Origin of the sequence: Anabaenopsis arnoldii (genome assembly GCF_028331025.1) — a bacterium.
Classification (GTDB): domain Bacteria; phylum Cyanobacteriota; class Cyanobacteriia; order Cyanobacteriales; family Nostocaceae; genus Anabaenopsis; species Anabaenopsis arnoldii.
In genome coordinates, this window is sequence record NZ_JAQMUH010000087.1 from 1 (window position 1) to 43255 (window position 43255).

38 protein-coding genes, 1 tRNA gene and 2 rRNA genes are annotated in these 43255 nt (G+C 42.3%); 26 read left to right on the top strand and 15 right to left on the bottom strand.

The window, feature by feature from the left end:
• The first annotated feature begins 344 nt into the window (after positions 1-344).
• From PN457_RS07030 to PN457_RS07040, 3 genes are read left to right on the top strand one after another with little or no spacing between them, the layout of a single operon-like run.
• Positions 345-863 (top strand): adenine phosphoribosyltransferase, encoded by a 519-nt coding sequence (locus PN457_RS07030; protein WP_271732264.1) that lies wholly within the window; start codon positions 345-347, stop codon positions 861-863.
• A 59-nt stretch (positions 864-922) separates the two neighbouring features.
• Entirely contained in the window at positions 923-1963 is a 1041-nt protein-coding gene (locus PN457_RS07035; protein WP_271732266.1) for an ABC transporter permease, read from the top strand.
• A 6-nt stretch (positions 1964-1969) separates the two neighbouring features.
• Positions 1970-2251: a hypothetical protein gene (locus PN457_RS07040; RefSeq protein ID WP_271732268.1), complete on the top strand. Its 282-nt coding sequence runs from the start codon at positions 1970-1972 to the stop codon at positions 2249-2251.
• Between the two features lie 189 nt (positions 2252-2440).
• Here the strand turns inward: PN457_RS07040 and purF are convergent, their stop codons facing one another.
• The 3 genes from purF to PN457_RS07055 form a co-directional block, all read right to left on the bottom strand.
• Positions 2441-3961, bottom strand: a complete 1521-nt coding sequence (purF, locus tag PN457_RS07045; protein WP_271732269.1) for an amidophosphoribosyltransferase — start codon at positions 3959-3961, stop codon at positions 2441-2443.
• Positions 3962-4238: 277 nt separating this feature from the next.
• Positions 4239-6620: a phosphoribosylformylglycinamidine synthase subunit PurL gene (purL, locus tag PN457_RS07050; protein ID WP_271732270.1), complete on the bottom strand. Its 2382-nt coding sequence runs from the start codon at positions 6618-6620 to the stop codon at positions 4239-4241.
• A 264-nt stretch (positions 6621-6884) separates the two neighbouring features.
• Positions 6885-7370 carry an allophycocyanin subunit alpha-B gene (locus tag PN457_RS07055; RefSeq protein WP_271732272.1) on the bottom strand — a complete coding sequence of 162 codons (486 nt, stop codon included), beginning with the start codon at positions 7368-7370 and terminating at the stop codon, positions 6885-6887.
• Between the two features lie 142 nt (positions 7371-7512).
• On the opposite strand from PN457_RS07055, the gene rlmD reads away from it, so the two are divergent.
• Both rlmD and PN457_RS07065 read left to right on the top strand, forming a co-directional pair.
• Complete coding sequence (gene rlmD, locus PN457_RS07060; protein WP_271732274.1) at positions 7513-8871, top strand: 23S rRNA (uracil(1939)-C(5))-methyltransferase RlmD; 1359 nt, start codon at positions 7513-7515, stop codon at positions 8869-8871.
• A 427-nt stretch (positions 8872-9298) separates the two neighbouring features.
• The gene (locus PN457_RS07065) at positions 9299-9748 is read left to right on the top strand and encodes an ATP-binding protein (protein ID WP_271732275.1); all 450 of its coding nucleotides are present in this window, start codon (positions 9299-9301) and stop codon (positions 9746-9748) included.
• 41 nt (positions 9749-9789) lie between these two features.
• Here the strand turns inward: PN457_RS07065 and PN457_RS07070 are convergent, their stop codons facing one another.
• Positions 9790-10071 (bottom strand): DUF6439 family protein, encoded by a 282-nt coding sequence (locus PN457_RS07070; RefSeq protein ID WP_271732276.1) that lies wholly within the window; start codon positions 10069-10071, stop codon positions 9790-9792.
• 119 nt (positions 10072-10190) lie between these two features.
• Between PN457_RS07070 and PN457_RS18320 the strand changes: the two genes are divergently transcribed.
• On the top strand, positions 10191-10403 hold the full coding sequence (locus PN457_RS18320; RefSeq protein ID WP_334310750.1) for a hypothetical protein: 213 nt from the start codon (positions 10191-10193) through the stop codon (positions 10401-10403).
• Positions 10404-10624: 221 nt separating this feature from the next.
• Positions 10625-12016 (top strand): asparagine--tRNA ligase, encoded by a 1392-nt coding sequence (gene asnS / locus PN457_RS07080; protein ID WP_271732277.1) that lies wholly within the window; start codon positions 10625-10627, stop codon positions 12014-12016.
• Positions 12017-12410: 394 nt separating this feature from the next.
• Here the strand turns inward: asnS and PN457_RS07085 are convergent, their stop codons facing one another.
• On the bottom strand, positions 12411-13088 hold the full coding sequence (locus PN457_RS07085; RefSeq protein WP_271732315.1) for a response regulator transcription factor: 678 nt from the start codon (positions 13086-13088) through the stop codon (positions 12411-12413).
• Positions 13089-13420: 332 nt separating this feature from the next.
• Here PN457_RS07085 and PN457_RS07090 point away from each other — a divergent pair, with 332 nt between their 5' ends.
• From PN457_RS07090 to PN457_RS07140, 11 genes are all read left to right on the top strand, one after another.
• Positions 13421-13702, top strand: a complete 282-nt coding sequence (locus PN457_RS07090) for a hypothetical protein (protein ID WP_271732278.1) — start codon at positions 13421-13423, stop codon at positions 13700-13702.
• Positions 13703-14119: 417 nt separating this feature from the next.
• Complete coding sequence (gene groES / locus PN457_RS07095) at positions 14120-14431, top strand: co-chaperone GroES (protein ID WP_200989836.1); 312 nt, start codon at positions 14120-14122, stop codon at positions 14429-14431.
• 101 nt (positions 14432-14532) lie between these two features.
• Positions 14533-16170, top strand: a complete 1638-nt coding sequence (gene groL, locus PN457_RS07100) for a chaperonin GroEL (RefSeq protein ID WP_271732280.1) — start codon at positions 14533-14535, stop codon at positions 16168-16170.
• 451 nt (positions 16171-16621) lie between these two features.
• The gene (locus tag PN457_RS07105) at positions 16622-17560 is read left to right on the top strand and encodes an SPL family radical SAM protein (protein WP_271732281.1); all 939 of its coding nucleotides are present in this window, start codon (positions 16622-16624) and stop codon (positions 17558-17560) included.
• Entirely contained in the window at positions 17553-18848 is a 1296-nt protein-coding gene (locus PN457_RS07110; RefSeq protein WP_271732283.1) for a photosystem II assembly protein, read from the top strand. The genes PN457_RS07105 and PN457_RS07110 overlap by 8 nt, the downstream gene beginning before the upstream one ends.
• A 73-nt stretch (positions 18849-18921) precedes the next feature.
• The gene (locus PN457_RS07115) at positions 18922-19755 is read left to right on the top strand and encodes an urease accessory protein UreD (RefSeq protein ID WP_271732284.1); all 834 of its coding nucleotides are present in this window, start codon (positions 18922-18924) and stop codon (positions 19753-19755) included.
• 22 nt (positions 19756-19777) lie between these two features.
• The gene (gene ureA / locus PN457_RS07120; RefSeq protein WP_271732285.1) at positions 19778-20080 is read left to right on the top strand and encodes an urease subunit gamma; all 303 of its coding nucleotides are present in this window, start codon (positions 19778-19780) and stop codon (positions 20078-20080) included.
• 21 nt (positions 20081-20101) lie between these two features.
• Positions 20102-20407 (top strand): urease subunit beta, encoded by a 306-nt coding sequence (locus PN457_RS07125; RefSeq protein WP_271732286.1) that lies wholly within the window; start codon positions 20102-20104, stop codon positions 20405-20407.
• Positions 20408-20449: 42 nt separating this feature from the next.
• A complete protein-coding gene (locus PN457_RS07130; RefSeq protein WP_271732287.1) occupies positions 20450-20827 on the top strand; it encodes a GxxExxY protein in 378 nt (125 codons plus the stop codon).
• Positions 20828-20893: 66 nt separating this feature from the next.
• Complete coding sequence (gene ureC / locus PN457_RS07135) at positions 20894-22600, top strand: urease subunit alpha (protein ID WP_271732289.1); 1707 nt, start codon at positions 20894-20896, stop codon at positions 22598-22600.
• Positions 22601-22653: 53 nt separating this feature from the next.
• The gene (locus PN457_RS07140; RefSeq protein WP_271732318.1) at positions 22654-24036 is read left to right on the top strand and encodes an aldehyde dehydrogenase; all 1383 of its coding nucleotides are present in this window, start codon (positions 22654-22656) and stop codon (positions 24034-24036) included.
• Between the two features lie 94 nt (positions 24037-24130).
• Here PN457_RS07140 and rpmF read toward each other — a convergent pair whose 3' ends face one another.
• Positions 24131-24304, bottom strand: coding sequence for a 50S ribosomal protein L32 (rpmF, locus tag PN457_RS07145; RefSeq protein ID WP_271732290.1), 174 nt, complete (start codon positions 24302-24304; stop codon positions 24131-24133).
• Positions 24305-24747: 443 nt separating this feature from the next.
• On the opposite strand from rpmF, the gene PN457_RS07150 reads away from it, so the two are divergent.
• Positions 24748-26688 (top strand): caspase family protein, encoded by a 1941-nt coding sequence (locus tag PN457_RS07150; protein ID WP_271732291.1) that lies wholly within the window; start codon positions 24748-24750, stop codon positions 26686-26688.
• A 67-nt stretch (positions 26689-26755) separates the two neighbouring features.
• Here the strand turns inward: PN457_RS07150 and PN457_RS07155 are convergent, their stop codons facing one another.
• The 4 genes from PN457_RS07155 to PN457_RS07170 form a co-directional block, all read right to left on the bottom strand.
• Positions 26756-27133, bottom strand: a complete 378-nt coding sequence (locus PN457_RS07155) for a Mo-dependent nitrogenase C-terminal domain-containing protein (protein ID WP_271732293.1) — start codon at positions 27131-27133, stop codon at positions 26756-26758.
• 624 nt (positions 27134-27757) lie between these two features.
• Entirely contained in the window at positions 27758-29530 is a 1773-nt protein-coding gene (locus tag PN457_RS07160; RefSeq protein ID WP_271732295.1) for a ribonuclease J, read from the bottom strand.
• Between the two features lie 310 nt (positions 29531-29840).
• On the bottom strand, positions 29841-30728 hold the full coding sequence (dapA, locus tag PN457_RS07165; RefSeq protein WP_271732296.1) for a 4-hydroxy-tetrahydrodipicolinate synthase: 888 nt from the start codon (positions 30726-30728) through the stop codon (positions 29841-29843).
• Positions 30729-30883: 155 nt separating this feature from the next.
• Positions 30884-31915, bottom strand: a complete 1032-nt coding sequence (locus tag PN457_RS07170; RefSeq protein ID WP_271732298.1) for an aspartate-semialdehyde dehydrogenase — start codon at positions 31913-31915, stop codon at positions 30884-30886.
• A 769-nt stretch (positions 31916-32684) separates the two neighbouring features.
• Here PN457_RS07170 and tig point away from each other — a divergent pair.
• From tig to PN457_RS07190, 4 genes are all read left to right on the top strand, one after another.
• A complete protein-coding gene (tig, locus tag PN457_RS07175) occupies positions 32685-34106 on the top strand; it encodes a trigger factor (RefSeq protein ID WP_271732300.1) in 1422 nt (473 codons plus the stop codon).
• A gap of 265 nt (positions 34107-34371) precedes the next feature.
• Positions 34372-35070: an ATP-dependent Clp endopeptidase proteolytic subunit ClpP gene (gene clpP / locus PN457_RS07180; protein WP_271732301.1), complete on the top strand. Its 699-nt coding sequence runs from the start codon at positions 34372-34374 to the stop codon at positions 35068-35070.
• Positions 35071-35079: 9 nt separating this feature from the next.
• Positions 35080-36414, top strand: coding sequence for an ATP-dependent protease ATP-binding subunit ClpX (gene clpX / locus PN457_RS07185; protein WP_271732303.1), 1335 nt, complete (start codon positions 35080-35082; stop codon positions 36412-36414).
• Positions 36415-36511: 97 nt separating this feature from the next.
• Positions 36512-37423 (top strand): alpha/beta fold hydrolase, encoded by a 912-nt coding sequence (locus PN457_RS07190; protein WP_271732304.1) that lies wholly within the window; start codon positions 36512-36514, stop codon positions 37421-37423.
• 73 nt (positions 37424-37496) lie between these two features.
• Here the strand turns inward: PN457_RS07190 and PN457_RS07195 are convergent, their stop codons facing one another.
• Positions 37497-38480 carry a GntR family transcriptional regulator gene (locus tag PN457_RS07195; RefSeq protein ID WP_271732305.1) on the bottom strand — a complete coding sequence of 328 codons (984 nt, stop codon included), beginning with the start codon at positions 38478-38480 and terminating at the stop codon, positions 37497-37499.
• A 207-nt stretch (positions 38481-38687) separates the two neighbouring features.
• Here PN457_RS07195 and PN457_RS07200 point away from each other — a divergent pair, with 207 nt between their 5' ends.
• Both PN457_RS07200 and PN457_RS07205 read left to right on the top strand, forming a co-directional pair.
• Positions 38688-39437, top strand: a complete 750-nt coding sequence (locus tag PN457_RS07200) for a dienelactone hydrolase family protein (RefSeq protein ID WP_271732307.1) — start codon at positions 38688-38690, stop codon at positions 39435-39437.
• Positions 39438-39612: 175 nt separating this feature from the next.
• Complete coding sequence (locus tag PN457_RS07205; RefSeq protein ID WP_271732309.1) at positions 39613-40515, top strand: S1 RNA-binding domain-containing protein; 903 nt, start codon at positions 39613-39615, stop codon at positions 40513-40515.
• A 92-nt stretch (positions 40516-40607) separates the two neighbouring features.
• Here the strand turns inward: PN457_RS07205 and PN457_RS07210 are convergent.
• Positions 40608-40692 (bottom strand) — tRNA-Ser (locus tag PN457_RS07210).
• Positions 40693-40837: 145 nt separating this feature from the next.
• The gene (locus tag PN457_RS07215; RefSeq protein ID WP_271732311.1) at positions 40838-41743 is read right to left on the bottom strand and encodes a TIGR04168 family protein; all 906 of its coding nucleotides are present in this window, start codon (positions 41741-41743) and stop codon (positions 40838-40840) included.
• Positions 41744-41893: 150 nt separating this feature from the next.
• Here PN457_RS07215 and nadA point away from each other — a divergent pair, with 150 nt between their 5' ends.
• Complete coding sequence (gene nadA, locus PN457_RS07220) at positions 41894-42868, top strand: quinolinate synthase NadA (protein ID WP_271732313.1); 975 nt, start codon at positions 41894-41896, stop codon at positions 42866-42868.
• Between the two features lie 51 nt (positions 42869-42919).
• Here the strand turns inward: nadA and rrf are convergent.
• Positions 42920-43037: ribosomal RNA gene (gene rrf, locus PN457_RS07225) — 5S ribosomal RNA — on the bottom strand.
• A gap of 57 nt (positions 43038-43094) precedes the next feature.
• Positions 43095-43255: ribosomal RNA gene (locus PN457_RS07230) — 23S ribosomal RNA — on the bottom strand; the annotation flags it as partial.

Sequence of the window (43255 nt, forward strand, 5' to 3'; positions counted from 1 at the left end):
AATCAAGCATAATTTGCTGTCTAATTATTTAATACAGCAACTCAAACGCCCAAGTATTCCTATGTGCTTGGTTTAATTGAAATTGTCCCGTGGCGCGGCTCCCTCCGCTCCCTATTTGTGCCAGTTGCGTAAGTCCTGATATTATCAAAAATCAGGAAACCCCCAAAGGCTAATATATTATTGTCCCTTACCTTCCCTGGCTGTATTACCGTGTAAAATTAGCTAATCTGGCTAAATTAGAGCGTCAATGATCAGGGTATGAGATTATAGTGTAGGATTTTTCAGGGACTAGTCATGAGTCATTGGTCATTAATCCCCCTCCTACCCCCTCATAAGTGAATTTTATGGATTTAAAGTCTCTAATTCGCGATATCCCAGATTTTCCTAAACCCGGAATTTTATTTCGCGATATCACTACTTTACTGCGCGACCCAGAGGGATTGCGCTACACTATTGACTTTTTTACGGAAAAATGCATTGGTTTAGGCTTAAGAGCTGATTATGTTGTGGGTATGGAGTCCCGTGGGTTTATTTTTGGACCTCCTCTAGCTTACAAATTAGGAGCGGGTTTTATTCCGGTACGGAAGCCGGGAAAGTTACCAGGAGCAGTTCACTCAATTGAATATGAATTAGAATATGGTACAGACTGCCTGGAAATGCATCAAGACGCTTTGCATCCAAATAGTCGCGTTTTAATTGTAGATGACTTGATTGCCACAGGTGGTACGGCTAGTGCAACCGCTAAGTTGGTGCAGAAGATTGGCTGCGAATTGGTAGGGTTTGGCTTTATCATCGAGCTACAGGATTTACAAGGACGTCAACATTTACCAGATGTGCCCATTGTCTCCCTAATTGAATACTAATCATTGTTAATCTCTCCTATATCCTGAGAAATTGACTAATAAAAAATGACTAAATTGCTATGACTTCTCAGAAAATTTCCTGGAAGACCTGTCACGAGGGCTTTATAGGGCTAGTCACGAACGAAACATTTGTTTATGTGGTGAAACGGATATTGCAAGCACTGTTCACTTTGTTATTGGCAACGGCGCTGTCGTTTGTGATCATGAAACTATCCCCGGGGGATTATGTGGATACGTTGCGCCAAAATCCGACAATTTCGCCAGAACGCATTGAGGAATTAAGGCAACAGTTTGGTTTAAATAAATCTTGGCCAGAACAGTTTGGACTATGGTTATGGCGAATTTTTACCCAAGGAGATTTTGGTACCAGTTTTGTTTACCAACGCTCAGTAGCTTCTCTGTTGTGGGAAAGGATACCAGCAACTTTACTTTTAGCGATCGCTTCTTTATTTTGTACCTGGGCGATCGCAATTCCCTTTGGTATTCTCGCAGCTGTGAAACAAAATCAAGCGACTGATCGCATTTTACAACTGATTAGCTACACAGGACAAGGGTTTCCTAGTTTCATCACTGCTTTGTTTCTGCTCATATTTGCTCAAATCACCTCACCTTTATTTCCCGTGGGTGGTATGACTAGCATCAATCATGCTGATTTGTCTTGGTTTGGCAAAATCATTGATATTGGCTGGCACATGATTTTACCCACCATTGCCTTAAGTATCACTAGTTTTGCCGGGTTGCAAAGAATCACTCGCGGAGAATTGTTGGATGTTCTACGTCAAGATTATATCCAAACGGCTCGCGCCAAGGGACTACCAGAAAATCGGGTGATTTATGTTCACGCTCTTCGCAATGCCATAAATCCTTTAATTACTTTGTTAGGCTTTGAATTGGCTGGTTTATTAGGTGGTGCATTTATTGCCGAACAATTCTTTAACTGGCCCGGTTTAGGGAGATTGACTTTACAGGCGGTAATGGCAAAAGACCAGTATTTAGTCATGGCTAGCCTCGTCATGAGTGCCGTATTACTGAATATAGGCAATTTAATGGCGGATTTGCTATTAAAGGTAGCCGACCCCCGGATTCGTTTGGAATCTTAATTGAGTATGTTTTCTGAAATTTATTATATATTGCGTTCCTCGACTGATGGTCGTTATCTCGTAGCCCATCCCGATGCTGAAAGTTCCGGCTATTTATTACTGTTTAGGGAAAACTTTGATGCTTTAAGCTATCTCAATACCCATGCTGGTCAATTAGCTAACCGCTTTGCCGTAGAATCTGTTCTTGCTACACAGTTGGGTAATTTGCTCAAACGTTGGGGTTTTAGCGGCGTGGGAATTGTCATAGATCCGTTATTGCCGAAAGTAGATTTTATGCAGCATCGTTAAATATAGTAGTTCGCAGGTAGATAAGTACTATATGAATGATAAAACTCTTGTGGAGTGGGCAGTATGCCCACTAAGGGTGTAGCGCAGTATAATGAGATACCCTATGAATAATCCACAGAGGCACAGAGAAAAAGGAGAAAGAAATAGAGAATTTCACTTCAGGGGTGGACATTTTGCCCGCCCCATTATTTAAACCACGACTTTTTCTAACATCAATTTAGAACGTTTGACTTGCTCAGGAATAGCTACGGGATAATCTCCAGTAAAGCAAGCTGAACAGAAACTATTAGTATCTTCCTGGGTTGCTTCCAGCATTCCCTCCCAACTCAGATAAGCCAGGCTATCTACTCCCAACTGCTCGGCAATTTCTGACACTGACTTGGTAGCAGCAATCAACTGATCCTGACTATCAGTATCAATACCGTAAAAACATGGATGTGTGACTGGTGGGGAAGAAATGCGCATATGTACCTCGCTAGCACCTGCTTCACGTAATGCTTTAACCAGTTTCCGGCTGGTTGTACCCCGAACAATGGAATCATCCACAATAATTACTCGTTTACCCACCAATACATCTTTGAGTGGGTTAAGTTTCATGCGAATCCCGGACTCGCGCATAGATTGTGTGGGCTGAATAAAAGTTCGACCCACATAGCGATTTTTAATCAGTCCTTCGGCGTAGGGGACACCAGAGGCTTGGGAAAATCCAATGGCCGCAGGTATTCCTGAATCAGGAACACCAAAGACAATATCAGCATCTACAGCGGATTCAGCCGCTATTTGTCGCCCTAACCTCATGCGATAGGTGTACAAACTTTCGTTGTGCATGATGCTATCAGGACGGGCAAAGTAAATCATCTCAAAGATACATAACTTACGAGCAGGTTTTTGACTCCAATGGTAGGAAGCTAAACCTGCTTCAGTAATCCAAACTAATTCCCCCGGTTCCACATCTCGTAAGTATTCGGCTCCAATGATATCTAAACCACAAGTTTCCGAAGCCAAGACATAACGGACTGGTAACCCGGGTAAAGTTCCAATTACTAAGGGGCGGATACCATTGGGATCCCGCGCACCCATGACACCAACGGGAGTCCCAATCACCAAACTAAAAGCGCCTTGGCAACGGTGAAATGCCCTACTTGCTCCTTCTACCCAATCTGCACCAGCGTTGACGGCTTGAGCGATCGCCAAAGCGATCATTTCCGAGTCTGTTGTTGTGACTAAACTCACTTGGGTCTTGACTAACTCTGACCGCAGCTGCACAGTGTTGACTAAATTACCATTATGTGCTAAAGCTAATGAACCTAGTCGGGTTTCCACCACAGCCGGCTGGGCATTATCCTTGCGGCTAGAACCAGTAGTGGAATAACGAGTGTGACCAATAGCGAGGTTTCCGGGTAACTGATCCAAAATGGACTCATTAAAGACCTGAGAAACTAAGCCCATGTCTTTGTGTAGGTGTACTTTTGCATCTTCAAACGTTGCAATCCCAGCTGATTCTTGACCCCTATGTTGCAGAGCGTATAATCCAAAGTAGGTCATTTTGGCAACATCTTCTTCTGGAGCGTAAATGCCAAAAACACCACAAGCTTCTTCTGGTTTGTCAGGTCGATGCTCTTGACTATTGATTGGGTCTATTTCCTGATTGTGGTATTCATCCGATAGCTTGTGCGGTGTAGCCATAGTGACGGAATGGATGGGAATCATTAGCTATTGCTCCTGGTTTGGGTGTCAAGTCGGAATAATCGGTAATTGATAATTTTTAATTCGCAATTACTACCCCACCAATAAATGGAGTGAGTTATGCTGGATTTTGTTCTGGAATTAATTACGAATTGCAAACTACGAATTAGTAATTATTTAGTCCCTGGGATTATGTCGCTGGATAGTTGCCAAATCCTTAACGAATCTTTAACCATCTATTAAAACAGTACCGTAATTCTGCTCACAGAGGTTAATTATCCCCATATAGGGGATAGAAAAATTAATTGGGAGTATTACCTAGGCGAGCAAGACGGTTAGAGATCGCCCGGAAATAGGGATCTTTCATCTGTTCCATAGTAAGTTTGATTAAGATTTGGTTATCATTGGTTAAAATCCTCAAACCTAGTTCAGAATCACCCAAATTACCTACTGTACCAAGTTTTTGCCAATTAGCCCCCAAATGTTCACCTAAGTAATATTCCCATTTTTCTTGCTGTGATTGTGTTACAGAAACTACTATTCTTGCCCCACCTTCACCAAACAGCACTTCATCCAGACGTTTTAACTGATGTTCAGGAATTTCTATCTGGATTTGGGCACCTAAGTTACCAGAAAGGCAACATTCAGCCAAAGCAACAGCCACACCCCCCTCAGATGAATCATGGGCCGAACATATCCAACCAGCACGAATACCTAAGCGGCAAACTTGCTGTACACGACGTTCCAAATCAAAATCTATCCTTGGCGGATGGCCAGCAACACTATTGTGAATAGTAGCTAAATACTCAGATGCACCCAAACTAACAGAGGATGTCAGAGGTAATCCCAAAAGATAAATTAAATCACCATTACCTTGCCAACCTTGACCACAAATCCTTGTTAAGTCAGGAATTAACCCCACCATACCCACCACAGGAGTAGGATAAATGGGTTGGGGATTACCTTGAGAATCAAAGGTTTCATTGTACAGAGAGACATTCCCGCCTGTAACTGGTGTTGCCAATTCTAGACAACCTTCAGACAAACCGCGACAAGCCTGGGATAATTGCCAGTAACCAACGGGTTTTTCTGGACTACCAAAATTGAGATTATCTGTCACCGCCAGAGGTTCGGCACCCACACAGCTGAGATTACGAGCTGCTTCTGCCACCACGGCCTTAGCTCCCTCATAGGGATCAAGATAAACATAACGAGGATTACAGTCTACAGTTGCCGCCACACCTGATGTCAAACTTTCAGGTTCTAATTCTTCATTTTTCCTTGTTTCTAGGGGACGTAAGCGCACCACAGCAGCATCAGCACCACCAGGCAGAATCACAGTATTATTCTGGACTTGATGGTCATACTGACGATAAACCCAATTTTTAGAAGCGATGGTTGGCGTACCGAGCAAAGTTAACAGAATATTATCCCAGGATTGGAGTTTACCTTCAATGTCAATCCCCGCAATTGTACAAGCTGGTAAGGAATCAGGTGACCATTTCCAAGCTTCCAGAACATACTCTGGTGGTTCTGCTAACAATTCCCGTTCATAAAGAGGGGTATTTTCCGCCAGCGCCTCAGCCGGAATTTCTGCTGCGACTGTACCCTGAAAGAAAATCCGCACAATGGGGTCAGCAATCACAGTACCCGCAACCACAGCATGAAGTCCCCAACGGTGGAAAATATCAATTAGCTCTTGTTCTCGACCCTTGTGGGCTACAAATAGCATTCTTTCTTGAGATTCAGACAGCAGGTATTCATAGGGAACCATCCCCAACTCCCGCACAGGAATTTTATCTAAATCAAATTCAATACCCACACCACCTTTAGCCGCCATCTCTGAAGTAGAACAGGTAATACCCGCAGCACCCATATCTTGGGCGGCGACAACAGCACCAGTTTTAAATGCTTCCAGACAAGCTTCAATTAAAGACTTTTCTATAAAGGGGTCACCTACTTGTACGGCGGGACGGTTATCCATTGATTCATCTGTTAATTCCGCACTAGCAAAACTGGCACCCCCCATACCGTCTCTTCCCGTGGTAGAACCGACATATAACACAGGATTACCAATACCAGCAGCACCGGATTTAACGATTTCTGGTGTTTCCATTAATCCCAGTGCCATGACGTTAACTAAGGGATTACCCGAATAAGCCGGGTCAAAATATACTTCACCCCCAACAGTCGGCACTCCAACGGAATTACCATAATGTGAAATACCCGCTACAACACCTGTAAATAACCTTTGGGTTTTGGGATCATCTAGAGAACCGAAACGTAAAGAGTTTAATAAGGCAATGGGACGCGCCCCCATTGTAAATATATCTCTTAATATACCGCCTACACCTGTGGCGGCACCTTGGAAGGGTTCGACGGCTGATGGGTGGTTATGAGATTCAATTTTAAATGCTAATTGCAGTCCAGCGCCTAAGTCTACAACTCCGGCATTTTCACCAGGTCCAACCAGGATGCGCGCTCCTGTGGTGGGAAACTGCTTAAGTAAAGGACGGGAATTTTTATAACAGCAATGCTCAGACCACATAACTCCAAACATTCCCAGTTCAGCTTTGTTGGGATGTCGTCCTAAGCGTCTGACAATTTCTGCATATTCTTCTGGTTTTAATCCTTCGGCGGCGATTTCTTGAGGGGAAAAGGGAGTAGAGGAAGTGGCGGTCATGGAAATAATGCACCAAGAGTACAGAGAATTATTGTATCGATTTAGTTACCCTATATGCACTTTGCAACCACTAATTAAGACTTTTTTGCATATTTACCCTTCAAATAGTGGCGACTATCTGCTAAAATTTCCCCACATCTGGTTAATAACTTGACAGATTTTTTGCCACAGCCATGACCAAATGTGAGGACGTTATGATCAAATGAGAAATCTTATGGGTCTAATACCTTAACATTCACAATCCTAGAACCAACACCAGTTTGATCAAGACATCGCTTGAATGATGTAATCAAAGTAGGGTGCTGCTTCGGTCGCATCTTCCACACTTAGTAAGTCAAGAGAGGCAGTTTTCAAGGCGCTAATAGCTTCTACCATGCCTGGTACAGGAACACCTAAAGAATTGTACATTTCTCGCACGCCGATTAAACCAATTTTTTCGATTGGTTCTTTGTCGCCTGCAAGTACGCCATAGGTAATAAGGCGCAAATACCAACCAAAGTCACGGATACATAGGGAACGCTGACGTTCGCCGTAAGCATTACCGCCGGGGGCGATAAAGTCAGGGCGCTTTTTCCACAGATTTTTGGTTGCTTCCTGAACAATCTTTTTTTCGTTCTCCGCTAAGGTCGCAGCAATGCGTGTCCTTTGTTCTCCGGTTTGGAGAAATTCTTTGATGCTTTTGAGTTCGCCACTGCTCGGATAACGCAGTTGGTCGTCGGCTTGGAGAATAACTTGGCTAATTACGGTCATAATTATACGCTCTTGTGTGCGAAATATTATTTGCTAGTTTAGCGAGTCTGAGGTACACAAAGAAAGGAAAATTAGGAAGATGATGGGAGTGAGCACAAGGATTGTGATTTTCTCATGACCAATGACCCATGACTAATAACTAATGACTAAACACCAGGGTGAGTTAATTGAAATTGTGATCGCCGACTTGAGTAGTACAGGTGATGGTGTGGGACGTTTTGAGGAAATTGTGGTTTTTGTCCCCGATACTGTTCCAGGCGATCGCGCTATAGTTCGCTTAGTACAAGTTAAACCTCAATACGCTCATGCTCAACTTCATCACCTCTTGCAAGCATCTCCTCATCGGGTCAGAGCAAGTTGTATTGTGGCTGACAAGTGTGGTGGTTGTCAGTGGCAACATATTGATTATGAATATCAGCTAGTAGCGAAGCATGATCAAGTTATCCAAGCTTTACAGCGTATTGGTGGTTTTGTCAATCCACCAGTCGATCCGGTGTTAACCACAGATGCACCTTTGGGCTATCGCAATAAGGCCACTTATCCTCTAGGAGTTTCCGCCACAGGTCAGGTACAAGCTGGTTACTACCAAAAAGGTAGCCATCGATTAGTGAATTTAAATCAATGTCCTGTTCAAGATGCGAGATTAAATCCTTTACTGGTACAAGTAAAGCAGGACATCCAACAACACGGTTGGCAAATTTACGATGAACGAAAACACCAAGGACAAATCCGCCATTTGGGTTTACGTATTGGACGGCGAACTGGCGAAATGTTATTGACTTTGGTAGTGAAGGAGTGGAATTTACCAGGAATTGAACAGCAAGCCCAGGAATGGTTAAAGCGCTATCCCCAACTGGTGGGTGTGTCTTTAAATCGCAATCACCATCGCACAAATGCCATTTTTGGCGCTGAAACTCGTTGCGTTGCTGGTGTTTCTCACCTGCGAGAAGTCTTTGCTGATTTAGAATTTCAAGTCCGTCCAGATACGTTTTTCCAGGTTTATACAGAAACCGCAGAAGCACTGTTGCAGATAATTCAGTCAGAACTCAATCTTCAAGGACAGGAGTTGCTAATTGATGCTTATTGTGGTATTGGTACTTTAACTTTACCTTTAGCCAAACAAGTTCGGGAAGCTATAGGATTAGAATTACAACCAGAAGCTGTAGAGCAAGCTATTGTCAATGCCCAGCACAATGGAATTAATAATGTTACATTCCAAGTAGGCGCAGTAGAGAATTTGCTGCCGGAAATGGGCATAATACCAGATGTGGTGTTACTTGATCCGCCGCGCAAAGGGTGCGATCGCGCCGTGATTAATTCTTTATTAGAACTGAAACCTCCACGCATAGTTTACGTCAGTTGTAAAGTAGCTACTCTGGCTCGCGATCTAAAATTGTTATGCCAAGATGGGCTATATCACATGACACGCATACAACCTGCTGATTTCTTCCCCCAAACAGCTCATGTAGAAGCGGTTGCTTTTATGGTGTTATCACATTAGTATCAGTAATACTGAGTGTGGAAGAAAAACTTACATTTCAAATTTGTAGTCTAATGCATACTAAAAATGCTAAAATCTAATTAAGCTAAAAAAAACGATTTTGTTACAGAGATTAAATTCCCATCCACCCCAAGCAACATGAATAAGCTTTGGTAAAGCAACTATCGGCAATACCAAGATTATCCTCATACTCTTGAATATTACCAATAATTTTCTTTGCTAACTGCACGAGCAGTTGTCTTTATAGGCGTTATATGTATCAACAATCTCATCTCATAAACAGAGTCAATTCTCCCTAGGATTTCCCAAATTTAGTGTTTAAAGACGCAAGTTTGAAGGCAGCGTGACCACCTCACTTTTGTATCAGGGTGCCTGTAATCAATAGCAAACTAATGTCTAGCTAACTGAAAGCTGCGGGGTTTCTCTTGTGATGACCATTTCCCTTCGTCCAGTTGGACGTTATTGGGGCACAATTAGTTTTGCCTCAACTCTTTATCTATGCCCAATTTTAGATTTACTCCTAGCTGAAATTCCAGGAAAACTGCAAGCAGAATTGCGCCTAGGACTCCAAGAAGCCCTAGTAAATGCCGCAAAACATGGTAATAATCTTGATCCTAGTAAAACAGTTGTAGTCCGTTTTTCCCTAATCAACAATCAATATTGGTGGGTAATCTCAGACCAGGGTCAAGGCTTTGTTCCTGTATCGGCTGATGATGAAAACCCCACAGATTATTTACCACCAGATGAATCAGAAAATGGTCGTGGTTTATGTCTTCTGCATCAAATTTTTGATCAAGTAGAGTGGAATCGTAAAGGTACAGAATTGAGACTGTGTAAAGAAATGGAAAATAGCCCCCGTTTGTCTTTGAGAAGGTAGGGGAGCGGTCATTAGTCATTGGTATTGGGAAAACAACTACTTTATCCCTGATTTCCATGGCTGGGACAGGGAGGTGCAGAAATTGATCGGTCTAACCAACCAACAGCTTGTTGTAATCTCACTATGGCTTCTTCGGGCTGATTTTGGACAAGGTACAAAAGGGCGGCCGCGGCTTGTTCACTAGCGCGAGAATTGCGGTTAGACTTGAGGCGATGCCAATCCTTAGGCGAGATACTTAGCCTTTCCATTAAGGCTTGGGCTAGTTCTAGAGTGCTAAGTTCATTCAATGGATTGGTTTGAGAAAGCTGAGTAGGTTGAGACATGATTCTAAGTGCTAAGTGATGCGTAAAGAGAAGATAAATTACTTATATAAAATAGTGCTGATTCAGAAGTTAAAATTTTGGGGATTGACCAGCATTTAATCATAGTTTACTACCTGAAAATGAAACCGCGTCAAGAATCACCATCGCCAGGGGAAAGTCAAGAAACGGATTTGGATCAAGAACTGGAAAATATAGAGCGATGGCTCTACTCCTTGAAGAAACGTTACAATCAGGTACAAAGCCATCGACAAAAACAGGCACAATGGCAACAGCATCAACACGAATTAGCACAAGATAAACACCAGACAGCAGAAATATCAGCTGCCCAGTAAATTAAACAGCAGTTAAAACTACTAGAAATCAACTGAGAACGCCAGTTATTTTCTGGGACTAGTTTGACAAAACCTTTCTGTCCAGCCGTCCGCTTGAGTGGAATGGTATTTATTGTAGGCTGGATATTGTGGTGGGTAATCCCGATTTTGGCTTGGGGAGCAACTTAAATGTTAATATTGTTTAATATCTGTCTTAGTTGACAAAATAGAAGTTATATAGTATGTCAAATCGAAGAATTGCAGAAGTATTACGCACTGGTCAACCTGATGATTCTCTCGTGGTTCAAGGCTGGGTGAGAACAAAACGGGAGTTAAAAGGATTTGCGTTTATAGAAGTCAATGACGGATCCTCACTAGCTAATTTGCAAGTGGTCATCAATCAGGATTTACCAGACTACGAAGCCATTATTAAAAAGCTGAATACAGGTGCTTCGGTGGAGGTGAGTGGGCTACTAGTGGCTTCTCAAGGGAAGGGACAGCGCATTGAATTAACAGCCGCGGCTGTGAAAGTTTATGGAGAAGCTGATCCCGAAACCTACCCTCTGCAAAAGAAACGCCACTCCTTTGAATTTTTACGCACAATAGGACACTTGCGATCGCGGACTAACTCCTTTGGTGCAGTTTTCCGGGTGAGAAACGCCTGTTCTACAGCGATTCACCAATTTTTCCAAGAGAGGGGCTTTTTATGGGTACATACACCTGTAATTACGGCTAACGACTGCGAAGGCGCGGGTGAACTATTCAGCGTCACCAGCTTCGACCTCAAAAACATACCCCGCACAGAAACTCAAACAGTAGATTACACCCAGGACTTTTTTAGTAAACCCACCTATTTAACAGTTAGCGGTCAGCTAGAAGCCGAGGTCATGGCCATGGCCTTTACTAACGTCTACACATTTGGCCCCACATTCCGGGCGGAAAATTCCAATACCTCGCGCCACCTCGCCGAATTTTGGATGGTGGAACCAGAAATGGCCTTCTGCGACCTAGATGGTAATATGGATTTAGCCGAAGCATTTCTCAAACAGGTTTTTGGATATGTGTTAGAGAAATGTCCAGAAGACATGGAATTTTTCAATCAACGCATTGATAATACTGTTTTAGCCACAGCCGACAATATTATTAATAATCAATTTGAGCGATTAACTTATACAGAAGCAGTCAAATTATTAGAAAAAGCCAATGTCAAATTTGAATATCCAGTGAGTTGGGGCTTAGATTTACAATCAGAACATGAAAGATATTTAGCAGAACAGCTGTTTAAAAAGCCTGTAATTGTCACAGATTATCCAGCACAAATTAAAGCATTTTATATGCGTTTGAATGAGGATGAAAAAACCGTTCGCGCCATGGACATTCTGGCACCTAAAATTGGGGAAATTATCGGCGGTTCTCAAAGAGAAGAAAGGTTAGATGTATTGGAACGCCGTATTTTAGCGCAGGGAATGCAGCCGGAAGATTTATGGTGGTACATGGATTTACGCCGTTATGGTACTGTTCCCCATGCTGGTTTCGGCTTAGGCTTTGAAAGACTGGTGCAATTTATCACAGGTATGGGAAACATCCGGGATGTGATTCCCTTCCCTCGCACACCACAAAGCGCCGATTTCTAGTATAAGCCATGATATAAATCTCTTGCAGCCTTAACCCACACTAAAAGACCACAAAAAACTTAGGGTGGGTGAGGTACACAGGGTCATATTGTAGCGATAAATATTTGTAATTTTGAGACGTAACTCACTCTATGGTTATTTCCAGTTGGGAAGACGGGGAATTTAGGTGGAGTGATGTATTGATAATTTTAGGTGATATCCGGGTTGGAACATGGCAGTTGAGGACTGTATTATGAATTATGAATTATGAAGTTTGAATTAAAAAAACCCAAATTTAGCTTCACAATTCATAATTTGTTAGCCGTCAAACTAAAGTCAGGATGTCAAAACAAGCTTGAGTTTTGAGCTATTCTGTGTAACTCAAAACTCAGAACTTGGGAAATCAGCACAGAGATTAAGCCATTTGATTTTCAATCGCCCAACGCGCTAGTTCAGTACGGTTGTGGAGATTAGTTTTGCCCAACATATTGGACACATGGCTTTCAACTGTACGCTGACTCACATTTAGTTCTTCAGCAATTTCCCGATTAGCTAAACCCCTAGCGACAAACTGTACCACTTTCAGTTCAGTTGGGGTTAACTGTACATCAAAGGGAACCTGAATTCGGGAACCGTTTTCTCCTCCTTTAGCTTGGTGTTCTTTCCAACGAGTAGTTTGCTTCAGCGAAGATTCTACTTGTGCTACGAGTTCTTCTGGTTCAAAGGGCTTGACCATATAAACATCAGCCCCTTTGTTCAGACCTTTAACTCGCTCTGCACTTTGGCCCTTCGCTGATAGGAAAAGCACGGGAATCCAGGCGGTGCGTTCATTTTGTCGGAGTTGTTCTACAAAAGTATATCCGTCCATCTCCGGCATGATGACGTCACAGATGATCATATCTGGAATATCTTGTTGAAGAATTCCCAGGGCTTCTCGTCCATTTTCGGAAGTGTTAACTTCATAGCCTCTAAATTCCAGGTAGTCCTTCACCAGCAAGATGAGGTTAGGGTCATCGTCAATCAGTAGCAGTCTTTTGTGATCTTTCATGCTGGGCTCTTTCATAGCATTGGCACTTTTCGCGCTTCGGTCCATCAAGGTGTTGAGTGGTTATCCTTTATGGTGGATCATTGAGGTGTTGTCCTTTTTCTACTTAACTTGCCTTTGCCTTCTGGAAGTCTTAAAAGTGGTGATTACTTTTGATAAGACGACGGGATCATGGGCAACTTTCAGTAAGGATACGTAGAGCAGTAGTATTTATAATGCGTTATTATATATCGCTTTGAAAGTGGCGGGTGAAAAAAACACTGATTAAATAATCATGCTTCTAATTCACGAGGTACATATTGGCTGAAGATGACCCTAACTTAAAAAAAACCGCCCTTTCAGAGGCTTACTGCTTTACTATATCCTGGTGATGTTCAGCCTTGACAAATGTTCGCAAGCAAGTAGAGGAGTTATCGGCAGAAGATGGGTCAAAATGCATATTCTTGCACCACCATTATGCCTATCGAGTGTTTTGGGATGACTGGCTCAATAACTTCTGGTTTTGCTCGGCAATACCAGGAACCATATGGGTAGACCACCATTATCGGTCTACAGCAACAAACCCGCAAGAGATAGGCTGTAGTCTTATAGGATGTAAGTGGGAGACTTGCTGTTTAATTCACCCTTGGGCTTTAGTCAGTGTTCCCAATATCCAAGACTAACTTGTTTTGCACAGAAGTGAGTAACTGTCTGGTCAGCACAGATAAAATTCTCTGGCTGAATTTCTGCCATTGCTCAGATTTTTAGACAATTACTTAGGGCTTTGTCATCAAGAAACTGAGTAATTTTGGCGAGTTAACGGCGTCACCCTACCAGTGTAGTCTTACTCATCGATCGGCACCCTGATTACAGTTTTATAACAATTTCCCGGTTTTGCACATAAATTTATCTATATAAAAATATTCGTAACTTACCCAGCAAAACCCGATATATCCAAATTATGCAGTATTTATACTTAAGTACTGCTGCCATATGCTGGTGCGGGAACCCGTACTCAATTAATTATTGCCATTTTATGCTGCTTTTAGGTAGATTAGCACTCAGGAGTTGAGAGTGCTAACTCTGGAGAAAAAATATTTATGGCAGCTGTAACTTTAAGCGTTTCTACAGTTAAACCCCTAGGCGATCGCGTTTTCGTAAAAGTGAGCGCCCCCGAGGAAAAAACCGCAGGTGGACTGTTTTTACCCGACAACGCCCAGGAAAAACCCCAAGTAGGCGAAGTAGTAGCCCTTGGACCTGGCAAGCGTAACGATGACGGTAGCCGTCAGACATTAGACATTAAAGTCGGCGATAAAGTGCTGTACTCCAAGTATGCTGGCACTGATATCAAGCTCGGCACAGAAGAATACGTACTGCTTTCTGAAAAAGATATCTTAGCAGTCGTCAACTAATGGGGAATGGGTACAGACGCAAGGGGGCGAACCCCACGCCCAAAGCCCAACCCCTAAAGTCCAATCAAAAATCTTGACTTACTCCCTGAATAGAGATACCTATGGCAAAGCGCATTATCTATAACGAAAACGCCCGTCGCGCCCTCGAGCGAGGCATTGACATCTTGGCTGAGGCTGTAGCTGTCACCCTAGGCCCTAAAGGTCGTAACGTAGTCCTCGAAAAGAAATTTGGCGCACCCCAAATCGTTAATGACGGTGTAACCATCGCCAAAGAAATCGAATTAGAAGACCACATTGAAAATACAGGCGTGGCGTTGATTCGTCAAGCTGCTTCTAAGACCAACGACGCGGCTGGGGATGGTACCACCACTGCCACCGTTTTAGCCCACGCCATGGTCAAAGAAGGCTTACGCAACGTTGCAGCTGGTGCTAATGCAATTTCCCTGAAGCGTGGTATTGATAAGGCTGCAGGCTTTTTAGTAGATAAGATTGCTCAACACGCCCGTCCAGTAGAAGATTCTAAATCCATTGCCCAAGTTGCTTCGATTTCAGCTGGTAACGATGAAGAAGTCGGCCAGATGATTGCCCAAGCAATGGACAAAGTAGGCAAGGAAGGCGTAATTTCTCTCGAAGAAGGGAAATCTATGACCACCGAGCTAGAAATTACCGAAGGGATGCGCTTTGACAAGGGCTATATCTCTCCCTACTTTGCCACCGATGCTGAACGCATGGAAACGGTTTTTGATGAGCCTTTCCTGCTGCTCACCGATAAAAAAATCGCTTTGGTACAAGATTTGGTACCAGTTCTCGAGCAAGTAGCTCGTGCTGGTCGTCCTTTAGTGATTATCGCTGAGGATATTGAAAAAGAAGCTTTAGCTACCTTGGTGGTTAACCGTCTGCGTGGTGTGTTAAATGTTGCGGCTGTAAAAGCTCCTGGCTTTGGCGATCGCCGTAAAGCTATGCTCGAAGATATCGCCGTTCTCACTGGTGGTCAATTAATTACCGAAGACGCTGGTTTGAAGCTAGAAAACACCAAGCTAGAAAGCCTGGGTAAAGCTCGCCGTGTGACCATTACCAAAGACAACACCACCATTGTTGCTGAAGGTAATGAAGTTGCTGTTAAGGCTCGTTGTGAACAAATCCGTCGTCAGATGGAAGAAACCGAATCTTCCTACGACAAAGAGAAGTTACAAGAACGTCTTGCTAAACTCTCTGGTGGTGTAGCTGTGGTCAAAGTGGGTGCTGCCACCGAAACCGAAATGAAAGATAAGAAGCTACGCCTGGAAGATGCTATCAACGCTACCAAAGCGGCTGTAGAAGAAGGTATCGTTCCCGGCGGTGGTACAACTTTAGCTCATCTGGCTCCTAGCCTGGAAGAGTGGGCTAACAGCACCCTTACCGGTGAAGAATTAACAGGTGCTTTGATTGTAGTTCGGGCTTTACCAGCGCCTCTGAAGCGGATTGCTGAAAACGCCGGTCAGAATGGTGCTGTCATTGCTGAACGGGTCAAAGAGAAAGAATTCAACGTTGGTTACAATGCTGCTACCAATGAATTCGTTGATTTGTTAGCCGCTGGTATTGTTGACCCTGCGAAAGTAACTCGTTCTGCTCTGCAAAATGCTGCTTCGATCGCTGGTATGGTGTTGACAACCGAATGTATTATCGTTGACAAGCCAGAACCTAAAGACGCTGCTCCTGCTGGTGGCGCTGGTATGGGTGGCGGTGACTTCGATTACTAATACTCTCTAAGTCACATAAATTAAAAAAGCTCCATTCCCTTGTGGGTGGGGCTTTTTTTGTGGCAATCACAACCCAGAGTGAGTAAATGTAATAATTAATAAAAAAGACGTCTTATAATATCATCAACTTAATTAAATATAGCGTGTCTCAATTTTGTGAAGTACAGATTCAATGGTAACAAGCTTGTTTAGAAAGATTTAGGCGTACCTCAGTTGCTTAGGAAATGCTATAAATTTGCGCACAATGTCGATATTTTCCTGATTTACCCAATTTTCCCCACATGAACATGATGAGGAATGAGGTTGTTATGCAACCTAGCGATTCAAAGAATATTAGAGCAATTCTTACGTGATTAATAGAAGAAATACAAAGCTTATAATCTTTAATATCAAATGAACGACCACAAACTTTATTATCCCAATTACCCCAAAAAGTAACTAATATTCTGACATGACACACTTAAAATATGAAGGTTATTACGAAGTAAAACTAAATAAATTAGTTAGAGAAAAATTTGGAGACACTAATGTTTATGGACAAAATGCTAAATCATTACTGACAAAGGCAACTGGTTTTATTGGTGATTATGATTTTACGCTGAATCCTTATCGGGGTTGTCAGTATGGGTGTAGTTATTGTTATGCGGCTGCATTTAGTCCCAATAGTAAGATGCGGGATGATTGGGGTAAATGGGTAATTTTTAAAGAAAATTCTGCCCAAGTTTTGACTAAGGAATTACAAAAATGGTATAAGCAACACCCTCAAACTCCTCCCAGAATTTACATGAGTAGCGTTACAGATCCTTATCAACCTCTGGAATCTCGCCATCAGTTGACTCGGAGGTTGTTAGACGTAATGCTAGATGTTAGGAATGATGGCTATGCCACACCAACATTAGTAATTCAAACTCGAAGTCCAATTATTACAAGAGATATTGATTATTTACAACGATTTAAACGCTTACGTATTAATATGAGTATTCCCACTGGAAGTGAATCAGTTAGAAAAGATTTTGAATCGCGATCGCCTAGCATTAAAGCCAGATTAAATGCCATAATTAAACTTAAGCAAAGTATTGACTCCTTCAAAGGTTTCGTACCAAAAATATCTATTACAATCACTCCATTACTACCTACTTTACCCAGTGATGAAGCTGCTTTTATTAGTAAGTTAGCTGTTGCTGATAGAGTCGTAATTCAAGATTTTCATCTTAATCATAATCGTTCTCTCATAGCATCAACTCGTCAGGAAGCCAGGGAGATAAAGCAAAAATATGATTGGTGGTATAATGCAGAAAATTTTAGCTATGTCAAATTTAAAGAAAAACTATTTAATCAACTTCCTGGTGTAGAAATTAAAGAAGGTAAAGAGGGATTTGGATATGAGTAATCCGATTGCTAATTGGTGGCGTAGTCAGCAATTTAACTCAGCATTAAAACGTGGTGATACTAAAAAAGCAGAGCAATTATTGCAAGCTATTCAACAATCAGGTGCAAGTTTTTCCTGGATAGAGAAATTATTTAGAGATAAATTGCAACTTGACCGTTATTCTCAAGACTATAAAAGGGAAGTAGCAAATTTAACTAAACAAATAACAGATGAGCGTCATCAAACAGATAATATAACATTAGTACCAGAAAAAAACTTTATTAAATTTGTCAATGAAAATTTTAATTTAGTTCAGCATGATGAATATAAACTACAGGTTACCGGTATCGACCAACAAATATTTGATGAGTTTGAAGCTACTCTGGTTGAATATCTAAAAGTAGAGTTTAGAAAATTTTCTCAAGAACAGTTAGATATTAGAATAAAAGATGCCGTAAAAGACATTAATAAGTTAAAAATTGGACAAGATCCAAACTATAATTTCAGTTTAACTCCCCATGTCTATTTTATGAAGTTTTTTTTAGAGAATGTATATTGTTTATATTTAGCTTGGTTTTTGGTTTATCAGGATGGCTTACTACCAAGTCAGGTAAAAATTCTTGATATTGCAGCAGGTCCAGGAACAGTTGCTTATGCTTTAGCTTTATTTTTTAAAAGTGCTGTTAATTTTTGTAAAATTCCTCCAATTCATATATCTTATTACTCTTTAGAACAGCAAGATGATTTCCAGTTTAGAGGACTGCAGTTTTGGCGCCGATATATTGAGTCCCAGATAACGCCTATTAATACCTACTTTCGCTTTGTTACTTCTGACGTTTTTAGTTGGAATTATCAAGCTGCTAATTTACCTGGTGATTTTTTTGACTTCATTATTATTTCGCACTGTTTCTTTTCTGATAGAAATAAAAGGATACAGGTTCATCATATTTATCAACAAATTATTGCTAAAAGTTTAAATGCACAAGGTTATGTTATCCTAGTAATACAAGATAAGAAATTATTTAAGTTTTATAAATGTCCACAAAGTGAAGATTTAGAACAGGAAAGAAATATTGTTATTAAGTTTGTTTCTGATTTAGGTTTAAAGCTGGTTTGGTATAGATATTTAACATCTACAGATTCCCGATCATCCGATCCTGCTAAATTTGCTAGGTTTGCTACGGAAAATTTACCGAAGCAAGTAAATATGAGTCCAATGATCCAGAAATATTTTGATCAAAAGCATGATTCTCACTATAAATTAGATGATTATGTAATTTTGGCACAACAGCAGAATATCAAAGCTTGATGAAAAGGGTAAAATTTAAAGTTTTTTAATTATATAAACTCAGTCCTGAAGGTGTAAAGGTTTAATTTTATAAATGAGTTCTAATCCCGCAGAAGGTTGGCATGGCAAACTTAATCTAGTATATGCCGATCGCCTGAATAATACCGAGTTAATTCACAGTCACCAGCAAGCACCCCTGAAGGTACAACGGCCTTTTTATCCAGAGGGGGCAAAAATTTGTCATAGTGTGATATTACACACTGCGGGGGGTGTCGTAGGGGGCGATCGCCTATCCTATAACCTCCACCTCCAACCCCAAGCAAAAGCATTAATTACCACAGCAGCAGCCAGTAAAATATACAGAAGTAACGGACTACAAGCCAGGCAAAATATAAACATCCAAATTGATGCAGGTGCTTGTTTAGAATGGCTCCCCCAAGAAACAATAATATTTAACGGAGCAATTTATCGCCAAGATTTACGGGTAGAATTAGCACCGGGAGCCAGTTGGTTAGGTTGGGAAATTACCCGATTTGGTCGGACTGCGAGGGGTGAAAAATTTTTCCAAGGAGAATGGCGATCGCACACAGAAATTTGGCAGGAAGGCCTTCCCCTGTGGATTGATCGCCAATGGTTACCCGGTAGCGAAGAGGTTTTTCACAGTCCTCATGGTTTAGCGGGACAACCAATAGTAGGTAGTCTGGTTTGGGTAGGAAACCCTATTTCTGGGGAAACCTTGGCAAAAATGCGGAATTTATGGGTGGGTACTGGGGATATCGGTATGACACAGTTACAAAATGGATTTTTGTGTCGATATCGTGGTACTTCCACATCAGAAGTGAGAAACTGGTTTACAGCTATTTGGCAATTACTACGAGTATCCGTTTTAAATCGTAGTAGCTGCGTACCCAGAGTATGGCAGGTTTGAACAAAGCATAGAGGATAAGAGAATGCAACTGACACCCCAGGAAAAAGATAAACTGCTGATTTTCACCGCCGCCTTATTAGCAGAGAGACGTAAAAATAGGGGTTTAAAATTAAACTATCCAGAAGCAGTCGCCTATATTTCCGCTGCTATTTTAGAAGGAGCAAGAGATGGGCAAACTGTAGCAGAACTAATGACTTATGGGACAACCGTATTAACAAAAGATGATGTTATGCCAGGTATACCCGAAATGGTACAAGAAGTCCAGATAGAAGCAACCTTTCCCGATGGTACTAAGTTAGTAACTGTACATAATCCCATTAGATAATTATTAGGTAAAAGTAAAACCATGATTCCAGGGGAAATTATTACACCAGATGGCGACATAGAATTAAATGCAGGTCGTCCTACCATTAAACTACAAGTTGCAAATACAGGCGATCGACCGATTCAAGTAGGTTCCCATTTTCACTTTTATGAAGTGAATCCAGCCTTAGATTTTGACCGGGAACAAGCGCGGGGAATGCGACTTGATATTCCCGCAGGAACAGCAATAAGATTTGAACCGGGAGACCAAAAACAAGTTACCCTAATACCCTTAGTAGGGAGTCGTCAAGTTTACGGGTTTAATAGCAAAGTTAATGGAAGTCTTTAAACGCAAAGGGGCGCAAAGGTAGACGCAAAGGGACGCAAAGGTATGGATGAGAATGATTTGAGTCGGATAATTATTGGTTGTGCAATGCGGGTGCATACTGTCCTAGGTCCAGGTTTATTAGAGTCGGCCTATGAGGAATGTTTGGATTATGAATTGAGGAAACAGGGATTAAATGTGAGTAAGCAAGTTCCACTACACCTGATGTATGAAAATGTCAAATTGGATTGTGTCTATAGATTAGATTTAATGGTAGAAAATAAGGTAATTATTGAAGTCAAAACCGTAGAATCATTTAAACCAATTCACGCAGTACAACTTTTAACTTACCTAAAACTGGCTAACTGTAAACTTGGTCTCCTCATCAACTTTAATGTCACCCTCCTCAAAGAAGGAATCAAACGTGTAGTTCACCAACTCTAACTTTGCGTACCTTTGCGCTTTCCTTTGCGTACCTTTGCGTTTAAATATAATTAGGAGCAATTTACTATGCCTTATAGAATTTCTCGTCAAGCCTACGCCGAAACCTATGGCCCTACAGTAGGCGATCGCATTAGACTAGCTGACACAGAATTATTTATTGAAGTAGAACAAGATTTTACCACCTATGGCGATGAAGTGAAATTTGGTGGCGGTAAAGTTATTAGAGACGGAATGGGACAATCCCCCATTTCTAACGCCGATGGCGCGGTAGATTTAGTGATTACAAACGCCTTAATTCTCGACTGGTGGGGTGTGGTCAAGGCAGATATTGGCATTAAAGACGGTAAAATTTTCAAAATCGGTAAGGCGGGAAATCCTTATATTCAAGACAATATAGATATTATTATTGGCCCGGGTACGGAAGCTTTAGCTGGGGAGGGAATGATCATCACTGCTGGGGGTATTGATAGTCATATTCATTTTATTTGTCCTCAGCAAATTGAGGTGGCGATCGCTTCTGGGATTACTACTATGTTGGGTGGTGGTACTGGACCTGCTACAGGAACAAACGCTACCACCTGCACCCCTGGACCTTGGAATATGCACCGGATGTTACAAGCTGCTGATGCGTTCCCCATGAATTTAGGCTTTTTGGGTAAAGGTAACACCAGTCAACCCCAAGGAATAGTAGAACAAATTTTAGCAGGTGCGATGGGGTTAAAACTCCATGAAGACTGGGGAACTACCCCCACCACTATTGATACTTGTTTGGGTGTAGCTGATGAATATGATGTGCAAGTAGCAATTCACACAGACACTCTCAACGAAGCCGGGTTTGTAGAGGATACCATCGCCGCTTTTAAACATCGTGCTATCCATACTTACCATACTGAAGGTGCAGGGGGTGGACACGCTCCAGATATTATTAAGGTTTGCGGACAAGCCAATGTTTTACCATCTTCTACCAACCCCACACGCCCTTACACTGTCAACACCTTAGAGGAACATCTAGATATGTTGATGGTATGTCATCACCTCGACCCTAGCATTCCCGAAGATGTGGCTTTTGCTGAGTCCCGTATCCGCCGAGAAACCATCGCCGCTGAGGATATTCTACATGACCTAGGCGCGTTTAGTATGATTGCCTCCGATTCTCAAGCTATGGGTAGGGTAGGAGAAGTAATAATTCGTACCTGGCAAACAGCCCATAAAATGAAGGTGCAACGGGGGAGCCTTGCGGGGGATGGACTTGCGGATAATAATCGCGCCAAGAGATATATTGCAAAATATACGATTAATCCTGCAGTTACTCATGGTATTTCTCAGTATGTCGGCTCTGTAGAACCAGGGAAACTAGCAGACTTGTGCTTGTGGCGACCAGCGTTTTTTGGTGTGAAACCAGAAATTGTCATTAAAGGTGGGATGATTGCGTGGTCACAGATGGGTGATGCTAATGCTAGTATTCCCACACCCCAACCAGTACATATGCGCCCTATGTTTGCTAGTTTTGCGGGTGCGCGTCACGCTACATCTTTAACTTTTGTTTCCCAAGCTGCAGTACAAAGGGAAATTAACAGCCAATTGGGTTTACAAAAGTCCATAGTTGCTGTTTCGGGGACACGTCAAATCAGTAAAGGAGATATGAGGCTAAATGATGCGCTCCCACGCATTGAAGTTGACCCAGAAACCTATGAGGTGAGAGCTGATGGTGAATTGTTGACTTGTGAACCCGCCAAGGTTTTACCCATGGCGCAAAGATATTTTCTGTTTTAGATCATTTAACTACTGGAGAATAAATTTAAATGCCTGGACAAATAGTTACAAATATGTTATGTGACAATTTACTCAATATTCCTGAGATGCTCTATAATCAACGGGAATTTTTTCAAACTGGTAAAACAAAAGATATTACTTTTCGCCTGGAACAACTGAAAATTCTTAAACAAGCAGTACTTGACAATGAACAAGCAATAATTCAAGCACTAAAAGCAGACTTACATAAACCGGAATTTGAAACTTATGCTATAGAAATTGGTGTAGTCACTGAAATAGATTACGCTATCAAACACCTCAAGAGTTGGACTAAACCGAAACAAGCACCAGTTCCCTGGAAGTTTTTCACCTACTCGGCTAAAATATATCCAGAACCTCTAGGGGTGGTTTTAATTATCGGTCCTTGGAACTATCCTTTACAGCTAATTATTTCTCCTTTAGTAGGTGCGATCGCAGCGGGTAATTGTGCTATTATCAAGCCTTCAGAAATTGCGCCCCATACTTCTAATTTATTAGCTGAAATCATTGGTAAGTATTTTCCGTCAGAGTATATCGCCGTAGTAGAAGGAGGTATAGAAACCAGTGAAAAACTCCTAGCAGAAAAGTTTGATCATATCTTTTTCACTGGTGGGACAAAAGTTGGCAAAATTATCATGGCCGCCGCAGCTAAACATCTCACACCAGTTACTTTAGAATTAGGCGGTAAAAGTCCCTGTATTGTAGATACTGATATTCATCTTGAACATACGGTTAAACGCATAACTTGGGGAAAATTTATCAATGCAGGACAAACTTGTATTGCACCTGATTATTTGTTAGTTCATCAAAAAATCAAACAAGATTTAGTAGATGGTCTGAAAAAATGCCTCAAAGAATTTTATGGAGATAATCCGGCAAATAGTCCAGATTATGCCAGGATAATCAGTCGAAAGCAATTTGACAGATTGGTTAATCTGATTGAAAACGGGCAAATTATTATAGGGGGAGAAACCAAAGCTGAGGAACTTTATATCGCTCCTACGTTACTTGATCATGTTTCTTTAACAGATCCAGTCATGGAAGAAGAAATATTTGGCCCTATCCTGCCTATAATTGAATATACAGATATTACAGAAGCGATCGCCTTAATTAACTCCCGTCCCAAACCCTTAGCTTTATATATATTTACTCAGAATCAGACCCTGCAAAAACAAGTTTTACAGGCAACCTCATCGGGTGGAGTGTGTATAAACGACACAGTAATGCAAGTAGGTGTGTCATCTTTACCCTTTGGTGGTGTAGGTGACAGTGGGATTGGTAGCTATCATGGAAAAGCAAGTTTTGACACCTTTTCTCATGACAAAAGTGTGTTAAAAAATTCTTTTTGGTTGGATTTAGACTGGCGATACGCTCCCTACCAAGGCAAATTATCTGCCTTAAAACGAATTCTGGGCTAGAACTTCTATTGAAGACCACCAGTAATGGGTAACGGGGTTTCCCGATTACTCATTACCGTAACCTATAAATCTAAAGCCTAGCTTGTCCAGAAAATTATGATTCTGCTTCGTCTTCTTCAGCGGTGGGATAGACAAAGGTAGAACGTCCAGACAAAATTGACTTACCCAGAGAAAGAGCCTTTTGGGCTTCGACAGCAGCTTTATGTCTCCAGGTGGCTCGACGCTTATCTCGTTTTGATTTGGATGTTTTCTTCTTAGGGACAGCCATACTAGCGGATCTCGCAATTTTTGACAACCTCCCTATTCTAAGCTATAAACTCGACTTTTATAGGGGCGGTTTCAAATGGCAAAATTCCGATTTGCGCGATCAATTTGGGAATATTTACAAATCAATTGCCGTTTACAGTCAAATAATTCAGGGAAATATCCGGATCTTTTTGCCAATTTGGCCAATAAATAAATGTAAAGAGGATGATCAATGATCTTGCTTGAGCAATATTCTTGAGTGTAGCCTAATCGACCTCAGTGATCACTGGTAATATGATATTTAATAAATATCATAATTTAATCATGATAGCATAAAAAATGCTTATATTTCAGTTACTGGATCAGATTCTGCAAAAAGTATAAAACATAGGTTAGCTTTGTTTTTTCAGCAAAGCCGAGCGCAATTTTAGGCAATACAAGAATCAATAACCTACAAAGAGCGGGATGGCAAATTACTGGGCGATCACAATTGGCATCAATCAATATCAGTTCTTTCAACCCTTACGTTGCGCTCAAGCAGATGCCGAGGTGTTAAATAGTTTTTTGGTTGAAGAGGGAGGGTTACTACAGCAGCGCTGTTTATTGATGACACAGTCCTCGCCTCCCATTGGGGATATATCGACCTATCCCACTAAGCAGAATATTCTGCTGTTGTTGGAGGATTTGACCGCGGGTTGTTGGCAACCACAAGATCATCTGTGGTTATTCTTTAGCGGTTATGGGGTGAGTTACAAGGGCAAAGATTACTTAATGCCAGTGGAAGGAAATCCGGAATTGGTGGCAGAAACTGGCATAGAATTGCGATCGCTGATGCAAAGTCTGCAATTGGCTGAAGTTAATACAGTGCTGCTGCTGGACATCAATCGTGCTTTTGGCACCCAAGCAAATAGCCCCGTGGGAGCAGAAACCATAGAACTGGCTAAAGAACTACAAATTGCGGCCATTCTTTCTTGCCAATGTGATGAATTCTCCCATGAAAGTAGCGAACTGGGTCATGGGTTCTTCACAGCCGCATTATTAGAAGCTTTGCGTTCTGGTAATGCCACTCACTTAGCCGATCTAGACAGCTATTTAAGTGTTCTTACCCCAGAATTATGTCAACACTATTGGCGACCTGTCCAAACCCCGGTAACGATATTTCCATCTCACCCAGAAGCGATATTACCGCAGTTTGAGATGCAAAGCCACAAGGAACCAGTTAAAGCCGAACCAGTTATTTTTCCGGAGGAAAGCTTTGCCGTGTCCGTCACAGCGCCTGTTCTGGGCGCAACAACCCCCCCCAATTTACCCAAGACGCAAAACGTGACTATGTGGGGAGAATACCTGGGTGTGGAAACTACCCTGGGTAGTCAATCACCCTCTGTGAATTTGCCGAACTTTATACCAGATATTGGCAAATTATCAGAATCACAAGTCCCAGGCTCACAGCAGGGGCAGTATCTCAACCAAGAGAACACCCCAACTACTACAGGGGAGAGCTTCATTCATCATGTACCTCAAGCCGATGACTCGCCATTACCCGAGAATCAGACAGATCCCCCGCTATGGAAACAGTTTTTATTTTGGGGAGGCGGTACTATGCTGGTAGTCGCTTTGATTTCTATAGTTATTCTCCGCAATCAAGTAAGATATTTGCAAGTCAAACAGACTACAGAAATATCACCTTCATCACCTCCCACCGAAACAGTTGAACAAAATCATTCTTCAGCCTCTGAAACACCACCATTAACTCCGAGACAACAAACCCCATCTAATGCCCAAGTTTCCTCTAATTCTGAGTCTAAAAAGCGCAGTCAAGCAGTTTCAGAATTATCAAGAATGTCTCTGAGAGCAACCCAAGCCAGTGATCTGAGCAAAGCGATCGCCAATGCTAAGGCAATTCAACCAGGTGACCCACTCTACAAACAAGCTCAGGAGAATATTCAAGTTTGGAGTCGCATGATCCTAGAGTTAGCAGAGGGTCGTGCCGAAAAAAAAGAATATACAAGTGCCATTGCTGCAGCCCAATTAATTACTCTTGACCAAGACCTTTATTCTCAAGCACAACTGGCAATTACCCAATGGCAGTTAGAAGCTAAACAATATTTAAGTAATAATATTGTTATAGATGCAGCTGAGGCGTTAATTAGACCGGGACAAGCATCATCATATAATCGTGCCATTGAAGTCGCTAAAAGAGTACCACCAGGTCAACCAGGATTTGATCGCGCCCAAAAATCCATCAATGAATGGAGTACACAAATTTTGGCACTGGCGAAGACTCGAGCAGAGCAAGGTAATATCGAAGCAGCAATTGAAACCGCTACTTTAGTCCCAGAGATGACAGGAACTTACGAAGATGCTCAAGAAGCCATCCAAAAATGGCGGGCTACCCAGAAGAATTAAAAAGAGTTAGGAATTAAGGATTAACCCCCAACTCTTAACTTTTCACTGAAGAACAAAGCATTGAGTATTAGCAGTATTGCGACACATCCTCGCCACATTCGTCAGCAAGGTAGCACAGAGCGCGGAAACGTAAACCCACGAGTTCCTCGTATAAAGGATTGAGTTTACACATGGGCGGAATGTGAAACAGGGTTTTACCAAATAATTTGATATCGCGCTCAAAGGGACATTGAGCCGGAATCAGTTTACACAACAGATGAGATCGTTGGCGATTATTAACTGGAATGCTATCTACCCAATGGCGCAGGGGTTGGAGGAGATCACGGTTAGACTGGGAAGTTGAATCTTGTAACTGACTTATAGGAGCTTTGTTAGTATCGCCTTGATTAAAAGATACCCAGCTTGTTAACAAAAACTTCTTTGTGGTATTATCAAATACCTTCATGGTTAATCCTCTATATTAATGAGGTTATTCACCTTACTGATGAATATATACAACGTAGCAATGATTTTTGCCGGAGGAATTATTCTCTGACTAAGTCACAATCGGGCGTTACACTAGCCACTTAGGCCATAATCCAACTTATGACTACGTCAAGTTAATCGTAATTGTCGCTATATCGGTAGTGTGATCATGCAATCTTATTCATAACTTGACATACTTTAAATTTTAATAAAGCCATCTGTCATTAGACAGGGTTTAGTGTAACTTTTATAAAACTTAACATAAAAAAGGCTGGGAATATCTTTGGTAAACCAAAATAGTACTTTTGTCCGATCTGCTCCATAGAATGACTTACGTGATAACTATGAACCGAAGTCCACAGGCTAACACGGTCAATCTGACCGCTTCTTGTTTTAAATTCATCGCCGCGTTTAAATGTCTCAGGACTTACGCAAAACAGAACGAAAGTAGGGGTAATTCATGAATCACCCCTACATCAGAACCAGGTTTTTAGTCCAATCTTGCATAAGTCCTATTATTATCATTAGTTAAGAAGAACCAAAAAACCCCCGACTCGTCAAAGTCAGGGGTTCTCAAATCTTCAACCCCGGTGCGGCGCGATGATTAGGATGCTACCTGGGCTGTGGGGCGAGTCCGCCGTCTTCTACCATCAGCAACCTTGACAGGTGGTTCTTCGGGAATTTGCATCAACAAAGTTACTGTTGGTTGACATTGTAGTTCTCGACGGATAGAGCGTTGCAACTCTCGCTCTAGCATCCCTTGCAATCCACCCCAGTCTACTTCGGGTCTTTCCCCTTCACGAACTTGGGCAAATTCTGACCAGCGCACACTGAGCATTTCTTCAATGCGCTGTTGTACCCATTTTTGCACAAGCGATCGCTCTACATTAGTTACTACACCCCGCAGATGAGTTTCTGGTTTAGCCAGGAGCTGGCCGTTCCAATCAATGGCGGTGGCGATGGTGACAATACCTTCTTCTGACATACGTTGTCGTTCTTGGAGAACTTGAGCGCTCACCATTCCAGAACTAGTAGTATCCACAAGTTCTATACCACATCTGACTGTACCCGCCACACGGATAGAATCTTGTGTTAATTCCACAATGTTGCCATTTTGGATAATTACCATGTTGTCGGCAGGAATACCCATACTCTGAGCGGTTTCCGAGTGCTTAACCAGCATTCTATGTTCACCGTGAAATGGTACAAAGAACTTGGGACGAGTTAAGGCAATCATCAGTTTTTGTTCTTCTTGACAGGCGTGACCAGAAACGTGAATACCCTTGTCCCGTCCATATACCACGTTTGCCCCTTGAATCATCAATTTATCGATGGTGTTGACCACCGCGATCGTATTGCCAGGAATGGGGTTAGCAGAGAATATTACTGTGTCCCCTGGGCGGATTTTGATTTGGGAGTGTTCTTTGTTGGCAATGCGGGTCATGGCTGCCATGGTTTCACCCTGTGAGCCAGTTGTCAAAATCAAGACTTTTTCATCGGGCAAATTGCGAACTGCATGCAATGGCTGGAACAGACTATCATCACACTTGATGTAACCCAGATTGCGAGCATGAGCAATCAAATTCAGCATGGAGCGACCAACAACTGATACCACCCGCTTATGCTTCTGCGCCAACTGTAAAATTATGTTGATCCGATGCACACTGGAAGCAAAGGTAGTGACAAATAAGCGCCCGGTAGCTTTACCAAATTCCCGGTCAAGGTTGGGATAAACAGAGCGTTCTGAAGGGGTATATCCTGGTACTTCTGCGTTAGTTGAATCACTCAGTAAGCAAAGTACACCCTGTTCACCGTGTTCTGCTAGCCTTTGCAAGTCAAAGTTTTCGCCGTCTACAGGTGTATGGTCGATTTTAAAGTCTCCCGTGTGGATGACCACACCTAAAGGGGTATGAATAGCCACTGTAAAGCTGTCGGCAATGGAGTGGGTATTGCGAATATATTCCACAAAGAAATGTTGACCAATGCGCACCACATCCCGGGGTCTAACTGATCTTAAATCGGTGCGATCGCGTACCCCTGCTTCTTCTAGTTTACCCTCTAGCATTGCCATTGCTAGTCTAGGACCATAGATTACCGGGATATCAAATTGCTTGAGGTGGAAGGCAATACCGCCTATATGGTCTTCATGACCGTGGGTGACGATCATACCTTTAATTTTCTGGCGATTCTCCCGTAGATAGGTTGTATCTGGTAGGACAATATTTACCCCTAGCATTCCTTTGGTCGGAAAGGCTAATCCCGCATCTAAAAGAATAATTTCGTCCTCATACTCAAAAACGCAAGTATTTTTGCCAATCTCATGTAATCCGCCCAATGGAATAATTTTGAGGGCAGATTTAGTTTCGTTGTTTACCATTATTTTCCTTGGATTGTTGTTGTTTTTCTTCAGAGTTAATAAATTCAAATTCAGCAATCTTGTTATGAAATCAAATACCAGCTTCCTATCTGAAAGCAGCTATATTTTGCGTGAGATTGTTCATTTATTCCTGTTATAAAAAAAAAGCATTTTACATATATAACTTTTATCTAATCTCTCTACTGTGCGGTGGGCTTCTACACTTTTACATCTACAAAATCAGATATCTATGACAGTCTTAGCGGAGTAATTTCTCTGGTAAACCAGTTAAAATTACTCTCACTCAAGTTAGTAAGCATTCAATAAGTTACTATCTAGTTAAATTAAGTTCTTCCAGCACTGCTCTTAACTTATCAGTAACATCTGAGTCAGCTTCCCACAGGGGTAGACGAGTTGAACCGACATCCCAACCTTGAAGTTTCAATGCTTGTTTAATTGGAATGGGATTTGTAGTTAAAAATAAAGCTTTAAACAATGGAAATAGTTGTAGATGAGTTTCATTAGCACTGGCGATTTTTCCCACACTAAAAGCTTGGATCATCTCTTGTAGTTGATTGCCTACCAGATGAGAAGCTACACTCACAACGCCTGTAGCTCCAATTGCTAACAAGGGCAGGGTTAGGGAATCATCTCCAGAGTAAATGTCAAATTCTTTTGGTGTCAACCGGCGGATTTCACTCGCCTGGTCTAAATTGCCACTAGCTTCTTTGATACCAACAATATTATCAATTTCCGCTAACTTAGCAACTGTATCTGGACTCAGATTTTGACCAGTACGCCCAGGAACATTATATAACAGTATTGGCAGTTCTGGACAAGCTTGGGCGATGGCTTGAAAGTGCTGGTAGAGACCCGATTGTGGTGGTTTGTTGTAATAAGGTACAACCTGTAATGAACCATGCACCCCTATTGTAGCAGCTTTTTGGGTGGCGGCGATCGCTTCTTTTGTGGAATTAGAACCACATCCTGCTATCACCTTGGCTTTTCCACTCACCGCTTGCAATACTTCCACAAACAACTGGTATTCCTCTTCCCAGCTTAGGGTAGGGGATTCACCCGTTGTGCCACATACTATCAATGTATCTGTACCGTTGTTAGCTAGATGTGCTGCTAGTTTTGAGGCTACATCATAGTTGACACTGCCGTCTGCCTTGAACGGCGTAATCATAGCGGTTAAAACTCTGCCAAATTCTCCCACCCTGTTTCACTCCTAATTAGCCTTTTAGTTTTTTATCTCTTGGTGGTTCTCTATTTTAATAACCTATTGCTGAACTTGTTTCAAGGGTAATTCACTCATCTTGATTTTTCTCCCCAAAAATAACTGAAATTCCATTGCTATTATTCAGTATAAACCTATCTTTTTGCAGATTTTAGTAGATTTTTTTCTACTAATAATTCGGCAATTTGGACTGCATTTAACGCCGCCCCTTTACGGATTTGGTCACCAGAAAGCCAAAGTTCCAAGCCGCAAGGGTGAGAAATATCCTGACGAATTCTCCCCACTAGAACATCGTCCTGAGATGTGGCTTCCATGGGCATGGGAAAGTAATTCTTTTCCCAATCTTCGATTAATTTTACGCCAGGAGAGTGACTTAAAATTTCCCTGGCTGTATCTGGACTAAATGGATTTTCAAATTCTAAATTAATTGCTTCGGAATGGGCGCGTAGTACAGGAACCCGAATACAAGTAGCAGTAATTCTAATTTGTTGGTCGTTAAAAATCTTGCGGGTTTCGTTGACCATTTTCATTTCTTCCTCACAGTAACCCAAATTGTTTAAAGCTGAGTTATGTGGAAATAAGTTAAACGCCAATGGGTAAGGCAAAACTTCCGTCACCGGTTGCTGTCCTTGTAGTATAGCGCTAGCTTGGGTTTTGACTTCTGCCATGGCCTTGGCACCTGCACCGCTGGCTGATTGATAGGTTGAGACTACAATCCGTTTAATAGGGTTAATTTGATGCAGAGGCCAAATTGCCACTGTCATCAAAATTGTTGTGCAGTTGGGGTTGGCGATAATACCTTTGTGGTTAGCGGCCGCTAGGGGATTCACCTCTGGTACTACCAAGGGAATTTCCGGGTTCATCCGAAAGGCGCTGGAATTATCTATTACTACCGCACCTTTTTCCACAGCCACTGCTGCCCAAGTTTTCGATGTAGAACCCCCAGCACTGGCTAGAACTAAGTCCAGATTTTCCAAGGTGCGATCGCTCACTAATTCTACCGGTAAATCCTCACCTTTAAACCGCAGCGATCTCCCTACACTGCGCTCTGATGCCAATAGCTTCAACTCCCCCACTGGAAAGTTCCGGCTTTCTAGTAATTCCAGCAACTCTGTGCCCACAGCACCAGTTGCTCCCAAAATACCTACACTATATGATTTTGACAAATCGGCTTTCTCCTTTCCCAGATTCTCTGTATTGTTTTTCAACCGGATGATATTTTATACTTAAATCTCTAAATAGTGATGGTCTATTTTGAATATTTTTTTTAATTCTATGGGATTTTTCGGCAAAAAGTGCATTGATTTTATAGGTGACATGAAGTTAAAGACATTTAATTTAACTACTATTGCTGCTCAATTCCTCCACTTATCCCGAAAATTATATAATAATATTATACAACAACCTCATGTCCAGTACAAGAAAAGGAGTGTCTACACTTGAGCATGGTGTAATGCTGACAGTTTTTAACCGAACAACTATCGAGATTGTCAAGTGGGTTGCGAATCACGATGGGTGTACTATGATTCAGATTGACTGCAACCAGCACAGTTAAAAATGTAGCTTCCTGTTTAGGTAACAGTCACTTTCAGCCCCACAAGGTACACAGAACCAACAGTAGAACCATTCCTAGCATAAGATACAACTTGAGAAACAAGATATCACAGTATTTGAAAAAACAAGAACTGCTAAAGTTCTTGCATAACTGCGAGTTTCCATAGTTAAACTTATGGCAATAAATTGTCAAGTCCTTTGCCATGAGCAGTAAACTGGATATCTACTGAAAAGACTCATCCATATAATAATATGGGATTTTGAGTAACTTGTGGGTTCCCCCCATTCCCAGGGCAAGAGCAATCAAGCCACAGAAGCGGTAAATCGCATCAAGTGCCAACTGGGAGACAAAAAAATCAGAAATAAATACAGAGACGAAGCATGAAAGTTACCCAGGAAAAACTTCCCGCCAGCCAAATCGGCTTGGAAATCGAGATTACGCCAGAAATTACTAAGCAAACTTATGAACAGGTAATTAAAAACTTAGCCAGTAGTACAAGTATTCCTGGGTTTCGTAAAGGTAAAGTACCGCGGCCAATATTGCTACAACGGCTGGGTATAACTCGTATTAAAGCAGCAGCCCTCGAAGAAATACTTCAAGATGGCGTGGAAAAGGCACTCAAACAGGAAGAAATACCCGCAATTGGACAACCACAACTGCGGACTTCTTTTGAGGAATTGATTAGTAATTATGAACCAGGAAAACCCCTAACCTTTTTAGCGGCTGTAGATGTAGAACCAGAGGTTAATCTGCTACAGTATACCGGTTTAACAGCTAAAGCGGAGGAAATCAAATACCAATCCAGTCGAGTTGATGAAGTCATAGAAAAGGAAAGGGAACAGTTGGCGACGCTGATCCCTGTGGAAGGACGTGGATCTCAAATTGGTGATGTGGCTGTGGTTGATTTTAAAGGTGTGCTGGCCAAAGGTGAAGGCGAAGAGGAAACAACCGAACCGACAGCAATTCCGGGAGCCGAGGCCACAGATTTTCAACTGGAATTGCAAGAAGATAAATTTATCCCCGGCTTTGTATCAGGGATGGTGGGGATGAATCCGGGAGAAACCAGAGAAATTGCTGCTCAGTTCCCAGATCCTTACGCAAACGAAGATTTAGCCGGAAAAGCAGCAATTTTCACAGTTACACTTAAAGAACTGAAGGAAAAAGAACTACCAGAATTAAACGATGACTTCGCTCAGGAAGTTAGTGAATTTGAGAGCTTGGATGAACTGCGTGCTTCTTTAGAAGCACGATATCAAAAAGAGGCTGAGGAAAAAACTAAATCCAACCAGCAGCAAGCTTTGTTGGCAGAAATGTTGAAGTACGTGGAGGTTGACCTACCACAAACCTTGATTGATAAGGAAATAGACGCGATGCTAACACAAACTGCAATGCGGCTTTCTCAGCAAGGATTAGATGTGAGACAGCTGTTTACCCAAGAAATCATACCCCAATTACGGGAGCGATCGCGCGATGAAGCCATTCAACGTCTGAAACAGTCTTTGGGATTACTGGAAGTAGGTAAACGGGAATCTATCGAGGTCACGCCTGAAGAAGTGGAAACCAGAGTGGCTGAAGTGATGGAACAGTACGCAGACCAAGAAGTTGACGCCCAAAGAATGCGCTCAGTGGTGGAAAACGAACTGTTAACTGAAAAAATAGTCGATTGGCTTCTACAACACTCATCAGTGGAACTTGTTCCTGAAGGATCTCTGAGTTCAGCAGCAGAAATTTCCGGCGAGTTAGAGACACCTGTAGATCAGGGCGAGGAACAAAGCACCTCTGCTAGTACAGAATCAATATAATTGGTGTACAGACGCGAATTATCGTGTCTGTATAAGAAAGTGCTGAGTAACAATCTTTCCTACTCGGTACTTCCTTGTCGCAGAGTGATTAATCACCTCTGTGAGGGAAATATTGCCTGAAAATTAGCGTGGGTGGGGTGTTTACCCACAGCTATATATATGAGGCATAATGGTTAACAAATAGCTCAAATAAAACTGCATCAGTTCACAAGGCGGCAATAACTGCCAGCAAACCCCTCCTAACTTAATTCTCAATTATTCTTATATGCTTCTATCCCAGTCGGGAAATCATCCCATCCATAGTTTAAGCACAATCAAAATTAGCTCTCACTTGAGCCGACCCAGCAACATTGTACCGATGGTGGTAGAACAGTCTGGCATGGGAGAACGTGCTTTTGACATTTACTCCCGCTTGCTGCGAGAGCGGATTATATTCTTGGGTACTCCCATAGATGATGCTGTTGCTAATTCCATTGTTGCTCAATTGCTGTTCTTAGACGCGGAAGATTCGGAGAAAGATATTCAGTTGTATATCAATTCCCCCGGGGGTTCTGTCTACGCGGGGATGGCAATTTATGATACAATACAACAAATACGCCCGGATGTTGTTACTATATGTTTTGGATTAGCCGCAAGTATGGGGGCTTTCCTGTTGGCCGCCGGTTCTGCTGGTAAACGGATGTCTTTACCTGACTCTCGCATCATGATTCACCAACCACTGGGTGGGGCTCAAGGTCAAGCCATTGATATTGAGATTCAAGCGCGAGAAATTCTTTATGTGAAGGCTAAGTTGAATCAGTTACTCGGTCATCATACTGGTCAGCCTCTAGAAAGACTTGAGGCAGATACCGAACGCGACTTTTTTATGTCGGCAGAAGAAGCAAAAAACTACGGTTTGATTGATCAAGTCATCTCCAGACAAAATATTCCCACCGCCGGGGAAAACGTCACCATTCTGAAATAAGAGGCTGGTATGTCTAAGTACGACTCCCATTTAAAATGTTCTTTTTGTGGCAAGTCTCAAGAGCAGGTTCGTAAATTAATCGCAGGTCCGGGAGTCTACATCTGCGATGAATGCGTTGACTTGTGTAATGAAATCCTAGACGAAGAGCTACTGGACACGAATACGGCTGCGTCACAACCAGCACCAAGGTCAGAAACACCTCCAAAACGTCGTGCCCGCTCTTCTAATCTCTCATTTAACCAAATTCCCAAGCCTAGAGAAATTAAAAATTATCTAGACGAACACGTTATCGGTCAAGACGAGGCCAAAAAAGTTCTGTCTGTGGCAGTTTATAACCACTACAAACGGCTGGCAGTCATTCAATCGAAAGGTAAAAATGGCGCAGACGATGCTGTAGAACTGCAAAAGTCCAATATTTTGTTAATTGGTCCAACTGGTTGTGGCAAAACCCTTTTGGCTCAAACCTTAGCCACAATCTTGGATGTACCCTTTGCTGTGGCTGATGCCACGACACTCACAGAAGCAGGTTATGTTGGTGAGGATGTAGAAAATATTCTGCTGCGACTGTTACAAGTGGCAGATTTGGATGTGGAGGAAGCCCAGCGAGGAATTATCTACATTGACGAGATAGATAAAGTAGCTCGCAAGAGTGAAAATCCTTCCATTACCCGCGATGTTTCCGGTGAAGGCGTTCAGCAAGCTTTGCTGAAAATGTTAGAGGGAACAATCGCCAATGTGCCACCTCAAGGAGGTCGTAAGCATCCTTATCAAGATTGTATCCAGATTGATACGAGCAATATTCTCTTTGTGTGTGGTGGTGCCTTCGTGGGTTTAGAGAAGGTAGTAGATCAGAGAGTGGGTAAAAAGTCAATGGGTTTTGTCCAACCGGGGGACAGTCAGTCCAAAGAAAAGCGGGTTGCTGATACTCTGCGCCATCTCGAACCCGATGACTTAGTTAAGTTTGGTATGATTCCTGAATTTATCGGACGAGTACCAATGGTAGCTGTAGTAGATCCTTTGGATGAAGAAGCGCTGATGGCAATCCTCACCCAACCACGCAGTGCTTTGGTCAAACAGTACCAGAAGCTGCTCAACATGGATAACGTTCAATTAGATTTTAAACAGGATGCTTTGCGGGCGATCGCTCAAGAAGCCTACCGCAGGAAAACGGGCGCTAGAGCCTTGCGGGGTATTGTGGAAGAACTAATGCTTGATGTCATGTACGAATTACCATCCCGCGAGGATGTCACTCGGTGCATGATTACTAAGGAAATGGTAGAGAAGCGCTCAACAGCTGAATTAATAGTACATCCTTCTTCCCTACCTAAGCCAGAATCAGCGTAGGTATCATTAGTCACTGGTCACTGGTCATTGACTTTTGACTTTTGACTTTTGATTTTTGACTTTTGACTTTTGACTTTTGATTTTCGACTCTGGAAAAATGCCTTATATTTGTGTTCGTCGTGTTGAGCATTACTATGAGTGGGTGAAAAAACCATCTGGTTCTTCGGTAAAGCCAGTAATGGTTTTTATTCATGGTTGGGGGGGGTCAGCGAGGTACTGGAAAAGTACGGCTGATGCTTTAGCAGACCAATTTGATTGTTTACTCTACGATCTGCGGGGTTTTGGTCGTTCTCGCGGAAAACCTAATATAGTCGAATCCGGTGCATCTGTTGTAACGTCCCAGTCAAACCCAGACAAATCAGTAGCAATCAAAGAGTTAAGCTATGAATTAGAAGAGTATGCTGAGGATTTAGCAACTTTACTAGATGAGTTGCAACTCCAACGCGTTTATATTAACTCTCATTCCATGGGTGCATCTATTGCAACATTGTTTATTAACCGCTATCCCCAACGAGTAGAACGAGCTATTTTAACCTGTAGTGGTATTTTTCAGTACGACGAAAAAGCCTTTACGGCTTTTCATAAATTTGGTGGTTATGTAGTCAAATTTCGTCCTAAGTGGCTAAGTAAAATACCATTAGTTGACCGAATATTTATGGCTAGATTCTTGCATAGCCCAATTGCTAGTTCTGAACGTCAGGCTTTTTTGCAAGATTTTCTGCAAGCAGACTATGATACAGCTTTAGGTACAATTTATACCTCAGTTAGTAAAGCGCAAGCGGAGATAATGCCCCAAGAGTTTGCCAAGGTGCAAGTACCAGTTTTGCTGGTGGCTGGTGAGTATGACCAAATTATTCCGGCGCAAATGGGTCGTCAGGCCGCATCAGGGAGCGAAAATATTAAGTTTACCATTATTCCTAATACATCCCATTTTCCTATGTTAGAAGATGCTTCAACTTACTTACAAGTATTAGACGAGTTTCTACAGGTGAGTCAGGTATACCAATAGCTGGCGTGGCGTAGCCATAAAGTTAAACCACAGATAAACACAGATAAATTTCATATTGGGAAAGGCTATGTGGCTAAAGTCCCAGTTCACGTTTTAACAAATTAATCGATGTAGCCCCAATATAATTTTCCACTTTAATCAGTTTGGGTGGACGAATAATCTCTTCTAGTGATGCTTGTAGTGCGGCCTGTACTGTTGGGAAACTGGCTTGATCGCTGATAATTACTTCCGCCCGCTTGACAATGGCTCTGATTTGATAAGCATCTTTTGGCTGGGAAGTCATGATTAATAGTTCATCGCCTCGTAAACCATGAAGAATTGCTTGTGCAGCACGAACAATCCCGGAACTCAGACTCACTATACCTACACAATTCTCCTTCGGTAAGCTTTTGAGTAGTTCCAGTTCTTTGCTGTAGTCGTAGATATCCAGGGGAATCACACGTACGCCTTTTGGGGCGGCGATCGCCTCTACATCGCTGATAAAATAACGATTTGTGACCACTGTAGCCGAAGTAGTTTTATCTAACAAGGCCGTTAATTCTTCTATCGCTACCAACTGTACAGGTATCTTTAGAGATATTTTTAATTCATATACCATCAATTCCCCGACACCTATATCATGGGAGGGAACTGCAACCAATACTTGGGCGCTACAACTTAAGCGCCAATCAATTTCACCTAAAAATATCTCCCGCGCTTGATGCAGTGAATAGCCTTGAGATAACATCTCATCCAGTGCTTTTTGCACTAGTTTATACCCATCTTCAGTTTCTTTTCTGATGAATGGGTATTGCAGCTTGCTACCGTATTCATGACCTTGACTCCGCACATAAATTCCCGAACCAGCTATACTTTCTACAAAACCGTCCTCTTCCAACTGCCGGTAAACTTTGCTAATGGTATTACGGTGTAACCCAGTTTGCATTGCTAACGCTCTTGTGCTCGGCAATTTATATCCAGGTGGATATTGTCGGGAGGCGATGACAAACTGAATTTGATTAAATAGCTGACTGGAAGCGGGTATTTCACTGTCTGGCTGAATACGGAATTTAATCATGACCAAACCTATTGATATTAGTAAAGGCAACTAACCGAGTGTATCGATTAGTATTAAAGATGTTATGTACACATTTATTTTTTCGAGGGAAAATTTTTTCCCGCAATTTTTGCTAATTGATAATTTTCTTGGGAAATAGCTACATTTACTGCCATATTGATATCAAATCATTAAATACTTAATTACACAACACAGGTAGAAATTTTTATGGAAGAAAAAATTATACAGACAGCAAAGTTGAAGATTTCGCAAGATAATCTACAAATATCCGCTTATTTAGCACAGCCACAAGCACCTGGTTCTTATTCTGGTGTTGTGGTATTACAAGAGATTTTTGGTGTCAATGTTCACATTCGGGAAGTTACAGAACGAATTGCTCAACAAGGATATGTGGCGATCGCCCCGGCACTTTTTCAACGTCAAGCCCCTGATTTTGAAACAGGCTACACCGCAGAGGATATTGAAATTGGCAGAAAATATGCTTGGAAACAGACTCAAGCATCAGAGTTATTGCGTGATATTCAATCAGCCATTGACTATCTCAAGACCCTGCCCCACCTGAAACCCGATAGCTTTGGCTGTATTGGCTTTTGTTTTGGTGGTCATGTGGCTTATCTTGCTGCTACCCTACCAGATATTAAAGCTACTGCTTCCTTCTATGGTGCTGGTATTACTACTCGCACCCCTGGCGGTGGCGCTCCTACCATCACCCGTACCCCGGATATCCGAGGCACAATATATACTTTTTTTGGCTTGGAAGATGTCAGCATCCCCGCAGCAGAGGTCGATGAAATTGCCGCAGAATTAGAAAAATATAAAATTTCTCATCGAGTGTTTCGCTACGATGGATCTGAACACGGATTTTTCTGTAACCATCGCGCCAGCTATAATCCTAAAGCCGCAGGTGATGCTTGGGAGCAGGTGAAACAACTTTTTGGCAGTGTGTTAGGAGCCTAGAGACAAAAGCAGGGGAAAGTCCCTGGATTGGGGACTATTCAAGCTATTTTAGGTTGTTTTCCCTACCAAATAATCATGCCATAATTACCTAACACTCCTACTAGCTCGGAACTTGTTAGGGGTTTAGTGCAACTCCAGTGGCATCACATCAAATAATAATTTATCTTTAATCGTCATGAACTCCGAATCGAAACTTTCTCAACTAGCCAATTCGTCTTTTACTATGGACGATTTTGCCAAAGCACTAGAAGTACACGACTACCAGTTTCAAAAGGGACAAGTTGTAAGCGGGAAAGTATTTCAACTTGACCCTAATGGAGCCTATGTAGATATTGGTGGCAAATCATCCGCTTTTCTCCCCCGTGATGAGGCTTCTTTGAGAGCAGTGACCGATTTATCGGAGGTGCTGCCATTGCATGAGGAACTAGAGTTTTTGATTATCCGAGATCAGGATGCAGAAGGTCAAGTCACCCTTTCCCGAAAACAGTTGGAAATTCGGCAAATCTGGGAACGACTCGCCGAAATGCAAGAAGGCGGTCAAACGGTGCAAGTCAGGGTCACCGGTGTGAATAAAGGTGGTGTTACTGTTGACCTGCTTTCCTTGCGAGGGTTTATTCCGCGATCGCACTTAGCCGAACGTGATAATCTAGAAGCGCTAAAAGGCCAAAGTTTGACCGTGAGTTTTTTAGAAATTAATCCTGACACTAAAAAACTTATACTTTCCCAACGTTTGGCTACTCGTTCTAGCAACTTCAGCTTATTAGAACTAAATGAGCTAGTAGAAGGTAAAGTTACTGGTATTAAACCTTTTGGAGTATTTGTAGATTTAGATGGTCTGAGTGGTTTGCTACATATTAAGCAAGTCAGCCAAAAATTCATTGACTCTCTAGAAAAGGTCTTTCAAATTGGTCAAACAATTAAGGCTGTAATTATTGACTTAGATGAAGGTAAAGGTCGTGTTGCTCTTTCTACAAGAATTTTAGAAAATTTCCCTGGTGAAATCTTGGAGAATTTTGATGAAGTAATGGCTTCAGCCGAAGCGCGTGCTAATCGAGCTAGTAAGAAATCTGCGGAATAGGGGCATAGTTTCACGGCAATTATTTGCGCTTTTGCGTCTTGGCTTAAGCTTACCCGGTTTTCTAACCCGGGTAAGCTTAATATATTTGCAAACGGAGAGGGGGAGATTCGAACTCCCGGAGGTTTTAGCCTCATCCGATTTCAAGTCGGACGCAATCGACCACTCTGCCACCTCTCCAATAAAACTGTCGAACTTATAATAAACATACGACAATATAGGATTATAGCGCCTTTGCCAAATATTAACAAGCCGACATATCATAATATATCTGATCATCTACACAGATGGCACTACTAAAGAAAAATATCTTTGGCATCCTGGGCTATCGCCTATAGAGAATTTCCTCTACAGTCACCTGGAAATCATAGCCTACCCAGACTAAGGAGACTTGGGAGACCTCACCGGCTTCTAGGGAGACAATGGAAAAATTGCGCAGCCTTTGCCCCTGATTTTCCAAAATCCTGGGTACATTTGCTGCGTTTAGGTAAATGATTCCCTCTGGACTTTTAAATACAGCTTTGCGCTGGACTGTTTTTGTATGTCTGAGGGTGCGGTGCATATGACCAAACGTCACCAGAGGAATTTTTTTACCGGACGTGAGAGCCTGAGAAATCGCCGCGCCCAGGTCTGGGTCGCCAAAGTCACCACCGATGGGATGCCAGTCCTTACCGCAGGGGTCTTCGGGTCGATCGCCTAAACCACTAGGTCCATTGTGTCCCAGAAAAATAATCGTGTCATGAGCGGCGCTGTTTGCGGCTTTGACAATCAGGTCAGTGGATTCCTCCATACTCGTCACACCATACCGTTGTTGCAGGATGTCCGCAAATTTCCACTCTGGTCCACCCCAGGTAAAAGGACGACCTCCCACCACAGTTAAATTCCAGGTGGGAAAATCCAGCCGACTGTAACCTACGTGGGCAGGTCCTAATAAATCGAGTTGTTCTTGTACCCAATCTGACTTAGAACGGTCATATGGACATTTCCGCCGTCCCCATTCCGTGGCAGTATACCAGGCATCGTGGTTTCCCATCACTGCTGCTTTGGGAATATCCAGGGAGGCTATCGCTTTGACCACATCCACCGATTCATTGCCAAAATCGCCCACAAACAGCACCAAGTCAACACCTAGGTACTTGAGTGCAATGCCATCTTCTACTTCCCACTGGTCGTGAACATCTCCAACTACAGCAATTTTTAGGGTTATTGATTTGGTTTTCTGACTGGTCATGCCACTTTCCTTGCCGTCTATATCCAGCATATGAAACTCCGCCGGATTTGCACAGAACAGACGGGATATCGACCCCCTACTATTTTTGGTAAAAACTACTATAATTGAATCCACAGAACAAAAACGTGGAACTTAAGGCAACTCCTAACTGTGTTTACCACCGCACTACCTCAAAAAAACAAAACCCAAACTGGTGAACTACCACTAGATTTATTTACTGCCATTGAGAGTCTAAAAAAGGAACTCAATGCAGTGATCCTGGCTCATTACTATCAAGATCCGGATATTCAGGATATCGCCGACTTTATTGGGGATTCCTTGCAATTAGCCAAAGCTGCAGCCCAGACAAATGCAGATGTGATTGTCTTTGCTGGTGTTCACTTTATGGCGGAGACAGCAAAGATACTTAACCCTGATAAGTTAGTGCTTTTACCAGATTTAAATGCTGGTTGTTCTTTAGCAGATAGTTGTCCACCAGAAGCTTTTGCAGCTTTTAAAGCAGCACATCCAGATCATCTAGTGGTTTCATACATCAACTGCTCTGCCGACATTAAGGCCATGAGTGACATTATCTGCACCAGTTCCAATGCTGTCAAGATTGTGCAACAAATACCACCGACACAGCCGATTATTTTTGCTCCGGATCGGAATTTGGGACGGTATGTGATGGAACAAACCGGACGAGATTTGTTGCTATGGGACGGGAGCTGTATTGTTCATGAAACATTTTCTGAAAAGAAGATTGTGGAGTTGAAAATTACACACCCACAAGCTGAGGCGATCGCTCACCCAGAATGTGAAACTAGCGTATTGCGCCACGCAAGTTTCATCGGCTCAACAGCCGCCTTACTCACATATTGTCAAAACAGCCCTACAAAAGAATTTATAGTGGCTACAGAGCCGGGTATTATTCACCAAATGCAGAAACTTTCCCCGGAAAAGCACTTTATTCCTGCCCCGCCATTGAACAACTGTGCTTGTAACGAATGTCCATTTATGCGGTTAAATACTTTGGAAAAATTATATTTAGCGATGAAAAATTGTATTCCGGAAATCACAATGTCAGAGGATATCCGCCAGGCTGCGCTGCGACCAATACAACGGATGCTGGAGATGAGCAGTTAATCTGTATAAACAAAACACCCCTTGGGGGGGTGTTTTGTCGTATAATATTAAACCTGGCATCGAGCTATTTTTGCGGAGGGCTACCCCTCAACTATCGTGGCCGCTGCAGCGTTTCACCTCTGAGTTCGGGAAGGGATCAGTGTGGTTCCACCGCGCCATAGACACCAGGAAAAAATAGTGGGTCAGATACCCTGAAGACTGCAAGTAACGCGAAAACCAGAGTGATGAGGTCAAGCCCTCGGTCTGTTAGTACTCCTTTGCTACATACATTACTGTACTTCCACATAGAGCCTATAAACGGGTGTTCTGCCCGTGACCTTACCTACTTTAGTAGTGAGAGCACTCATCTTGAGGTGGGCTTCCCACTTAGATGCTTTCAGCGGTTAT

Excerpts from the sequence above, each read along its gene's own strand:
- PN457_RS07030 (WP_271732264.1), top strand. The coding sequence starts at position 345 with ATGGATTTAAAGTCTCTAATTCGCGATATCCCAGATTTTCCTAAACCC.
- ureA (WP_271732285.1), top strand. The coding sequence starts at position 19,778 with ATGCAACTGACACCCCAGGAAAAAGATAAACTGCTGATTTTCACCGCC.
- purF (WP_271732269.1), bottom strand. The coding sequence starts at position 3,961 with ATGATTCCCATCCATTCCGTCACTATGGCTACACCGCACAAGCTATCG.
- clpP (WP_271732301.1), top strand. The coding sequence starts at position 34,372 with ATGCTTCTATCCCAGTCGGGAAATCATCCCATCCATAGTTTAAGCACA.
- PN457_RS07070 (WP_271732276.1), bottom strand. The coding sequence starts at position 10,071 with ATGTCTCAACCTACTCAGCTTTCTCAAACCAATCCATTGAATGAACTT.
- PN457_RS07195 (WP_271732305.1), bottom strand. The coding sequence starts at position 38,480 with ATGATTAAATTCCGTATTCAGCCAGACAGTGAAATACCCGCTTCCAGT.
- PN457_RS07160 (WP_271732295.1), bottom strand. The coding sequence starts at position 29,530 with ATGGTAAACAACGAAACTAAATCTGCCCTCAAAATTATTCCATTGGGC.
- PN457_RS07155 (WP_271732293.1), bottom strand. The coding sequence starts at position 27,133 with ATGAAGGTATTTGATAATACCACAAAGAAGTTTTTGTTAACAAGCTGG.
- PN457_RS07105 (WP_271732281.1), top strand. The coding sequence starts at position 16,622 with ATGACACACTTAAAATATGAAGGTTATTACGAAGTAAAACTAAATAAA.
- PN457_RS07040 (WP_271732268.1), top strand. The coding sequence starts at position 1,970 with ATGTTTTCTGAAATTTATTATATATTGCGTTCCTCGACTGATGGTCGT.
- PN457_RS07150 (WP_271732291.1), top strand. The coding sequence starts at position 24,748 with ATGGCAAATTACTGGGCGATCACAATTGGCATCAATCAATATCAGTTC.
- PN457_RS07190 (WP_271732304.1), top strand. The coding sequence starts at position 36,512 with ATGCCTTATATTTGTGTTCGTCGTGTTGAGCATTACTATGAGTGGGTG.
- ureC (WP_271732289.1), top strand. The coding sequence starts at position 20,894 with ATGCCTTATAGAATTTCTCGTCAAGCCTACGCCGAAACCTATGGCCCT.
- rlmD (WP_271732274.1), top strand. The coding sequence starts at position 7,513 with ATGACTAAACACCAGGGTGAGTTAATTGAAATTGTGATCGCCGACTTG.
- clpX (WP_271732303.1), top strand. The coding sequence starts at position 35,080 with ATGTCTAAGTACGACTCCCATTTAAAATGTTCTTTTTGTGGCAAGTCT.
- PN457_RS07200 (WP_271732307.1), top strand. The coding sequence starts at position 38,688 with ATGGAAGAAAAAATTATACAGACAGCAAAGTTGAAGATTTCGCAAGAT.
- PN457_RS07085 (WP_271732315.1), bottom strand. The coding sequence starts at position 13,088 with ATGGACCGAAGCGCGAAAAGTGCCAATGCTATGAAAGAGCCCAGCATG.
- PN457_RS07140 (WP_271732318.1), top strand. The coding sequence starts at position 22,654 with ATGTTATGTGACAATTTACTCAATATTCCTGAGATGCTCTATAATCAA.
- PN457_RS18320 (WP_334310750.1), top strand. The coding sequence starts at position 10,191 with ATGAAACCGCGTCAAGAATCACCATCGCCAGGGGAAAGTCAAGAAACG.
- PN457_RS07035 (WP_271732266.1), top strand. The coding sequence starts at position 923 with ATGACTTCTCAGAAAATTTCCTGGAAGACCTGTCACGAGGGCTTTATA.
- rpmF (WP_271732290.1), bottom strand. The coding sequence starts at position 24,304 with ATGGCTGTCCCTAAGAAGAAAACATCCAAATCAAAACGAGATAAGCGT.
- PN457_RS07215 (WP_271732311.1), bottom strand. The coding sequence starts at position 41,743 with ATGACCAGTCAGAAAACCAAATCAATAACCCTAAAAATTGCTGTAGTT.
- PN457_RS07110 (WP_271732283.1), top strand. The coding sequence starts at position 17,553 with ATGAGTAATCCGATTGCTAATTGGTGGCGTAGTCAGCAATTTAACTCA.
- PN457_RS07115 (WP_271732284.1), top strand. The coding sequence starts at position 18,922 with ATGAGTTCTAATCCCGCAGAAGGTTGGCATGGCAAACTTAATCTAGTA.
- PN457_RS07125 (WP_271732286.1), top strand. The coding sequence starts at position 20,102 with ATGATTCCAGGGGAAATTATTACACCAGATGGCGACATAGAATTAAAT.
- PN457_RS07205 (WP_271732309.1), top strand. The coding sequence starts at position 39,613 with ATGAACTCCGAATCGAAACTTTCTCAACTAGCCAATTCGTCTTTTACT.
- groL (WP_271732280.1), top strand. The coding sequence starts at position 14,533 with ATGGCAAAGCGCATTATCTATAACGAAAACGCCCGTCGCGCCCTCGAG.
- asnS (WP_271732277.1), top strand. The coding sequence starts at position 10,625 with ATGTCAAATCGAAGAATTGCAGAAGTATTACGCACTGGTCAACCTGAT.
- groES (WP_200989836.1), top strand. The coding sequence starts at position 14,120 with ATGGCAGCTGTAACTTTAAGCGTTTCTACAGTTAAACCCCTAGGCGAT.
- tig (WP_271732300.1), top strand. The coding sequence starts at position 32,685 with ATGAAAGTTACCCAGGAAAAACTTCCCGCCAGCCAAATCGGCTTGGAA.
- PN457_RS07055 (WP_271732272.1), bottom strand. The coding sequence starts at position 7,370 with ATGACCGTAATTAGCCAAGTTATTCTCCAAGCCGACGACCAACTGCGT.
- PN457_RS07130 (WP_271732287.1), top strand. The coding sequence starts at position 20,450 with ATGGATGAGAATGATTTGAGTCGGATAATTATTGGTTGTGCAATGCGG.
- purL (WP_271732270.1), bottom strand. The coding sequence starts at position 6,620 with ATGACCGCCACTTCCTCTACTCCCTTTTCCCCTCAAGAAATCGCCGCC.